At 46.3% G+C, this 56,442-nt stretch carries 57 protein-coding genes and 2 tRNA genes (1 of these 59 only partly in view); 42 read left to right on the forward strand and 17 right to left on the reverse strand.

All coding sequences use genetic code 11. The features are described from left to right. The 3 genes from ABID29_RS06570 to ABID29_RS06580 form a co-directional block, all read right to left on the reverse strand. The coding region (locus tag ABID29_RS06570) for a hypothetical protein (protein WP_354365276.1) at nt 1–224 on the reverse strand (224 nt) is incomplete at its 3' end. Nucleotides 225–467: 243 nt separating this feature from the next. Beyond that, entirely contained in the window at nt 468–1,721 is a 1,254-nt protein-coding gene (locus ABID29_RS06575) for a hydroxymethylglutaryl-CoA reductase, degradative (protein ID WP_354365278.1), read from the reverse strand. Between the two features lie 222 nt (nt 1,722–1,943). Beyond that, a complete protein-coding gene (locus tag ABID29_RS06580; protein WP_354365280.1) occupies nt 1,944–2,351 on the reverse strand; it encodes a GNAT family N-acetyltransferase in 408 nt (135 codons plus the stop codon). Between the two features lie 164 nt (nt 2,352–2,515). On the opposite strand from ABID29_RS06580, the gene tmk reads away from it, so the two are divergent. The 5 genes from tmk to ABID29_RS06605 all read left to right on the forward strand — a co-directional run bounded on the left by tmk (nt 2,516) and on the right by ABID29_RS06605 (nt 5,661). After that, entirely contained in the window at nt 2,516–3,157 is a 642-nt protein-coding gene (gene tmk / locus ABID29_RS06585; RefSeq protein ID WP_354365282.1) for a dTMP kinase, read from the forward strand. Continuing rightward, on the forward strand, nt 3,150–4,034 hold the full coding sequence (locus ABID29_RS06590; RefSeq protein ID WP_354365284.1) for a DNA polymerase III subunit delta': 885 nt from the start codon (nt 3,150–3,152) through the stop codon (nt 4,032–4,034). The genes tmk and ABID29_RS06590 overlap by 8 nt, the downstream gene beginning before the upstream one ends. 12 nt (nt 4,035–4,046) lie before the next feature. Next, on the forward strand, nt 4,047–4,367 hold the full coding sequence (yabA, locus tag ABID29_RS06595) for a DNA replication initiation control protein YabA (RefSeq protein ID WP_354365286.1): 321 nt from the start codon (nt 4,047–4,049) through the stop codon (nt 4,365–4,367). A 1-nt stretch (nt 4,368) separates the two neighbouring features. Next, nucleotides 4,369–5,235, forward strand: coding sequence for a 16S rRNA (cytidine(1402)-2'-O)-methyltransferase (gene rsmI / locus ABID29_RS06600; RefSeq protein WP_354365288.1), 867 nt, complete (start codon nt 4,369–4,371; stop codon nt 5,233–5,235). Nucleotides 5,236–5,370: 135 nt separating this feature from the next. After that, nucleotides 5,371–5,661, forward strand: coding sequence for an ATP-binding cassette domain-containing protein (locus tag ABID29_RS06605; protein WP_354365290.1), 291 nt, complete (start codon nt 5,371–5,373; stop codon nt 5,659–5,661). Between the two features lie 107 nt (nt 5,662–5,768). On the opposite strand, the gene ABID29_RS06610 is transcribed toward ABID29_RS06605, so the two are convergent. Both ABID29_RS06610 and cls read right to left on the reverse strand, forming a co-directional pair. Then, a tRNA-Leu gene (locus tag ABID29_RS06610) sits at nt 5,769–5,851 on the reverse strand. 61 nt (nt 5,852–5,912) lie between these two features. Continuing rightward, complete coding sequence (gene cls, locus ABID29_RS06615; protein WP_168548357.1) at nt 5,913–7,460, reverse strand: cardiolipin synthase; 1,548 nt, start codon at nt 7,458–7,460, stop codon at nt 5,913–5,915. A 69-nt stretch (nt 7,461–7,529) separates the two neighbouring features. Here cls and ABID29_RS06620 point away from each other — a divergent pair, with 69 nt between their 5' ends. The 15 genes from ABID29_RS06620 to lytR all read left to right on the forward strand — a co-directional run bounded on the left by ABID29_RS06620 (nt 7,530) and on the right by lytR (nt 20,205). After that, nucleotides 7,530–7,667 carry a hypothetical protein gene (locus ABID29_RS06620; RefSeq protein ID WP_354365292.1) on the forward strand — a complete coding sequence of 46 codons (138 nt, stop codon included), beginning with the start codon at nt 7,530–7,532 and terminating at the stop codon, nt 7,665–7,667. A 34-nt stretch (nt 7,668–7,701) separates the two neighbouring features. Continuing rightward, nucleotides 7,702–9,258, forward strand: coding sequence for a quinol oxidase (locus ABID29_RS06625; RefSeq protein WP_354365294.1), 1,557 nt, complete (start codon nt 7,702–7,704; stop codon nt 9,256–9,258). Nucleotides 9,259–9,376: 118 nt separating this feature from the next. Then, complete coding sequence (nrdD, locus tag ABID29_RS06630; RefSeq protein ID WP_354365295.1) at nt 9,377–11,551, forward strand: anaerobic ribonucleoside-triphosphate reductase; 2,175 nt, start codon at nt 9,377–9,379, stop codon at nt 11,549–11,551. A 69-nt stretch (nt 11,552–11,620) separates the two neighbouring features. After that, on the forward strand, nt 11,621–11,752 hold the full coding sequence (locus ABID29_RS06635; protein WP_018377538.1) for a hypothetical protein: 132 nt from the start codon (nt 11,621–11,623) through the stop codon (nt 11,750–11,752). Between the two features lie 59 nt (nt 11,753–11,811). Next, nucleotides 11,812–12,753 (forward strand): Gfo/Idh/MocA family protein, encoded by a 942-nt coding sequence (locus tag ABID29_RS06640; protein ID WP_354365296.1) that lies wholly within the window; start codon nt 11,812–11,814, stop codon nt 12,751–12,753. A 10-nt stretch (nt 12,754–12,763) separates the two neighbouring features. After that, the gene (locus ABID29_RS06645) at nt 12,764–13,273 is read left to right on the forward strand and encodes a GNAT family N-acetyltransferase (protein WP_354365298.1); all 510 of its coding nucleotides are present in this window, start codon (nt 12,764–12,766) and stop codon (nt 13,271–13,273) included. 32 nt (nt 13,274–13,305) lie between these two features. Next, nucleotides 13,306–13,869 carry an anaerobic ribonucleoside-triphosphate reductase activating protein gene (nrdG, locus tag ABID29_RS06650; protein WP_354365299.1) on the forward strand — a complete coding sequence of 188 codons (564 nt, stop codon included), beginning with the start codon at nt 13,306–13,308 and terminating at the stop codon, nt 13,867–13,869. A gap of 24 nt (nt 13,870–13,893) precedes the next feature. After that, on the forward strand, nt 13,894–14,247 hold the full coding sequence (locus ABID29_RS06655) for a hypothetical protein (RefSeq protein WP_354365300.1): 354 nt from the start codon (nt 13,894–13,896) through the stop codon (nt 14,245–14,247). A 181-nt stretch (nt 14,248–14,428) separates the two neighbouring features. Beyond that, nucleotides 14,429–15,127, forward strand: coding sequence for a 2,3,4,5-tetrahydropyridine-2,6-dicarboxylate N-acetyltransferase (dapD, locus tag ABID29_RS06660; RefSeq protein ID WP_354365302.1), 699 nt, complete (start codon nt 14,429–14,431; stop codon nt 15,125–15,127). A 449-nt stretch (nt 15,128–15,576) separates the two neighbouring features. Next, entirely contained in the window at nt 15,577–16,722 is a 1,146-nt protein-coding gene (locus ABID29_RS06665; RefSeq protein ID WP_354365304.1) for an N-acetyldiaminopimelate deacetylase, read from the forward strand. Next, nucleotides 16,715–17,257, forward strand: a complete 543-nt coding sequence (locus ABID29_RS06670; RefSeq protein ID WP_354365305.1) for a 5-formyltetrahydrofolate cyclo-ligase — start codon at nt 16,715–16,717, stop codon at nt 17,255–17,257. The genes ABID29_RS06665 and ABID29_RS06670 overlap by 8 nt, the downstream gene beginning before the upstream one ends. Continuing rightward, nucleotides 17,238–17,918, forward strand: coding sequence for a rhomboid family intramembrane serine protease (locus tag ABID29_RS06675; protein WP_354365307.1), 681 nt, complete (start codon nt 17,238–17,240; stop codon nt 17,916–17,918). The genes ABID29_RS06670 and ABID29_RS06675 overlap by 20 nt, the downstream gene beginning before the upstream one ends. Nucleotides 17,919–18,057: 139 nt before the next feature. Beyond that, a complete protein-coding gene (tsaE, locus tag ABID29_RS06680; protein ID WP_354365309.1) occupies nt 18,058–18,498 on the forward strand; it encodes a tRNA (adenosine(37)-N6)-threonylcarbamoyltransferase complex ATPase subunit type 1 TsaE in 441 nt (146 codons plus the stop codon). Next, the gene (locus ABID29_RS06685) at nt 18,491–19,024 is read left to right on the forward strand and encodes a GNAT family N-acetyltransferase (RefSeq protein WP_354365310.1); all 534 of its coding nucleotides are present in this window, start codon (nt 18,491–18,493) and stop codon (nt 19,022–19,024) included. Before tsaE ends, ABID29_RS06685 begins: the two co-directional genes overlap by 8 nt. A 2-nt stretch (nt 19,025–19,026) precedes the next feature. After that, entirely contained in the window at nt 19,027–20,205 is a 1,179-nt protein-coding gene (lytR, locus tag ABID29_RS06690; RefSeq protein WP_354365370.1) for a glycopolymer--peptidoglycan transferase LytR, read from the forward strand. A gap of 260 nt (nt 20,206–20,465) precedes the next feature. On the opposite strand, the gene ABID29_RS06695 is transcribed toward lytR, so the two are convergent. Both ABID29_RS06695 and ABID29_RS06700 read right to left on the reverse strand, forming a co-directional pair. Beyond that, nucleotides 20,466–20,756 carry a hypothetical protein gene (locus tag ABID29_RS06695; protein WP_354365311.1) on the reverse strand — a complete coding sequence of 97 codons (291 nt, stop codon included), beginning with the start codon at nt 20,754–20,756 and terminating at the stop codon, nt 20,466–20,468. Nucleotides 20,757–20,759: 3 nt separating this feature from the next. Next, nucleotides 20,760–21,173, reverse strand: coding sequence for an HIT family protein (locus tag ABID29_RS06700; RefSeq protein WP_354365313.1), 414 nt, complete (start codon nt 21,171–21,173; stop codon nt 20,760–20,762). Between the two features lie 61 nt (nt 21,174–21,234). On the opposite strand from ABID29_RS06700, the gene ABID29_RS06705 reads away from it, so the two are divergent. From ABID29_RS06705 to trmB, 4 genes are read left to right on the forward strand one after another with little or no spacing between them, the layout of a single operon-like run. Continuing rightward, entirely contained in the window at nt 21,235–21,963 is a 729-nt protein-coding gene (locus ABID29_RS06705) for an ABC transporter ATP-binding protein (protein ID WP_354365314.1), read from the forward strand. Continuing rightward, nucleotides 21,960–22,997 (forward strand): ABC transporter permease, encoded by a 1,038-nt coding sequence (locus ABID29_RS06710; protein WP_354365316.1) that lies wholly within the window; start codon nt 21,960–21,962, stop codon nt 22,995–22,997. The genes ABID29_RS06705 and ABID29_RS06710 overlap by 4 nt, the downstream gene beginning before the upstream one ends. Nucleotides 22,998–23,044: 47 nt before the next feature. Next, nucleotides 23,045–23,842: a cell cycle regulator CcrZ gene (gene ccrZ, locus ABID29_RS06715; RefSeq protein WP_354365318.1), complete on the forward strand. Its 798-nt coding sequence runs from the start codon at nt 23,045–23,047 to the stop codon at nt 23,840–23,842. Next, entirely contained in the window at nt 23,832–24,470 is a 639-nt protein-coding gene (trmB, locus tag ABID29_RS06720; RefSeq protein ID WP_354365319.1) for a tRNA (guanosine(46)-N7)-methyltransferase TrmB, read from the forward strand. The genes ccrZ and trmB overlap by 11 nt, the downstream gene beginning before the upstream one ends. A 175-nt stretch (nt 24,471–24,645) precedes the next feature. On the opposite strand, the gene galU is transcribed toward trmB, so the two are convergent. Continuing rightward, nucleotides 24,646–25,581 (reverse strand): UTP--glucose-1-phosphate uridylyltransferase GalU, encoded by a 936-nt coding sequence (galU, locus tag ABID29_RS06725; RefSeq protein ID WP_354365321.1) that lies wholly within the window; start codon nt 25,579–25,581, stop codon nt 24,646–24,648. A gap of 34 nt (nt 25,582–25,615) precedes the next feature. Further along, nucleotides 25,616–26,629 carry an NAD(P)H-dependent glycerol-3-phosphate dehydrogenase gene (locus ABID29_RS06730; RefSeq protein WP_354365323.1) on the reverse strand — a complete coding sequence of 338 codons (1,014 nt, stop codon included), beginning with the start codon at nt 26,627–26,629 and terminating at the stop codon, nt 25,616–25,618. 165 nt (nt 26,630–26,794) lie between these two features. On the opposite strand from ABID29_RS06730, the gene ABID29_RS06735 reads away from it, so the two are divergent. The 5 genes from ABID29_RS06735 (at nt 26,795) to radA (ending at nt 33,071) form a co-directional block, all read left to right on the forward strand. Next, nucleotides 26,795–27,244, forward strand: coding sequence for a MarR family winged helix-turn-helix transcriptional regulator (locus ABID29_RS06735; RefSeq protein ID WP_354365324.1), 450 nt, complete (start codon nt 26,795–26,797; stop codon nt 27,242–27,244). Further along, the gene (locus ABID29_RS06740) at nt 27,237–28,943 is read left to right on the forward strand and encodes an ABC transporter ATP-binding protein (protein ID WP_354365326.1); all 1,707 of its coding nucleotides are present in this window, start codon (nt 27,237–27,239) and stop codon (nt 28,941–28,943) included. The genes ABID29_RS06735 and ABID29_RS06740 overlap by 8 nt, the downstream gene beginning before the upstream one ends. Nucleotide 28,944: 1 nt before the next feature. Beyond that, complete coding sequence (locus ABID29_RS06745; RefSeq protein WP_354365327.1) at nt 28,945–30,729, forward strand: ABC transporter ATP-binding protein; 1,785 nt, start codon at nt 28,945–28,947, stop codon at nt 30,727–30,729. Between the two features lie 528 nt (nt 30,730–31,257). Then, entirely contained in the window at nt 31,258–31,704 is a 447-nt protein-coding gene (locus tag ABID29_RS06750) for a dUTP diphosphatase (protein WP_354365329.1), read from the forward strand. Between the two features lie 2 nt (nt 31,705–31,706). Beyond that, nucleotides 31,707–33,071 carry a DNA repair protein RadA gene (radA, locus tag ABID29_RS06755; RefSeq protein ID WP_354365331.1) on the forward strand — a complete coding sequence of 455 codons (1,365 nt, stop codon included), beginning with the start codon at nt 31,707–31,709 and terminating at the stop codon, nt 33,069–33,071. Nucleotides 33,072–33,163: 92 nt separating this feature from the next. Here radA and ABID29_RS06760 read toward each other — a convergent pair whose 3' ends face one another. Continuing rightward, the gene (locus tag ABID29_RS06760) at nt 33,164–33,994 is read right to left on the reverse strand and encodes a formate/nitrite transporter family protein (RefSeq protein WP_354365332.1); all 831 of its coding nucleotides are present in this window, start codon (nt 33,992–33,994) and stop codon (nt 33,164–33,166) included. A 246-nt stretch (nt 33,995–34,240) separates the two neighbouring features. On the opposite strand from ABID29_RS06760, the gene zupT reads away from it, so the two are divergent. Further along, complete coding sequence (gene zupT, locus ABID29_RS06765; RefSeq protein ID WP_354365372.1) at nt 34,241–35,041, forward strand: zinc transporter ZupT; 801 nt, start codon at nt 34,241–34,243, stop codon at nt 35,039–35,041. 156 nt (nt 35,042–35,197) lie between these two features. On the opposite strand, the gene dusB is transcribed toward zupT, so the two are convergent. The 4 genes from dusB to ABID29_RS06785 form a co-directional block, all read right to left on the reverse strand. Continuing rightward, nucleotides 35,198–36,190 (reverse strand): tRNA dihydrouridine synthase DusB, encoded by a 993-nt coding sequence (gene dusB, locus ABID29_RS06770; protein ID WP_354365334.1) that lies wholly within the window; start codon nt 36,188–36,190, stop codon nt 35,198–35,200. Then, nucleotides 36,177–37,049 carry an Hsp33 family molecular chaperone HslO gene (gene hslO / locus ABID29_RS06775; RefSeq protein WP_354365335.1) on the reverse strand — a complete coding sequence of 291 codons (873 nt, stop codon included), beginning with the start codon at nt 37,047–37,049 and terminating at the stop codon, nt 36,177–36,179. The genes dusB and hslO overlap by 14 nt, the downstream gene beginning before the upstream one ends. 461 nt (nt 37,050–37,510) lie before the next feature. After that, nucleotides 37,511–38,020: a phosphatidylglycerophosphatase A family protein gene (locus tag ABID29_RS06780; RefSeq protein ID WP_354365336.1), complete on the reverse strand. Its 510-nt coding sequence runs from the start codon at nt 38,018–38,020 to the stop codon at nt 37,511–37,513. Between the two features lie 25 nt (nt 38,021–38,045). Then, nucleotides 38,046–39,020 (reverse strand): NAD(P)/FAD-dependent oxidoreductase, encoded by a 975-nt coding sequence (locus ABID29_RS06785; RefSeq protein WP_354365338.1) that lies wholly within the window; start codon nt 39,018–39,020, stop codon nt 38,046–38,048. A 163-nt stretch (nt 39,021–39,183) separates the two neighbouring features. Here ABID29_RS06785 and pbp2a point away from each other — a divergent pair, with 163 nt between their 5' ends. The 4 genes from pbp2a to nusG all read left to right on the forward strand — a co-directional run bounded on the left by pbp2a (nt 39,184) and on the right by nusG (nt 42,430). After that, nucleotides 39,184–41,421, forward strand: coding sequence for a penicillin-binding protein PBP2A (gene pbp2a, locus ABID29_RS06790; RefSeq protein WP_354365340.1), 2,238 nt, complete (start codon nt 39,184–39,186; stop codon nt 41,419–41,421). Nucleotides 41,422–41,473: 52 nt separating this feature from the next. Beyond that, nucleotides 41,474–41,626: a 50S ribosomal protein L33 gene (gene rpmG / locus ABID29_RS06795; RefSeq protein WP_168549822.1), complete on the forward strand. Its 153-nt coding sequence runs from the start codon at nt 41,474–41,476 to the stop codon at nt 41,624–41,626. Between the two features lie 8 nt (nt 41,627–41,634). Continuing rightward, nucleotides 41,635–41,811 (forward strand): preprotein translocase subunit SecE, encoded by a 177-nt coding sequence (gene secE, locus ABID29_RS06800; protein ID WP_354365341.1) that lies wholly within the window; start codon nt 41,635–41,637, stop codon nt 41,809–41,811. Nucleotides 41,812–41,893: 82 nt separating this feature from the next. Beyond that, nucleotides 41,894–42,430, forward strand: coding sequence for a transcription termination/antitermination protein NusG (gene nusG, locus ABID29_RS06805; RefSeq protein ID WP_168549820.1), 537 nt, complete (start codon nt 41,894–41,896; stop codon nt 42,428–42,430). Between the two features lie 60 nt (nt 42,431–42,490). On the opposite strand, the gene ABID29_RS06810 is transcribed toward nusG, so the two are convergent. After that, nucleotides 42,491–43,450 (reverse strand): S66 family peptidase, encoded by a 960-nt coding sequence (locus tag ABID29_RS06810; protein ID WP_354365342.1) that lies wholly within the window; start codon nt 43,448–43,450, stop codon nt 42,491–42,493. A 217-nt stretch (nt 43,451–43,667) separates the two neighbouring features. Beyond that, a tRNA-Cys gene (locus tag ABID29_RS06815) sits at nt 43,668–43,738 on the reverse strand. A 267-nt stretch (nt 43,739–44,005) separates the two neighbouring features. Between ABID29_RS06815 and ABID29_RS06820 the strand changes: the two genes are divergently transcribed. The 7 genes from ABID29_RS06820 to ABID29_RS06850 all read left to right on the forward strand — a co-directional run bounded on the left by ABID29_RS06820 (nt 44,006) and on the right by ABID29_RS06850 (nt 54,312). Beyond that, nucleotides 44,006–44,278: a YiaA/YiaB family inner membrane protein gene (locus tag ABID29_RS06820; RefSeq protein WP_168549818.1), complete on the forward strand. Its 273-nt coding sequence runs from the start codon at nt 44,006–44,008 to the stop codon at nt 44,276–44,278. Between the two features lie 1,724 nt (nt 44,279–46,002). After that, entirely contained in the window at nt 46,003–46,785 is a 783-nt protein-coding gene (gene rpsB, locus ABID29_RS06825) for a 30S ribosomal protein S2 (RefSeq protein ID WP_354365344.1), read from the forward strand. A 69-nt stretch (nt 46,786–46,854) separates the two neighbouring features. Next, nucleotides 46,855–47,895: a translation elongation factor Ts gene (tsf, locus tag ABID29_RS06830; protein WP_354365347.1), complete on the forward strand. Its 1,041-nt coding sequence runs from the start codon at nt 46,855–46,857 to the stop codon at nt 47,893–47,895. A 218-nt stretch (nt 47,896–48,113) separates the two neighbouring features. Then, on the forward strand, nt 48,114–49,571 hold the full coding sequence (locus ABID29_RS06835; RefSeq protein ID WP_354365348.1) for an FAD/NAD(P)-binding protein: 1,458 nt from the start codon (nt 48,114–48,116) through the stop codon (nt 49,569–49,571). A 216-nt stretch (nt 49,572–49,787) separates the two neighbouring features. Then, nucleotides 49,788–50,882, forward strand: coding sequence for a glycerol dehydrogenase (locus tag ABID29_RS06840; protein WP_354365349.1), 1,095 nt, complete (start codon nt 49,788–49,790; stop codon nt 50,880–50,882). Nucleotides 50,883–51,421: 539 nt separating this feature from the next. Next, on the forward strand, nt 51,422–51,877 hold the full coding sequence (locus ABID29_RS06845) for a CtsR family transcriptional regulator (protein WP_354365351.1): 456 nt from the start codon (nt 51,422–51,424) through the stop codon (nt 51,875–51,877). Between the two features lie 2 nt (nt 51,878–51,879). Further along, nucleotides 51,880–54,312: an ATP-dependent Clp protease ATP-binding subunit gene (locus tag ABID29_RS06850; RefSeq protein WP_354365353.1), complete on the forward strand. Its 2,433-nt coding sequence runs from the start codon at nt 51,880–51,882 to the stop codon at nt 54,310–54,312. 72 nt (nt 54,313–54,384) lie between these two features. Here ABID29_RS06850 and tyrS read toward each other — a convergent pair whose 3' ends face one another. Next, nucleotides 54,385–55,641 carry a tyrosine--tRNA ligase gene (tyrS, locus tag ABID29_RS06855; protein ID WP_354365354.1) on the reverse strand — a complete coding sequence of 419 codons (1,257 nt, stop codon included), beginning with the start codon at nt 55,639–55,641 and terminating at the stop codon, nt 54,385–54,387. 105 nt (nt 55,642–55,746) lie between these two features. Here tyrS and pbp1b point away from each other — a divergent pair, with 105 nt between their 5' ends. Beyond that, nucleotides 55,747–56,442: the start of a penicillin-binding protein PBP1B gene (pbp1b, locus tag ABID29_RS06860; protein ID WP_354365356.1), read on the forward strand. It continues 1,776 nt past the right edge of the window; 696 of the gene's 2,472 nt are visible here — the first part of the coding sequence; its start codon is at nt 55,747–55,749; its stop codon lies off the right edge, out of view.

Genomic DNA, 56,442 nt, shown 5'->3' on the forward strand with positions numbered 1-56,442 from the left:
TTGACACTTGGAGGTTGGAAATAAGGCAAATAGATTTGCGTCAAAAGTGTCAGGGGATTGACACTTGGAGGTTGGAAATAAGGCAAATAGATTTGTGTCAAAAGTGTCAGGGGATTGATACTTGGAGCTTGGAAATGAGGCAAATAGATTTGCGTCAAAAGTGTCAGGGGATTGACACTTGGAGGTTGGAAATAAGGCAAATAGATTTGCCCCAATTGGGGCATAAAATCAGTAGTTTTCCAAAATATCGGTCACATTTGATTTCATTTTATTGGTGACGTGGGTGTAGATTTAGGTTTCGCGATATTTTCATGACCTACATTTTCATATTAAATGGAAATTTAACGAGACGGGAAATCAGCAGAGATGGGCAAACTTCCAGCGATTTTTCTATTATTCCTTAGGGATATTGGTTATTACAAAACAATCCCATCAGTCCTACTCTAGGATTGATGGGATTGTCTCAGTCAGGGTTGGTTTTTTCTCAACTCTTCTAATATGTTTTTAGCCTTTTCTAAATTGGTATGTTGCCCTTCTCTCAATTTTTGAGCGACGATTTCGATATCGTCTCCTTGGGCACCTGCCAGCATGGCCAGGGATTTAGCCTGTAGTTTCATGTGGCCAGCTTGAATGCCTGTGGTGACAAGGGCTCTTAGGGCCGCAAAGTTTTGTGCTAGTCCAGCAGAGGCGACAAGCCCAGCCAGTGTTTTAGCGTCGGGATGTCCTAGGAGCTCAAAAGCGAGTTTTACTTTAGGGTTTAGACCGATAGAACCGCCGACTGTGGCGATAGGCATGGGGAGGGTTAGGGTACCTACCAGCTGATCGTCCACTATGGACCAGCTGGAGAGCCCTCTATACTGCCCGTCCTGGCAGGCGTAAGCGTGACAGCCAGCTTCGATAGCTCGCCAGTCATTGCCGGTAGCCAGAACTAGGGCATCAATGCCGTTGAAAATTCCCTTATTGTGCGTTGCGGCCCGGTAGGGATCCACTTGGGCAAGACGGCTGGCCAGGGTGATTTTTTTGGCAGTTTCTTGTCCACCTGGAATCCGATCAAAGGCGATTCGACAGGTGGCAGTAACCAAGGATTCGGTGGCATAGTTAGATAGGATAGCCATGAGGGCTTGGCCTTGGGAAAGTTCTACCAAATAAGGCTTGATGCCTTCCAACATATTATTAATCATATTGGCGCCCATTGCTTCCTTGACATCTGCCAGCAGATAGACGATTAGGAAGTCTTCTTTAATGTCTAGGCGAAGGTCCCTGGCTCCTCCTCCTCGCTTTAAGATAGATGGGTGCGAAGCGTTGGCCAAATCGATGATTTCAGCCTTGTGCTGACAGATAGTTGCCTTAGCCTCCTCCAAATCAGGAAGATCGTAGAGGGCGACTTGGCCGATCATGAGCCGATTCTGGACGCTGGTGGCAAATCCGCCAGACTTGCCGATGATCTGGCTAGCATAGTTGAGGGCAGCGACTACAGAAGGCTCCTCTGTGACAAGGGGAAGGGTATAGGTCTCATTGTTGACCAGCATCTCAGGGACGACGCTCATGGGCAGGGCGAAGGTCCCGATATGGTTCTCTACCATTTGACCGGCAATGGGCTCAGGAAGGTTACGGTCAGTGTTTAAGGTTTCAAGAGCTTCAGGGGTGAACGTTTTCTCTTGCATGAGAATATCAAGGCGTTCTTGCCGTGTTTTTTTGTGGAAACCGCTGTATGAGGGCATAAGGTTCTCCTTTATGAATCGATGTTAGCTTACTTATGGAGCTGGTTTGTAAAATCAAAATGAGGTAGAAAGCGTGATGGACAGGGGTGGCTCTTCTGCCTCTCGTGTCTCATCGGTACTTTTTAGACTCAGTGCGACAGGTGAAAAGATAGTTGATGCCCATTTCTCTTGGCTATGGTCAGGTATCAGCTTAAATCATCTCATTTTACTTTTGATTCAGCATTAACGGAAATAGGCAATCATTTGGCCCTCTTCTAGGGGCCTCATGCCAAAATCCCGGTAAAATTGATTGGCAGTAGGGTCATGAAGGTCCGTGTTGAGCTGGAACTGGCGGACATGCTTGTAATGGTCCCGGATCTTTTTCAAAAGCCTTCGACCGATGCCTTGCCTCTGCAGGTCTGGATGGACCAATATGTCTTGAATTAGGACAATATGTTCCCCATCGCCAACACAGCGGATAAACCCAACTAACTCTTCTTCTTTGAAAGCCCCCAAAAGATAGAGGGATTGTTCAAAAGCTCGCTCCAGAGATTCATCATCTTTGAGGTAATTCGTCCAGCCAACACTTCCGTAGAGTTGTTTAATGGCTAGTGCTTCTTGCGGATAGGTAAAAGGTTTAAGGGTTACCATAAATCCTCCTTGTGAAACTATTATACCATATTTATAGAAATGCTTTACCGATAGAAAAAAGGGGGAAGTTTGTGCGGAAACGGCTATGGCAAATAATATTGACCACAGGCATGCTTTTTTGGTGAAATTTTGTTAAAATGAAGAGACGAATGGAAGGAGATAAGATGGCAAAGGGAATCGTGATTTCAGTAGAGGGGCCAGAAGGGGCTGGAAAGACCAGTGTCATCAAGGCCTTATTGCCTAAGTTTGAGGCTTATGGGCAGGTCCTGATGACCAGAGAGCCTGGTGGTGTACCGATTGCGGAGAAAATTCGAGAGGTGATCCTGGATCCGGAACATACGACAATGGATGACAAGACAGAACTCTTGCTCTACGTAGCGGCTAGGCGCCAGCATCTCAAGGAACGGATTTTGCCTGCTCTTGAAGAGGGGCAGATTGTTCTGGTTGATCGCTTCATTGATTCGTCGGTTGCCTATCAGGGTTACGGTCGCGGCCTTGCCCCATCCGATGTCCACTGGCTCAATCGCTTTGCGACAGATGGCCTGGTACCTGATCTGACCCTTTATTTTGATATTGATGTGCGAGAAGGTTTGGCCAGAATTGCTCAGTTTAGGGGGCATGAGGTCAACCGTCTCGACTTAGAGAGCGTCAGTCTCCACGAACGTGTACGAGAGGGCTATTTGGCCATTTTAGCGGAAAATCCTGACCGCCTCGTCAAGCTAGATGCTTCCCAACCCTTGGAAGATGTAGTGGCTGCTGCCTGGTCCGTGATTGAGGCTTTCTTGCAGGAGCGACTAAATGACTAAGGCAGACTTGAAACGTTGGCAACCCCAATTATACACAGCTTTTAGTCACTTGGTCCAGTCTGGGCGAATGGGGCACGCCTATCTTTTTACAGGGGCCTTTGGGCAACTGGAGATGGCTCTGTTTTTAGCCCAGTCTCAATATTGTGAGGCACCGGAAGAAGGTTTGCCTTGTGAAGCTTGTAGGCCTTGTCGGTTGATCGCTCAAGGAGAATTCTCTGACGTCAGGAGACTAAGTCCGACCAATCAAGTCATTAAAACCGATATGGTGAGGGAGATTCTGCAAGATTTTGCCCAGTCCGGCTTTGAAACAGACCACCAGGTCTTGATCATTCAGGAAGCGGACAAGCTCCACCTCAACGGTGCTAACAGCCTGCTGAAATTTATCGAAGAACCTCAAAGTAACATCAGGATTTTTCTTCTAACGGATCGAGAAGATGGGATTCTACCGACGATCAGGAGCCGGTGTCAGGTCTTTCATTTTCCGAAAAATCGGGCAATCATGATCGAAGATTTAGAAAAAGAGGGCCTTTTGAAGACTCAGGCCCAGCTCCTGAGTGACTTGTGCCCGACAGTTGAGCAGGCCCTTGCTCTTAGCAAAAGCAGCCATTTTCAAGGCCTGTTAAAGCTTGGTGAACAATGGGTTAGGCAGGTGTTAGAGGGTCAGGCCAAGGCTTATTTGACGGTGGCCAAATTGGCTCAGCAGGTCCAGGATAAAACTGAACAGGGCCAAGTGTTTGATTTGCTGACTTTGCTGTTGGCCAGAGAGTTGCCTGCTAAGCCTGCCCAAGAAGCGTTGAGGTCCCTATTAAAGGCGAAAACCATGTGGCAGGCCAATGTGTCCTTTCAAAATGCACTAGAGTTTATGATATTAGATTAGAATGAGGAACGTATGGAAAAGAGAGGCCATTTTGAGGCTTTAGAAAATCTTTCAAAGGACTTGTTTTCAACACTGGCTGAAGTTGAGAACATTAAAAAATACTTGCAGGATCTGATGGAGGAGAACACAGCTCTGCGATTGGAAAATGATAAGCTAAGAGACCGCCTGAATCAGCTACAATCTCCAACAGAGGTCAAGCCAAGAAGCCAAGGAATCAGTAATCTTCAAAAAATCTATGAAGATGACTTCCATGTGTGTAATGTTTTTTACGGTCAACGCAGGCATGATGGGGAAGATTGTGCCTGGTGTTTAGAATTGCTTTACAGGGATTAAGATGCAGAGACAAGAATCATTTCGCAACCCAACCGAATCTGGAGTCCTTTATTTGGTTCCGACACCGATTGGGAATCTGGGGGACATGACTTTCAGGGCTATAGAAACTCTGAAGATGGTGGATTTAATAGCGGCAGAAGACACGCGCAATACAGGTATTTTGCTGAAACATTTTGAAATAGAAACAGGGCAAACCTCTTTTCATGAGCACAATGCTTACGCCAAGATTCCTGAGCTACTTGCCCACTTAAAAGAGGGCAAGAATCTGGCGCAGGTATCGGATGCTGGCCTGCCTTCGATCTCTGATCCGGGGCATGATCTGGTTTGTGCCGCTGTGGCAGAAGGCATCAAGGTGGTGGCTCTGCCTGGCGCTTCTGCGGGTATTACGGCCTTGATCGCCTCTGGCCTGGTCCCTCAGCCTCATGTCTTTTATGGGTTTTTGCCACGAAAGTCCGGCCAGCAGAAGCAATTTTTCGAGGCTAAAAAAACTTATCCAGAGACTCAGATTTTTTATGAATCTCCTTACCGCGTCGCAGATACTCTAACCAATCTGTTAGCTGTTTATGGGGAACGCCAGGTAGTTCTTGTCAGAGAATTGACTAAGCTCTATGAGGAATTCTTGCGAGGAAGCATCTCTGAGGTCTTAGAATATGTGGCAGAAAAGCCGCTCAAGGGCGAATGCCTTCTCATTGTGGCAGGTTGGGATGGTTCAGAAGAAAGTTCTGAGGCTGAAGAACCTGTGGCTATCGTTGCTGCTGTCCAGGCCTTGATTGACCAAGGCCATAAAACCAACCAGGCCATCAAGGCCGTTGCTAAGCAAACTGGACTCTCCAGACAGGACGTCTACAATTCCTACCATCAGTTATAAGAACCAGAAAAAGAGCAAGAGGCTGTCCAAAAGACAAACACCTCTTGCTTTTTTAGTGGGAGTCTAATCTAGCTGGTCTGTTTGAGATAAATAAATTTTATAAAATGATGTTTGGGATAAAAATATGGTAGTGTTTTGAATAAGGTAAATCTCCTCGACTTATTACCTCGATTAGATGAAACGGTTTCTTCAGACTTACTATCTGAAGGACAAAAACAACGGATTGGTATTGCTCGTTCCCTTTTAAAACATCGTACATTCATTATCATGGACGAAGCGACAGCGAATCTTGATAGTCATAATGCCAGTCTAATAGAAAATGGCCTTCTAAATAATCCTGAAATTACTTATATAACCATTACTCACCACTTAAATACTGAGTTAACTAATCAATTTAATGATATTATTCAACTACAAAAACATTAAACATTATAAGTAACAGCAAGCGACTACTCTTGACGAAACTCTGAAAAATAAAAAACCAGCTATCTCTGACCTCACTGGGTTTAAGATAACTGGTTTTTCGTCATTCATGCGGAGGAAGGGATTTGAACCCTCACACCCGTACGGGCACATGCGCCTGAAGCATGCGTGTCTGCCGTTCCACCACCTCCGCAGGTGATAGTAATATCATACACGATTTTGGTGGAAAAGGCAAGTTATTTTTTTGATGTTCCTTAGAGCATGGGTGCGAAGACTTCGACAATGCCCTTGATCAGTTTGTGCCGCTTGCTGATTTTTAGGGTGTCGTCAAAGATTTCTTGGGAGACGGAAAGGGCTTCTAGGAAATCTTTTTTGCTGTCTAAGATAACTGGGGAATTGTACATGAAGACGGCATTTTCATAGTGATGGACCAGGCTACGGTAGTCTAGATTGATGGTGCCGATAACTCCGTAGATATCATCAACCACAAAGTTTTTACTGTGAATAAAGCCTGGGGTATATTCAAAAATGCGAACACCAGCTCCTCTAAGCTCGTCGTAGGCCGAACGGTTAACAATCTGAATAAGCGGTTTGTCTGCGATAAAGGGCATGAGAATGATGACTTCAACCCCACGGAGAGCCGCATTTTTCAAGTCCTCTGTCAAGTCATAGTCGATGATGAGATAGGGGGTGGTGATGTAGACATAGTGCTTGGCTAACTTGAGAAGGTTGAGGTAGACAATTTTACCGACTGGGCGAGGGTAGATAGGCTTAGGCCCCGAGCCATAAGGGACATAGATGGCTCCGTCGCTATCAACGGGCTGCGTCATGTTTTGATAGTGGTTAAAGTCTGACACTTCAATGGAATTGATGTCCCAATTGAGCAAGAAGAGCTTGGTTAGCCCTTGCACGGCTTGACCTTCCAAGCGCATGCCCCCATCTTTCCAGTGTCCGAAGCGTTCGATAGCATTGATGTATTCATCAGCTAGATTAATGCCCCCGGTATAGCCGATTTGACCGTCAATGATAGTCATTTTGCGGTGGCTTCGGTTGTTGTAGACGACAGAAGCTCTAGGGGACATGCGATTAAATTTGGCTGCCGTGATACCTAATTGCCGTAAGTGGTTATCGTAATCATTGGGCAGGGTTACCATGCACCCAATATCGTCGTAGAGAAAACGGACTTCAACCCCTTCTGCTACCTTTTCAAGAAGGATTGCTAAAATGGCATCCCACATTTGGCCAAGCTCTACGATGTAATATTCCATGAAGATAAAGTGCTTGGCTGTTCTGAGGTCTTGTAATAATTGTTGCCACAGGTCCTCGCCGAGGGCAAAATAGGAAGCTTGAGTTTCCTGGTAGGGTTGAGCGGATGGATCGATAGTCAGAAGGGCGTGAAGGTGGTTGTAGGTTGTAGGATCTGTTTGTTGCAATTTGGCCAGAATGGGGTGTTCTTGAGGCGGAAGCACATGTCGAAGGGCTCTATTTTCGATTTTTTTAAAATGCTGCCGTTCTGTTTTATCAATTCGTCGTTCAAAAAACATGAGATAAAAGAGGCTTCCAACACCAGGCAGGACAAAGATGATGACTAGCCAGGTCACCTTGTTTTCAGGTGCGGTATTGCGGTTGATAATGGACAGGATGGATCCGATGTAAATGAGACCGACAAGTGTCCATAAAAAAGGTGCCTTATCCGCTAAGAAAATAAAAAAGAGGATAATGGCTAGTATTTCAATTAATATGGCCAAGGCACAAAACAGGTAAAAACCAAATCGATAAAGGTGGGTATAGAGTTTTTTCATACCCAAAGTATAGCAAAAATCCGAAAAAATAGAAAGTGCTTACGGATAAAGAGGTAGGAGGACTTTCAGATGGAAGATGAAAAAAAGAGAGAAGAGAGGTTCTTTGTCTTTAGGACATTCCGGGAATTGGAGGAATTGGCCAGACAGGGAGAGGCAGGTGTCCCCTTTAGACGACAGGAAGTTCATGACACGGTCTCTACTTTTTGATATACTAGGAGGGTATCGAGTAAGGAGAAGTGAAATGAGTTATAGTCGTACTAAGCGCTTGCGCTACCAAGGCAGGCATTTAAACAATTCTGAGGAAAAAAGGCCTTCTCTTAGACAGCTGAGGGTCAAACTACCTTGGGGCCTGCTGCTGGGGCTAAGTGCCTTGCTGAGTCTTTTGAGTGTGGCCAATCCCTTCTTGACCCGCTTTGCAGATAGTCTCCAAACCCAGGCCCTCTACACTGGGCAAGCCTTTCTGGCAGGTCATGTCCCTTATATGGATTTTTATAGTTCTGGAGGGTTGATCTACCATGTCTTGCTCTTGCTTGGCAGTGTCTTGGGCAATTCTCTAGGGCTGATGGTTGTCCAGTTTGTGCTGGTCCTGCTAGCAGGTATAGCCTTCTACAAGTGCCTTTTTCAGTTGACAGGCCTAGCGGAGCTCAGTCGCCAAATGCTCTTGGCCTTTTACCTTTGTGTGGGGATTTTAGCTTGGGGAGGGCTTTATGCCCCGCTCTTTGCTCTGCCTTTTGTCCTCTATGGCTTGCTCTTCTTGATCAAGTACCTGGCAGGGGAGTCCAGAGATGAAGGTTTCATTCTTTATGGGGTCAATGGGGCCCTGGTCTTCTTAATTGACCCCAAGAGCAGCCTCCTGTGGCTGACAGCTGGCTTGGTCCTGCTGGTCTACAATGTTAAGCAAGGGCAGAAAGCCAGAGGGCTGTACCAACTTTTAGCAACAGTTTTTGGTTTTAGTTTGATTCTCTACACGGTCGGCTACTACACCATTTTGTATCAGAATGTCGGTGCAGCCATTGAACAGACGGTTTTAGTCCCCTTGCAGTCTCTCGGTCGCTGGCAGGAAGAGCCCTTGCTTTTCTTCTTTTTGCTGGCGGTCTATCTCTTGGGGACGGGCCTATTGACCAGTTTTATCTACGGCGGTTTTAGTCTCATTAGGCCTGAAAATCGTGCCAGCAAGGTCTTGCTTTATCTGACCATGCTTGTGGCGGTAGCCCTTGCCTTGCTGACCCCTCAATTTTCGCCGTCCCATCTCTTGCTAGTCCTGCCTTATGGGCTTGTCTTGACGGCTAGCTACATAGCAGAGCGGTCAGTCTTTAGCCAACTCAGCGATTCAGAAGAGGGAGCAGCAGAAGAAGAATGGCTTGGGGACACAGCGCCTGTGACCTCTTATTGGGCCTTAAATGCCTTCTTACCAATCTTGGCGTCGCTCTATCTCATCGCCTACCCTGCCTGGCTCTGGTTTGATCAAGGGGCTGTTCAGGCAGAGCGGCAAGAAATAGCCAGCAAGATTGCCGAGGAAACGTCAAAGAAGGATCTGATCTATGCCTGGGACGATAGCGCCTCAATTTATCTGACTAGTCAGCGCTTTGCTTCCGCAGAAATCATTATTCCTGATACCTACAATATAACAGATGGCCAGCAAAAAGCACTGACCCTGGCCTTGGGATATGATCGTGCTAAAATTGTGGTGGTTAATCAAGACCTAGATTTGCCAGAGACAGTAGCTCATCACTTGGAAGAAAATTACCAGGAAGTGGCTACAAACCTATCACAATTCAAGTTATATCAATTAAAATAAACACAATATCTTGTGTTATGAGAATAAAAATTTATTTTCTTCCACAAGATATTGTTTTTTATTTAATTAAGTGATAAAATAGACAATGTAAGTATCAAAGAGACGCGAGGCAAGAAAGATGAGTCAGACACAGGAACTTTTGGTATGGAAGCGCGATGGGCGGCTGGTTCCCTTTGATCGCTTGAAAATCGAACAGGCTTTGTGGAAAGCGGCTCAGGCTCGAACAGAAATGACACCGCTCTTGGAGCAGGTCTTAGAAAAGGTAGCTGATCGTGTGGTTGCTGAGATTTTTAGCCGTTTCCAAAAAGATATCAAAATTTATGAGATTCAAGCTATTGTTGAGCAGGAATTGCTAGAAAGTAAGGTTTATGACTTAGCAGACGAGTATATCAATTATCGTAAGAAACGAGATTTTGAGCGCCATCAAGCGACGGATATCAATTATTCCATTGAGAAACTCGTCCAAAAGGATCAGGCAGTGGTCAATGAGAATGCCAATAAAGACAGTGATGTTTTTAATACCCAGCGTGATTTGACGGCAGGCATTGTCGGTAAAAGTATTGGCTTGAAGATGTTACCTGCCCACGTGGCTAACAGTCACCAAAAAGGGGAGATCCACTACCATGACCTAGACTATAGCCCCTATACGCCCATGACCAACTGTTGCTTGATTGATTTTAAAGGAATGCTGGCAAATGGCTTTAAGATTGGCAATGCGGATGTGGAGAGCCCTAAGTCAATTCAAACAGCGACTGCCCAAATGTCTCAAATCATTGCTAATGTGGCGTCAAGTCAATATGGAGGTTGCTCGGCAGATCGGATCGATGAGGTTTTGGCTCCTTATGCTAGGCTCAATTATGGCAAGCACCTAAAAGAAGCCAAGCAGTGGGTGGTCGAAGGCAAGTGGGAAGAATATGCTCTGGAGAAGACCAAAAAGGACATCTACGATGCCATGCAGTCCTTGGAGTATGAGATCAATACCCTCTTTACCTCAAACGGGCAAACACCCTTTACCTCTCTGGGATTTGGCTTGGGGACGGACTGGTTTGAGCGAGAGATCCAAAAGGCCATCCTCAAGATCCGCATCAAGGGCTTGGGCAAAGAAGGCCGGACTGCGATTTTTCCAAAATTGATCTTTACCCTCAAGCGTGGGGTCAATCTGGAACCGGATTCCCCCAACTACGATATCAAGGAATTAGCTTTGGAGTGTGCGACCAAACGGATGTACCCAGATATCTTGTCCTATGACAGAATCGTCGCCTTGACAGGCTCCTTCAAGGTGCCCATGGGTTGCCGATCCTTCTTGCAGGGATGGACAGACGAGGACGGAAAAGATGTGACCTCCGGCCGGATGAACCTTGGCGTTGTGACGGTCAATCTTCCACGGATAGCTTTGGAATCAGAAGGTCGTCAAGAACGTTTCTGGCAGATTTTTAGTGAGCGGATGGGGATTGCCAAGGATGCTCTCGTTTATCGGATCAATCGTGTCAAAGAAGCCAGTCCTGCCAATGCACCGATTTTGTATCAGTATGGCGCTTTTGGGGAAAGGCTGAGCAGAGATGGCAATGTCGATGACCTCTTTAGAAACCGCAGGGCTACAATCTCGCTTGGCTATATCGGTCTTTATGAGGTAGCGACAGCTTTTTATGGTGGCGAATGGGAAAGTCAACCTGAAGCAAAGGCTTTTACCATTGAGATTGTGAAAGCTATGAAGGCATTGTGTGAGGCGTGGTCGGATGAGTATGGCTATCATTTCTCCGTCTATTCGACACCTTCTGAAAGTTTGACAGACCGTTTTTGCCGTTTGGATACCGAGAAATTTGGTCACGTTAAGGACATCACAGATAAAGAATATTATACAAATTCCTTCCATTATGATGTTCGCAAACATCCGACACCTTTTGAGAAGTTAGAATTTGAAAAAATTTACCCAGAATCAGGGGCTAGCGGGGGCTTTATCCATTATTGTGAGTACCCTGTGCTCCAACAAAATCCAAAAGCTTTAGAAGCTGTTTGGGATTATGCCTATGACCGAGTGGGGTATTTGGGGACCAATACACCGATTGATAAGTGTTATGCTTGTGGTTATGAAGGGGATTTTGAGCCGACAGAACGCGGCTTTAAGTGTCCGAACTGTGGCAATAGTGATCCCAAGACAGTGGATGTGGTCAAACGCACTTGTGGCTACCTGGGCAATCCTCAGGCCAGACCGATGGTTAATGGCCGCCACAAAGAAATCTCTGCCCGTGTCAAACACATGAATGGCTCCACCATCAAGACACCGGGAAAATAGTATGGTATACTAAACTATCGGCGAAAGATCCTATTTTGCTGTCATTTAATGGGTATGAAGGAGAAACTAATGGGTAAATATCAATTAGACTATAAAGGCATGCAATTAGTGGAAAAATTCCATGAGAAGCATTCCAATGTGAAAGATGATAAGAAGGCGCGCGTGCAGGCGCTCTTGAAAAAAGCTGGTAAGAAGAAATAAACCGGCTCGAAAGAGGCAGGTGGCGTGAAAAGCGTCACCTGTTTTTAGAAGGGAAACGGATGAAAAAAATCGGAATTGTGGGAATCGGAGGGATTTCCCAGAAGGCTTATTTGCCCTATATGCGGCAATTATCTGGCATTGAATGGCACGTCTTTACTCGTAAGGAAGAGGTGCGCGAAGAAGTGGTTGCTTTATTTGGTCAAGCAGTATCCTATGACAGTCTGACAACCTTGCTAGATGCAGATTTAGACGGGGTCATGATCCATGCGGCAACGGTGGCCCATGTGGAGTTGGCCCAGCTCTTTTTGAAGAAGGGAATTCCTGTCTACATGGACAAGCCCTTGACAGAGGATTACGCCAGCAGCAAGGCCCTCTATGATTTGGCCGAGGCGAATCAGACCTTCTTGATGGCTGGTTTTAATCGTCGTTTTGCCCCCAAGGTCATCCAGATGGCGGCTCAGACAGGCAAAACCCGCATCGTCACAGAAAAGAATGACATCAATCGGACAGAAGATTTGCAGTACAAGCTCTTTGATTTGTTTATACATCCTCTAGATACAGCCTTGTTCTTAGCAGATGAGCCACTGATTGCGGGACAATTTCATTACCATGTCAGTGAGGAGGACAAGAGCCAGCTACGCCAGGTGACAGTCACTCTGGAGACCAAGGCTTCTACCATCGTGTCCAGCATGAACCTGCAATCGGGTAGCCGCCGTGAAGTGATGGAGGTCCAGCTGGCGAATGCGACCTACCATTTAGAAAACTTGGACGACCTAACCATCTATCAGGGCAATCAAGTGACAAAAGACGCCTTTGGTTCCTGGGAAACCACCCTCTATAAGCGTGGCTTTGAGACGGCTGTGGACCAGTTCTTGCAGGCCATAGAGACCGGACAAAATCCAGTAGACCCTACTAGCAGCCTGCTCAGCCATTGGCTCTGCCACCAAATCAACCACATTCAAGAAACCAGCGGAAAACTGGATGTGAAACTGCCAGACTAAGGAGAAAACCATGCAACTAAGACGACCAACCGCCGCCGACCAGGCGGCCGTAGAAGAGATGATGGCAGAGTTTATCGCCTCAGGCTCAGCGACAGACGGTGGTTTCTGGGACCCAGAAAACTTTGACTACGCGGACTGGCTTCAGTATAATGCTGACGCGGAGATGGGGCTCAATATCCCAGAGGAGTTTGTGCCGGCAGTTCAGTTTGTCTCTTTTGATGAGGCTGGACGAGCTTTGGGCTTTCTTCATCTTCGTCTGCGGCTCAATGACTTTCTGCTGGAGCAAGGAGGTCATATCGGCTACTCCATCCGTCCTAGCGAGCGGGGCAAGGGCTACGCCAAGGAGCAGTTGCGTCTGGGCTTGCTGGAATGCCCACAGAAAAATATCACCAAAGCCCTCATTACCTGCTCGACGGAAAACCCAGCTAGCCGAGCGACCATTGTTGCCAACGGTGGTGTCTTAGAGGACGTGCGCGAGGGGACCGAGCGCTATTGGGTAGAAATGAGTAAAACTGTATAGGAGTGTCACTTGACACCAGTAAGGAGCCTTGTATGAACAATCCGAAACCCCAAGAATGGAAGAGTGAAGAGCTTAGTTGTGGGCGGATTATGGATTACAAGGCCTTTAACTTTGTGGATGGAGAAGGGGTCCGGTGTTCTCTCTATGTCAGCGGCTGCCTCTTTCATTGCGAAGGGTGTTACAATGTCGCCACTTGGAATTTTCGGGCGGGTATTCCCTACACAGAGGCGCTGGAGGAGCAGATCATGGCTGATTTGGCCCAACCCTATGTCCAGGGCCTGACCCTCTTGGGTGGAGAACCCTTTCTCAACACCGGAATCCTGCTGCCCTTGGTCAAACGAATTCGAAGAGAGCTTCCAGAAAAGGACATCTGGTCTTGGACAGGCTATACCTGGGAAGAGATGATGCTGGAAACGCCAGACAAGCTAGAACTTCTATCCTTGATTGATATTCTGGTGGATGGGCGGTATGACCGGACCAAACGCAACCTCATGCTCCAATTTCGTGGCTCCTCCAACCAGCGGATTATCGATGTACAAAAGTCATTGGAGAATGGGAAAGTCGTTATCTGGGACAAACTTCAGGACGGCAGGTAGACTAGTAAAAGGCTACCGAGTAAAATGTATCCGTTGTCCTACTGGCGTTCTAAGATTCGTTTCACAGCGATTAGAAAGGATGTTGAGCCTTCTACAGAACTGGGAGTTGGTCGTCAGTATGTGGCTGGTCGGAACGTTGAACCTGGTACCTATAAGTTGAGCAGTAACGTCTCCCTGAATAAAGAGTATGTTGAATGGCGCATTGAAATTGTCAATTTAGTTACTGAGGATAGGAGAAGCCAGACCTTGAGCGGTTCTAACGCTGATGTGGCCATCAAATTGGAAGAAGGAGAAATTATTTCAACAGACTTCTCAAACCACTATGAATTTGAAAAGCCGACAGGCGAAACCCGTCTAATCCTTACTTCTGTAAATTAAAAGAATGGACCTCGCTTTCGGGGTTCTTTTTTCTGTCAAATAGTCTGAATTTTTGCTATAATAGTGGGGACACTTGTATCGAAGTTTAAAAGGAATAAGTCAGGTTGACAGTTGTACCTTGTAAACGTGATTCTTTGCTTTCTTGATACAGTTTAATAATCTAATACTTTAGGAGAATCTTATGACTGCAACAAAAATGTCTGCCCAAGAAATCATCGCTTTTATCGGAAATGCTGTCAAGAAAACGGCTGTCAAGGTTACGTTTGAAGGTGAATTGGCTGGTGATGTGCCAGAATCAGTAACCAAGCTGGGCAATGTCCTCTTCGGTGACTGGAAGGACGTGGAACCACTCTTGGCAGGACTGACTGAAAACAAGAACTATGTTATCGAAAATGATGCGCGTAACTCTGCTGTGCCATTGCTGGACAAAAAGAACATCAATGCCCGTATCGAACCAGGTGCCATCATCCGTGACCAGGTGTCTATCGGCGACAATGCGGTCATCATGATGGGGGCTGTGATCAACATCGGTGCAGAAATCGGTGCAGGTACCATGATTGACATGGGTGCCATTCTGGGCGGTCGTGCGACAGTCGGCAAGAACAGCCACATCGGTGCAGGTGCTGTCTTGGCGGGTGTGATTGAGCCAGCTTCTGCAGAGCCAGTCCGTGTCGGCGACAATGTCTTGGTCGGTGCCAATGCGGTTGTTATCGAAGGCGTTCAAATCGGGAATGGGTCAGTTGTCGCAGCCGGTGCCATCGTGACCCAAGACGTGCCGGAAAATGTGGTCGTTGCTGGTGTTCCAGCCCGCATCATCAAGGAAATTGATGAAAAGACCCAACAAAAAACAGCTCTCGAAGAAGCACTGCGTAATTTGTAATATCTAGAGGCTGGGACAAATTCCTTGCCTCTCAATTATTTTTGATTTGTTGAGCAAGACGCAGAGGCTGGGAGCTTATACAGCCTAGGGTTAGGCTGTACAAGGTTGTCTCCTAGAAATAAAAAAGAGACAATGCTGGCTTTGCTAGTTTTAGAGCTGCCGCTACACGGTTCATTAGGTGCTTTAGCACCAATGAACCACTGCTAGTGGACCCTAATAAGCTGATTTCATCAGCTTTTAGCTCCCCAACGAACGTGGAAAGCCTTGCTTCCTTAATTTCCAACCTCAAACAGTCACTTCCTACGACCTTGCTCGCTTTCTGATTTCAAGGCTCGCACCTTGGATAGTCAGGGAAGTGACTATCCAAGCCATGCGGAGGTGGGCGACGAAATCGAATTCTGACGAATGACCGATTTCTCTTCCACTCTCTTTTCAACTAGGAGAAACCTATGACACTTGACTTATTGACCATCCGCCGAGACCTCCATCAGATTCCTGAAATCGGCCTGGAGGAGTATAGGACCCAGGCCTACCTCTTGCATCAATTGGAGCAAGTCTTGAAAGATTGCCCATTTGCGGCCCTTAAAACCTGGCGTACAGGCATTATGGTGACCTTGGCGGGCTATGCAGCTGAAAAAACCATCGGCTGGCGGACAGATATTGACGGCCTGCCCATCCTTGAGGAGACAGGGCTCGCTTTTGCCAGCCAGCATGAGGGGCGGATGCATGCCTGTGGCCATGATTTTCATATGACCATCGCCCTAGGTCTTTTGGAAAAAATAGCAGAGCAGCAGCCCAAGAACAACTTCCTCATCCTTTTTCAACCTGCTGAGGAAAATTTAGCAGGCGGCAAGCTCATGTATGAGGCAGGCGTCTTGGACGACTGCAAGCCAGACGAATTCTATGCCCTGCATGTCCGTCCGGACCTCAAGGTTGGGGAAATGGCGACCAATACCAGCACGCTCTTTGCTGGAACTTGTGAAGTCAAGATCACCTTCACCGGCAAGGGCGGTCATGCGGCCTTCCCTCATACAGCCAATGATGCCCTGGTGGCGGCTAGTTATTTTGTCACCCAGGTGCAGTCTGTCGTCAGCCGCAATGTAGATCCGATCGAAGGGGCTGTTGTGACCTTTGGCAGTTTCCATGCTGGGACTACCAATAATGTCATTGCCGAGACGGCGCATCTGCATGGAACCATTCGGAGTTTGACCCGTGAGATGGGGCAGTTGGTCCAGAAGCGTGTTAAAGCGGTCGCAGAAGGTATTGCAGCGAGTTTTGGTGTGGCAGTGTCGATTGATCTGATCGAGGCGGGCTATCTGCCGGTTGAAAATAATCCTGAGCTGGCAGGCCAGTTTATGGCTTTCTATGAAAATGATCCGGAGGTGACTATGTTGGATTGCCTTCCGGCTATGACAGGCGAGGATTTTGGGTTCTTGTTGAGTAAGATACCAGGAGTTATGTTTTGGCTGGGAGTTGATACGCCATACCCGCTCCATAATCCTAAACTTTCACCTGATGAAGCAGCTCTGCCATTTGCCGTGGAAAAGGTCGGGAACTTCCTAGCTAGCCGTTTGAATGGAGCAAGTAGTGTCTAAATCAGCTTTACGCCAAGCAGTATTGGCTCAGTTAAAAGGCCAAGATCCGCTGGTCAAAGAAGAACGCGACCAAGCCTTGATTAGGCGCTTAATGGAGAGTTCTAAATACCAAAAGAGCACGACAGTGGCGCTATACTTGTCTCTAGCTTTTGAGGTAAATACGGCCTCCTTGATTAAGGCAGCGAGGGCAGACGGCAAGCAAATCTTGGTTCCAAAGACTTTGAAGGGGGGACAGATGGTCTTCGTACCCTATCAAGCAGGCCATCTAGAACGCTCTTCATTTGGGGTGCTAGAGCCGACCAATATGGAAGTTGTAGAAAAAGGGGCTATTGACCTGATCCTGGTGCCGGGTCTCATTTGGAATCAGCAGGGCTATCGCATTGGCTTTGGCGGTGGCTTTTATGACCGCTATTTAGCAGATTATGAGGGAAAGACGGTCAGTCTCTCTTATGATTTTCAGATTAGGGAATTTTTGCCGGAGGCTCATGACCAGCCGGTTGAGGAGGTTATTGTTGGTGTTAAAAACAGTGTTTGATAAGCGTTACCCTGTGACCAGTGGCATTTTATTGGTCACTTGGCTTGTTTTTCTAGCCATGCAAATACTGCGCTTCAATCAAGCGACTAGTGCTCAGGCCGTTTATGACTTTGGTGGTATGCTAGGGGCAGCTATCCGGCAGAATCCTAGCAATCTGTGGCGGCTTATTTCAGCCATTTTTGTCCATATCGGTTGGGAGCACATACTGTTAAATAGTTTGTCTATTTATTTCTTGGGGCATCAATTGGAAAACCTGTTTGGTTCGTTGAAGTTTGCGCTCTTTTATTTCTTGTCAGGGATAATGGGAAATGTCTTTGTCCTCTTTTTGACTCCGACAGTTGTTGCAGCGGGTGCGTCGACAGCTATCTTTGGCCTCTTTGCCTCAATGGCGGTGCTCCGCTATTTTGCGAGAAATCCTTATCTCCGAATTTTGGGGCAAAGTTACCTGATGCTCCTGGTCATGAATGTATTGCTGGGCTGGATGTCGTCAGGGATCAGCCATGCTGGACATCTGGGTGGCGCTGTTGGGGGTGCTTTGTGTGCCATTTTTCTACGGATTAAGGGTGAAGAAACTATCTTCGAGTCTCATAAACGCCATCTAGCTTGGATAACCTATCTGCTATTAGTCATTGGCATGGTCAGCTACCGCTTGGCCTTTTAGAGGAATCTATCGCGGTCATTTAACCCCAATCGTATCAGCCTATCCAGGTATGCAAAATTCTGATTTTGACTGTGTTACAATTTGGTAACAGTTAGCTTAGTGGGGGACAGGAGCCTGTCCTTTTTGGTATAATGCTAGCATGCATATCGAAAATGAGACAGCCTTAGTGGCGTTTGGAAAACAGTTGGGGGAATTGCTAGAAGCTCAGGATGTCATTGTTCTAACGGGTGATTTGGGGGCTGGCAAGACAACTGTGACTAAGGGAATTGCTCAAGGACTAGGAATTGCTCAAATGATCAAAAGTCCAACCTACACCATCGTCCGTGAATATGAAGGGCGTCTGCCGCTCTATCATCTGGATGTTTATCGGATCGGGGACGATCCAGATTCGATTGATCTGGATGAATTTCTTTTTGGAGAAGGCGTCACGGTGATAGAGTGGGGCAAGTTGCTGGAGTCGTCTTTGCCAAAAGACTATCTGGAGGTTAAACTGGCTGTCTCAGGTGAAGGAAGGCAGTTGACCTTAGAGGCTAAGGGGCCTAGGTCCAAGCAGTTAGTGGAGGCTTTAACTATTGCTTAAGAAGGAAGTTGTTTTCAGAGAAGCTAGTCAAGCAGATGCAGCAAGCATCATTGCTTTCTTTAATCAGGTCGGCCGAGAGTCGGACTATTTAATCATGGATGAAAATGGCTACCAAGGAACGGAAAAGGCTTTAGCCCAGTCTTTAGAAGACAGTTTGAAGCTTATTAACCAGCTGTGCTTGCTCGCTCTTGTGGACGAAGAAGTCATCGGTATGCTTAATATCAGGGCTGGTAGACAACTTCGCATAGAACATATCGGTGATGTCTTTATCGCTGTGCGAAAAAATTACTGGGGCCATGGTATCGGCCACATCTTGATGGAAGAGGCTGTGGACTGGGCGGTTCATTCTGGTATTATTAGACGCTTAGAGTTGACAGTTCAAGTCCGTAATCAACGCGCGATTGCCCTTTATGAACAATTTGGATTTGAAATTGAAGGCACTCAGAAAAGAGGAGCCAAGACAGAGAATGGAGAGTTTCTTGACGTTTACCTGATGGGGAAACTGATAGATGAAGAAGGCGAATGACAATTGGAAAAAAAATAGCAGCCATGCTGGCGGCGATCCTAGTGACAACGCTCATTGCAGGAGGAACTTATTTTTTCACCTTGTATGGAGCAACAGCAGACGAACTGGGAAAGACCTATCGTCCTATCCATGAGGGTGAAGAACCGTCTGTGATTGAAGCGACGGATCCCTTTACCATCTTGTTTATGGGAGTGGATACAGGATCAGGTTCCCGAGAAGATGATTGGGTCGGCAACAGCGACTCCATGCTCTTGGTGACAGTGAATCCCCTGACCAAGACGACCTCTATGATGAGTCTAGAACGCGATATCTTGGTCAAACTATCGGACGAAGAAGGTGAACCGACAGACACAGAAGCGAAATTAAATGCGGCTTATGCTATGGGCGGTCCAGAAATGGCTATTGCAACGGTTGAAGATATGATGAATATCACTATCGACCGCTACGTCATGATCAACATGCAAGGGATGATTGATTTGGTCGATGCTGTCGGAGGGATTACGGTAAATAATACCTTGGGCTTTACGATCTCTATCGAGGATCAGGAACCTGAGTACACCCAGACCATTGAACCGGGCAAGCAGACAGTGAATGGCGAGCAAGCTCTAGTATACGCCCGCATGCGTTATCAGGATCCTGAAGGAGACTACGGTCGCCAAAAACGCCAGCGTGAAGTGATTCAGCTAATCATCAAAAAGCTGCTGAGCATGAATAGCGTCAGCAAGTATAAGGCCATTTTAAAAGCAGTTTCAGATAATGTTAGGACGGATATTGCGCTTACCAGAGAAACGATTCCCCAATGGTTAGGCTACCGAGATGCCCTTAAAAAAATAAAGACTTACCAATTGGCAGGTGAAGATGCTACTATAGGGGAAGGAAGCTATCAGGTCACGACTTCTGAGCACCTTCTTGAAATGCAAAATACTTTACAGACATCTCTTGGAAAGACTGCCAGAAAAGAGCTGAAAACAACGGCAGTTCTTTATGAGGAACTTTATGGATCTAGTCCAGAAGCAACAGGCTATAGCAGCACAGAGGTCTGGGGAGGTGAGACTCAGAGTCTGCCTCAAATCCAGCCTCAGCTAGAGCCTATTCAAGAATTTAATCCTGTGACGGAAGCAGTGCCAGTTGAGCAGCCTATTGTAACAGAAGCAGTTCCAGAAGTCACGGCGGACCAATAAACTCTCTTAATTTGAGATACCAAAAGGCATACCTGTTTAGAAAATCAGGTATGCCTTTATTGGCAGTGTAGCCGTTTCAAAGACTTTCTAGTCCCATTTAAGCTAGAAACTGTTAGGCTTATTTTTTGCTAATTGCCTTAAGCTTAAGCTGTGCTCCGACTTGGTAACGCCATCCTGACTTAGTCGCAGTATTTTTCAACTACTAGATAATAGGGTAACACCGACAACAAGTCCCGAATTAAGGGATGCAAGGTTTAATGCTATTTGCTGGATTCATCCTTTTGTAGGAGTGGCATTTGTTCGGTCCGAGCTGCCACCTCACCTTGGAAGATTTGGGCCTTGTAGTTGAGGTCTTTGGCCATTTCAGTGACCTTTGGGATTTGGCTTTGGATAAAGGCGATCTGGCTCTTGATGTCTTTGAGATGAGCGCCTGCCTCATCAGCCAATGCCTTTGTTTCAAGGGCCTCACGCTTGATGGTTTTGCGGTGCTTGATGGCTTGATAAGCCAGGTAAGCGGCGGTTCCTGTCCAGAGGAGTCGTCTAAGTTTCATGGGTTATGCCTCCAAGTAGAGTTCTTGAGCGAGTTGAGCGAGTTGGGTAAAATCGGGTTCATGAGTCTCAAACTGAATCGCCAGTCCATCTTCCTTATCTAAACGTGGTAGGAGGTGGATGTGGCTATGGAAAACCGTTTGCCCAGCTGCTTCTCCGTTATTGTTGATGATATTTAATCCCTTGGCCCCCAGTTTTTCCTTGAGTTGGCTAGCAATTTTGGGAATGCGGGCAAAAACCAAGCCTGCGGTATCGCTGTCCATGTCAAAGATATCTGCCACATGCGTCTTAGGAATGACCAGAGTGTGGCCGGGGGTTACTTGGGTAATATCTAGGAAGGCGAGAACCTGATCATCTTCGTAAACCTTAGAAGACGGAATTTGGCCAGAGACAATTTTACAGAAAATACAGTCAGTCATGGTTTTACCTCTTTTCTTGAATCTGTTATAATAAATTATATCAAAAAAATCGGAGAAATGAATGTTAAACATCCAAAATGTAACGGGAGGTTATGCCAACATCCCAGTTCTTAGAAATATTTCCTTTGAGATTGCCGATGGTGAGTTGGTGGGGCTCATTGGGTTAAATGGTGCAGGAAAGTCTACCACAATCAATGAAATTATTGGCCTGTTGACACCTTACCAGGGGCAGATTACTATTGACGGCTTGAGCTTGAATCGGGACACGGAAAGCTACCGCAAAAAAATCGGCTTTATCCCTGAAACGCCCAGTCTTTATGAAGAGCTGACCCTGAAAGAACACCTGGAAGTGGTGGCCATGGCCTATGATATCCCACCTAAGCAGGCCTTGGATAGGGCGGAAAGACTCTTGAAACTCTTTCGTCTGGATCAGCGTCTAGATTGGTTTCCAGTCAACTTTTCCAAGGGTATGAAGCAGAAGGTGATGATTATCTGTGCCTTGATTGTGGAGCCCAGTCTTTTGATTGTGGATGAACCGTTTTTGGGCCTTGATCCCTTAGCAATTCAGGACCTGAAAGATCTGCTAGCTCAAGAAAAGGCTAAAGGCACTTCTATCTTGATGTCCACCCACGTGCTTGACTCGGCAGAAAAGATGTGCGACCGCTTCGTCATCCTGCACCATGGTGAAATCAAGGCTCAGGGGCGATTGGAAGACCTTCAAGAGGCCTTTGACATGCCTGGAGCGGACCTCAATGCCATCTACCTGCGCTTGACGGAGGAAGCCGTATGAGAGCCTTGTTTGTAAGACGGCGTCACCTCTTTCATAAGCAATGCGCCAGGTATTTGAAGTATGTGCTCAACGATCATTTTGTTCTTTTTCTGCTTTTGGGGATGGGGTTTGTCATGGTTCAATACAGCCAGTTGGTTAAAAATCCCCCTCAGGAGTCTCTTGTCTTAAGGATGGTGCTTGTAGTCCTCCTATTGGGGGTCAGTTTTTTAGGGAATTTTACGGCCTATCTGGAGCGGCCTGACCAGCACTTTTTGTTAACCAAGGAAGGCCAGGTCGCTCTAGGGATTGGGCAGGCTTACCGGAAAGGGGTCCTTGTTTGGACCTTGGTCCAGGTCGGAATTGCTGTTTTTCTCTATCCCCTTGCCTTGGCTGCCCAGATTTCCCTGCTTGTTTACCTGGTCTTGGTGGCCCTGTCTCTTGTCATTAAACTGGTCTACTTTCGAAGAAAATTGGCAAGTCTAACCACCCAGAAACGGGTGTCATGGGCGTCAGCGATTGACCACGATCGCAATCAAAAGCAGTCGATTCTCAAGTTTTTCTCCCTCTTTACGCAGGTGAAAGGCATTTCTCAAACGGTTAGACGCAGGGCTTTTTTAGACCCTCTTCTCAGTCTCTTTCCGCAAGGGACCTGGCTCTATCTCTTTGTGCGGGCTTTTTTGCGGTCGGGAGATTATTTGAGTTTGGCTCTTCGTCTGAGTCTGTTAAGTCTTTTTAGTCTCAGTCTTATTGGACAAGATTTGGTGGCGACAGTGCTGGCCTTGCTCTTTAACTACCTGCTTCTTTTCCAGCTCGTGGCCCTTTACAACCACTATGACTATCAGTACATGGCCGGGCTTTTGCCAATTGCAGCAGCTGAGAAAAAAAGGGCTTTGAGAACCCTCTTAAACCGCTTCTTTAGCCTCTTACTTTCCGTTCAAGTTATTGTGGCAGCGGTCTTCTTTCAAGATAAAATCTACCTCCTCATCTTGCTAGGGGTGCAAATTGTGTTAAACTTGGTTTATCTTCCTTACAAAATAGAGAAATTGATTGACTAAGGCACTTAAAACTAGTAAAATAGTAGAGAATTTCTAAGGAGAGCAACATGCAATACACAGATGATGGATTAAGTTTGGCCCCGATTCCAGGATTTAGCGGCCAAGCTTATAAAGGTACTTATCCAGATGGTACAGAGGCCTTTATCAAGATGAATACGACCCCTATTTTAGCGGCTTTGGCTAAGGAACAGATTGCTCCCAAGCTCCTATGGAGCAAGCGGACTCTGACTGGGTCAATTATGAGTGCCCAAGAGTGGTTAGACGGGCGTACTCTTGATAAGCAGGACATGGGCAGCAAGCAGATTATCAGTATTTTGACGCGGCTGCACCGGTCTAAACTCTTGGTTAACCAGCTGACCAAGCTAGGCCATACCCATGAGACCCCGGCAGACCTTGTTCGTCATTGGCAGTCGGAATCGGTTCTACAGGTGAGGGAAAATACCTACCTGCAATCGATCGCCAAAGAGCTTTTGCAAGATCAACCACGATTTAATGAAGACCATGCCACGATTGTACATGGGGATATCCACCATACCAATTGGATTGAGACCAAGTCAGGCATGGTTTACCTGACAGATTGGGACACGGTTCGGTTGACGGATCGGATGTTTGATGTGGCGCACATCCTCAGTCATTACATTCCTCGACCTGATTGGAAGGAATGGTTGACTGCCTATGGCTACAAATACAATGCATTGGTCCTAAGCAAGGTGGAATGGTACGGGCAACTGTCCTATCTCTACCAAATCAACAAGTGCTTTGAGACCCATAATATTGAGAATGTAAACAAAGAAGTCTATGCGCTTCGTCGATTCCGTGAATTAAGAGGGCAGTATGAGAGTTAGAAAACGAAAGGGAGCAGAAGCCCTATTGGCGGAGAATCCTCAATATGTGATTTTGGATCCTGAAGCGTACAAGGGCAAGTGGCATCAGGTCTTTGGTAACGATAATCCGATTCACATCGAAGTGGGCTCTGGTAAGGGGCGCTTCATCACAAGGATGGCAGCGGCTAACCCAGACATCAACTACATCGGGATTGATATCCAACTTTCTGTTCTGAGCTACGCGCTGGACCGAGTTTTGGAACAAGGTTTGCCAAATGTCAAATTGCTTCGAGTAGATGGTTCTAGCTTGACCAACTATTTTGCGGATGCAGAAATCGATCGCCTTTATCTGAACTTTTCAGATCCTTGGCCCAAGAAAAAACATGCAAAGAGACGCCTGACCTACAAGTCTTTTTTGGAGACCTATCAGCAGATTTTGCCTGCTCAAGGAGAAATCCATTTTAAAACGGACAATAGAGGCCTCTTTGAGTACAGTCTAGTCAGCTTTTCCCAGTATGGAATGACCTTGCTAGGCGTCTGGTTGGACTTGCATGCGGCAGATTTCGAGGGAAATATTATGACCGAGTATGAGGAAAAATTCTCTCAAAAAGGGCAACCTATCTATAGGGTTGAGGCAAGATTTATCTAGTCTGCTAGGGTTAAAAATATAGAGATAGTTAAGTGATCCCCCGAACCATTCTAAGGTTTGGGTGTTTTCTCGTGGTGGGGAAGCTTAGCTTTCCTAATACAACTATCATTAGGGAAAAGATAAAAAAAGCATAAAACCCATCTTTACAAAGGCTTTATGCTTTTTAGTTATAAGGTTATTCCGTGTCCTCTGTCAGTGATGGCAGAGGACGATTTGTAGGGTCTTGCTCTAGGTGTTTGCCGAGTTCGATGATATAGCGACGGAGGTCATCAGCTATCTGCGGGTGCTTTAGGCCGTACTCGATAGAGGTCTTCATATAGCCATATTTGTCCCCGACATCATAGCGATTGCCTTCAAACTTGCGGGCGAAAACACGCTGCGTTTTATTGAGGGTATCGATAGCATCGGTCAATTGAATCTCGTTTCCAGCACCAGGTTCTTGATGTTCAAGGATACCAAAGATTTCAGGGGTCAAAAGGTAGCGGCCGATGATAGCCAGATCAGAAGGGGCATCTTCTGGCTTTGGTTTTTCCACAAAGGTTTCCACAGAGTAAAGCCCGTCTTTCCCTTCTCCGATTGGAGCGATAACCCCATAGGCAGAAACTTCTTCGTGTGGAACTTCCATGACAGCGATGGTGGAAGCATGAGTCCGGTCAAAGTCCTCTATCAGTTGCTTAGTCAGGAGGTCTCCTTCGCCATTGATGTTCATCAAATCATCACCCAGCATGACGACAAAGGGTTCGTTCCCAACAAAGGCCTTGGCCTGAAGGACAGCATCTCCAAGACCGCGAGGGTGGCTCTGACGGATAAAATGGAGGTTGATCGAGGTGGTCTCATCTACTAATTGCAGTAATTCTGTTTTTCCTTTTTCTTTTAAGTTGTATTCCAACTCAAAGTTTGAGTCGAAGTGGTCTTCGATCGAACGTTTTGATTTACCGGTTACGATGAGAATGTCTTCGATACCTGATTTTAGAGCTTCTTCTACGATAAATTGGATAGTCGGTTTGTCAACGATCGGCAACATTTCCTTGGCTAGAGCCTTGGTGGCCGGCAGGAAGCGGGTTCCAAGACCAGCTGCTGGAATAACAGCTTTTCTAACTTTTTTTTCCATAATGAGATCCTTTCTTATTCTGTTAGAAAATAGTTTACCATTCATTTTCATGGCGTAATTGACCATTCATGGTCGAAAGAATGGCCTCTTTAATGTCTTTTCCTTCGTAGATGACACTGTAAATAGCCTGGGTAATAGGCATATAGACATCTAACTCCTGGGCCAACTCGTAGGCCACCTTAGTTGTTGAAATACCTTCGATGACCATGCCCATGTTGGCTTCAATATCCTCTAATTTTTCACCGCGACCGAGCGCATCGCCGGCTCGCCAGTTACGGGAGTGAATCGAAGTCCCAGTAACGACCAAGTCACCAACTCCAGATAGGCCGCTGTAGGTCAGGGGATTGGCCCCCATTTTTACACCGAGGCGGGTAATTTCAGCGAGACCCCGCGCGATAATGGCAGCTTTGGCATTATCACCGTAACCGAGTCCATGAAGGGCCCCTGCTCCGACGGCGATAATATTTTTAAGAGCACCAGCTGTTTCAACCCCGATGACGTCTGTATTGGTATAGAGACGGAAGTAGTGGTTGCTAAAGAGGCCTTGGACATACTTGGCAGTCTCTTCGTCCTTGGAGGCAGCTGTAATCAGGGTGAGGTCTCGGACAATGGTCTCTTCAGCGTGACTGGGACCAGATACGACGACAATCTCACTGCGGAGCTGGGTTGGAATCTCTTCTTCCAAAATAGTGGATAGGCGCTCGTGCGTCCCTGGTTCTAGGCCTTTTGAAGCGTGCATGACGACAACCTTGTGAGTCAAGGTGTCCGCTACCTGCTTAGCGACCAGGCGAGTCACCTTAGTCGGAACGACAAAAAGGACGGCATCGACCCCCTCCAGGGCATCTTTTAGGTCTGCATAGGCCTTGATTTTGTGGTCAAGGACAATATCTTTAAAATACCGTTTATTGGTATGTTGGGTATTGATTTCTTCGATTTGCTCTGGGATATTTCCCCAAAGCCGGACCTCGTGACCGTTATCATTGAGAACCTGCGACAGGGCAGTTCCCCACGATCCCGGTCCCAGAACAGCAATGGTTTGTTTTGTCATGTTAACTCCTTAGCGGCTAGTTATTCCACTCCATTATACCATAAGGTCTCTTTTTTTCCTATTCAGACCAAGTGCGAAATTCTTACTTCCAAAACCTTCTTTTCTTGACAAAAGTTCTCATAAGAACTAAAATAGTTCCCATGGAAACCATAAGGAGGAAAAGCGATGCCTAATCCTTTATCAGGTATTCGAGCAGTTCTAACGCAGATGGAATACATTGCCGAGGAACTGGCCCAAAAATACGACGTCAAACACTTATCAGGTCCTCAAGGGCATGTTCTATTGTTCTTGAGCAAGCATGCCGGTGAAGAAATGTTTGTCAAGGATATCGAAAAAGAGCTAAAGATTTCAAAATCGGTGGCCAGTAATCTAGTGAAACGGATGGTTAAGAATGCATTTATTGAGGTTATCCCTTCTGAGGTTGATAGGCGCTGCAAGCAGGTCGTCCTTACCAGTAAGGGCTTGGAAAAGATTCAACCGCTTAAGGCCTTCCACGAAGAGATGAGTCAACAAATTTTTCAAGGAATCTCTTGGGAAGAACTAAAGCTAGTCCATCGAGTAATCCAGCAATTACAGGAAAATATTTTAAATTATATGGGGGGAAAAGATGTTTAAGCAAGCGATTATGCGCTACAAGTGGTATGCTCTAGGATCGGTTTTGATGGTGTCCACAGTTGTGATTAGTAGCTTACTGCAACCGAGTTATTTAGAGGATGTTTTACAGGCTGTTATGATGAATGATAAGGAAAGGATTTCTGAGGTGGGGATTTGGTTGCTGGTAATTGCCGGGATTGGCTTGCTTGCAGGTGCCACCAATACAGTACTAGCTTCTAAAATTGCCCAAGGAGTATCCGCAGATATTCGAGAACACACCTTTCGTAAGATTCAGAGTTTTTCTTACGCCAATATTGAGCAATTCAGCGCAGGAAACCTAGTAGTTCGGATGACCAATGACATCACCCAGATTCAAAACTTAGTCATGATGAGTTTTACTATTTTGATGCGGGTTCCCTTGCTCTTCATCGGTGCTTTCTTCATGGCCATTAAGACCTTGCCTGCGCTATGGTGGGTGATTATTGTCATGGTGGTTGTTATTGCAGGTATTATGGCTATGGTCATGGGGAAGGTTGGACCACGTTTTGGGAAATTCCAGTTGCTTATGGATAAGATCAACAGCATTGCCAAGGAGAATTTACAGGGTGTGCGCGTGGTCAAATCCTTTGTCCAAGAGAGAAATCAATACGCTAAATTTAAGAGTGTTTCGAACGAATTTTTAGAGCTCAACCTGTTCATTGGTTCGGTGTTTTCTATTATGCAACCTCTCTTGATGTTGGTTTCTTTCCTGGCAATCTTTGGTTCTATCTATCTGGTATCAACCATGGTGAAGACCGACCCTGAGGCTATCGGCAGTATCGCGTCCTTCATGAGCTACCTCATGCAGATCATGTTTTCCATTGTCATGGTCAGTTTCATGGGAATGCAGGCGAGCAGAGCGGCAGTCTCCTTGAAGCGGATCAATGAAATTTTAGAGACAGAACCAGCAATGACTTTTAAGGATGGAGCTGATGAAGACTTGACGGCTAGTATCGTCTTTGATAAGGTCAGCTTTACTTATCCCAACGATACAGAACCCATGCTCAAGGACATATCCTTTGAAATCGCTCCTGGTCAGATGGTCGGTGTGGTTGGGGCAACAGGGTCTGGCAAATCAACACTAGCCCAGCTGATTCCACGCCTCTTTGATCCACAGGCAGGGACGATCTTTATCGGTGGTCGCGACCTGAAGCAAATCAATCAGACTACCCTGCGTCGTACGGTCTCTATCGTTCTTCAGAAAGCTATTCTCTTTTCTGGGACTATAGCTGACAACTTGCGCCAAGGGAAAACAGATGCTAGCCTTGATGTTTTGGAGCGGGCGGCAGGTATTGCCCAAGCCAAAGAATTTATTGACCGCTTGGAAAATACATACGAGAGTGAAGTTGAAGAGCGCGGGACCAACTTCTCTGGAGGCCAGAAGCAACGCCTGTCCATCGCGCGTGGCGTCATCGGCAAGCCTAAGATTTTGATTCTGGATGATTCTACCTCGGCCCTGGATGCGAGGTCTGAGAAATTGGTCCAGGAAGCTCTCAACCATGACTTGAAAGGGACGACGACAGTTATTATTGCCCAGAAGATTTCCTCGGTGGTCAAGGCAGATAAGATTTTGGTCCTTGACCAGGGGCGTTTGATTGGTGAAGGTACGCATGCTGAGCTTTTGGCGACCAATGCGGTTTACCGTGAGATTTATGAAACCCAGAAAGGACAGGAGGACTGAGATGAAGACACTACGTTTCTTTTGGTTTTATTTCAAACGTTATAAGCTATCGTTTGCGGTGATTCTTGTAGCGGTTATTGTAGCCACTTACTTGCAGGTCAAAACACCTGTCCTGATTGGTCAGTCCTTGACGGAAATGGGGAAGATTGGTCTCCAATTCATGGAGGCTTCTCAGAAGGGAGAGGTCAACTTCAAGCCTGATTTAGCTGCCTTCAACGGCGTGATGCTAAATTTGTTTTTGGCCTATCTCTTTACTGTACTAGCTAATCTTATTTACAATTTACTGTTCACACGGATTGTGGCTCATTCGACCAACCGTATGCGTAAGGGCCTTTTTGGTAAACTAGAACGTCTGACTGTCAATTTTTTTGACCGTCACAAGGACGGGGATATTCTATCGCGTTTTACCAGTGATCTTGACAATATCCAGAATACCTTCAACCAATCCTTGACCCAAGTCGTGTCAAATATCGCGCTTTATATCGGAATGATCTGGATGATGTTCCGCCAGGACATACGTCTGGCTTGGTTGACCATTGCATCGACTCCAATCGCGCTTATTTTCTTGGTTGTTATTATTCGATTGGCCCGAAAATACAGCAACCGTCAACAAGCGGCAGTCGGGAAACTCAACGCCTATATGGATGAGAAGATTTCGGGTCAAAAGGCCATTATTGTCCAAGGGATCCAGGACGAGACGATTGATGGTTTCTTGGAGCTTAATGAAGAAGTGCGCACAGCCACCTTCAAGGGACGTCTCTTTGGGGGATTGCTCTTTCCTGTCATGAATGGAATGAGTTTGGTGAATACAGCTATTGTTATCTTTGCTGGCTCATCTATTCTCCTGAATGATCCGACTATGTCTACGGCTATGGCCCTAGGTCTTGTAGTAACTTTTGTCCAGTACTCACAGCAGTATTACCAACCCATGATGAATATCGCCTCAAACTGGGCAGAGTTGCAGTTGGCCTTCACAGGGGCTGCTCGCATCCAGGAGATGTTTGACCAGCCTGAAGAGGTTCGGCCTCAAAATGCGCCTCTCTTCACGGAACTTAAAGAAGGTGTCGAAATCGAGAACATCAGTTTTGGTTATCTGCTAGACAAACCTGTTCTGAAAAAAGTCTCCATCTCTGCGCCCAAGGGCAAGATGGTGGCTGTTGTGGGGCCAACGGGATCTGGTAAGACCACCATCATGAACCTGATTAACCGCTTCTACGATGTGGACGCTGGTCGGATTACCTTTGATGGTGTCGATATTCGGGACTATGACCTCGATAGCCTGCGCAGCAAGGTTGGTATCGTACTGCAGGAGTCGGTCCTCTTTAGTGGGACCATCGCAGAGAATATCGCCTTCGGTGCGGAAGGGGTGACCCAGGACATGATTGAGACGGCGGCCCGTGCCACCCATATCCATGACTTTATCATGAGTTTGCCAGATGGGTATCAAACTCAGGTGTCTGATGACAACAACATCTTCTCGACAGGTCAAAAACAGTTGATTTCGATTGCTCGGACTCTTCTAACAGACCCAGAAGTCCTGATTTTGGATGAGGCAACGTCCAACGTTGACACGGTGACAGAAGCCAAAATCCAACGGGCCATGGAAGCCGTGGTGGCTGGTCGGACCAGCTTTGTCATTGCCCATCGCCTCAAAACCATCCTCAAGGCAGATGAAATCATCGTCCTAAAAGATGGTGAGGTTCTGGAGCGAGGGAACCACCGTGAACTGATTAAGCAGGACGGCTTCTACGCCGAACTCTACCACAACCAGTTTGTGTTTGAATAAAAAGGAGGCTGGGACAAAAGTCCTGGCCTCTCAATCGTTTTTGGATTGTCGAGTAAGGCGCAGTGGTTGAGTGCTTCAAGGCGTATAAGCCTTGAAGGTGGGAAATTGTGAGTTTCAAAGCAACTCTACTCTCTAATTCGCTGATGTTATCAGCTTTTACAGCCCTAACGAATGAGTGAAGCCTTGCTTCCTCATTTCCAACCATCAACAGTCACTCCCCTGACTGTTAAAGCTGTGCGGAGGTGGGTTCCAAAGGTCCGGGGGAACTTTGGAAGTTTGAAATAGAACTGACGCAGTCAGTGTCAAAAACAGTCCGGGGGACCTTTGGAAGTTGGAAATAGAACTGACAGAGTCAGTGTCAAAACGGTCTGGGGAGAGACCGTTTCAGCCCGAACTTAGAAATGAAAGAGTGAGACAAAATCAAACCCTTCGGGTTACTGATTTTTGTCCCACTCTCTTTCTTGTTTTTGCATTTCTTTTGCGAATAACCTATAATAGAAGGACAGAAAAAGGAAAATGAGGAACGATATGAAAACCCGTGGATTTGAATTGATTAGCCAGTATGCTGATAAAAAAGAGCTATTGCCCCAGCGTGAGACAGCCCATGCGGCGGGCTATGACCTGAGTGCGGCAGAGCGGACGGTCTTGGCTCCAGGTGAGATTGTTCTGGTGCCGACAGGGATCAAGTCCTACATGCAGGACAATGAGGTCCTCTACCTTTACGATCGCTCGTCCAACCCTCGCAAGCGTGGTCTAGTCCTTATCAACTCGGTTGGCGTCATTGATGGCGATTATTACAATAACGACAATAATGAAGGCCACATCTTTGCCCAGATGAAAAATATCACGGACCAGGAAGTGGTAATTGAAGCGGGTGAGCGCGTGGTGCAAGGAGTTTTCATGCCCTTCCTCTTGGCGGATGGCGATGATGCCACGGGTGAGCGCACTGGTGGCTTTGGCTCGACAGGGGATTAAGCATGGCAGCAAAAAAGAAATCCACTTTTGTCTGCCAGTCCTGTGACTACCATTCGCCCAAGTACTTGGGGCGCTGTCCTAACTGTGGTGCCTGGTCTTCTTTTGTCGAGGAAGTCGAAGTGGCAGAAGTCAAAAATGCCCGCATTGGGATTTCAGGTGAGCAGAGTAAGCCTGTCAAATTAAATGAGGTAGCCACCAGTTCTGTTGCCAGAACTCAGACTAAGATGAACGAATTCAACCGTGTCTTGGGTGGTGGCGTAGTGCCGGGCAGTCTTGTGTTGATTGGAGGGGATCCGGGGATTGGCAAATCGACCCTCCTCCTTCAAGTATCCACCCAGTTGGCCAGTCTTGGGACAGTTCTCTATGTCAGCGGGGAGGAATCCGCAGAGCAGATTAAGTTACGGGCGGAGCGTTTGGGCGATATCAACAATGAATTTTACCTCTTTGCGGAAACCAATATGCAGCGCATTCGTGCGGAAATTGAAAAACTACAGCCGGATTTCCTGATTGTGGACTCGATCCAGACCATCATGTCTCCTGAGATCACTAGTGTGCAGGGATCGGTCAGCCAGGTCAGAGAAGTGACTGGTGAACTCATGCAACTGGCCAAGACCAACAATATCGCCACCTTTATCGTAGGGCATGTGACCAAGGAAGGGACTCTGGCAGGTCCTCGGATGCTGGAGCATATGGTAGATACGGTTCTCTATTTTGAAGGGGAGCGTCAGCATACCTTCCGCATCTTGCGGGCGGTCAAAAACCGCTTTGGCTCGACCAATGAGATTGGGATTTTTGAGATGCAGTCCCAAGGGCTGGTTGAAGTTCTTAATCCCAGCCAGGTCTTTTTAGAGGAGCGTCTGGACGGCGCGACTGGCTCTGCTATTGTTGTGACCATGGAGGGGACTAGGCCCATTTTGGCTGAGGTCCAGGCCCTGGTCACGCCGACTGTTTTTGGCAATGCTAAGCGAACGACGACGGGTCTTGATTTTAACCGGGCCAGCCTCATCATGGCGGTGCTGGAAAAACGTGCTGGCCTGCTCTTGCAAAATCAGGATGCCTATGTCAAGTCTGCTGGCGGTGTTAAACTCGATGAGCCAGCAGTTGACTTAGCTGTGGCTGTCGCTATTGCTTCCAGTTACAAGGACAAGCCGACCAATCCCCAAGACTGTTTTATCGGAGAAATCGGCCTAACGGGCGAAATCCGTCGGGTCAACCGCATCGAACAACGCATCAACGAAGCAGCTAAACTGGGCTTTACAAAGATTTACGCCCCCAAAAATTCCTTAACAGGCCTAAAAGTACCAAAAGGAATCGAAGTCGTTGGCGTTATGACCCTGGGCCAAGTCTTGAAAAAAGTATTTGGATGAATAAAAAGGTCCTGTGGGCCTTTTTATTAGCAGGTCTTCCATGTATAGATACAAAAAAACTCTTTCCGACGGGAAGAGTTTTTGGTAGTTCGTTAGTCCACATAAAGGTCTGATTTCTGGTTGAGCCATGAGTAGAGAAGGCCGATGAGGAGGCCACCGCCTACGTAATTTCCAAGTCCAGAGAAGAAGAAGTTGGAAAGGACGCTGAGGAAGGTCATATTTTCTACTGGTCCACCATTGACGAAGAAGGCCAGCGGGAAGGAAACGAAGTTGGCAATAACGTGCTCAAATCCCAAGAAGGCGAAGATATAGATGATGAAAATCATAGACCAGACCTTGGCTGAATCGTCTTTCATCCGCAGGGTGACAAAGACGGCAGTGTTGACCACGATATTGGCAAAAATCCCTTCGATAAATTGGGTTATTGGTGTTTTGGCCAATTTAGCAGATACAGCCTCAAACAGATAGTGGTCTGCAGGAAGGTGGCTGTAGGCAGTCGTTCTGGAAATCAAAAAGGAACAGATGAGAGCCCCGACAAAGTTGAAGAAAACACAGGTCGCAAGAATTTTACCTGCTGTTAAAAACCGCAGTTTTTTATTGTAGACGGCACTGGTCATGTACATCATATTTGAAGTACCAAGCTCAGCATTCATGTAGACGATCATGACCAAGGACCAGCTGAACATAAAGGCGTAGACGAATTTACCGGAGTGGGGAACGATGTCATTGGCATAGCCCGCAATATAAAAAGCAATTCCTGTTCCCAGCGTTAAAAAGAGGGTTGCTAGCATGGCGCGTACGGCATATTTGGTAAAGCTGGTACGAGAGAGGGCATCCTTTTTCTCGATAGACTTGGCCAGAGCGCTAATCAGTTCAGAGTTGGTTGCTGAATGGGAATGACTATTTGGTGTTGGTACAGGCATAATACTCTCCTTTGTTTTAATCCATAGACGATTATACCACGTTTTGAAAAAAATTCTAGTTCAGGCTTGAATTTTTCTTGTATTTTAAAAGATTTTCCTTAAGTTTGATAAGTTTTTCTGAAACAAATAGACTGTTTTCACTATCTGCGGTAATATTTCAAGCATGAGGTCTTCAATGTGCTTAGAAATCCTCAGGAAATGGCAAACAGGCTTCCTATCTGCCGAGAAAAATGGTATCATAAGAACATGGATAATGTTGCTATTGCGTTTATGCTGACCCTGATTGCGGGACTCAGCACAGGAATTGGAAGTTTGATTGCCTTTGTCGCCAAGTCGACCAATACCAAATTTTTATCGATTAGCTTGGGATTTTCAGCTGGTGTGATGATTTACGTCTCCTTTGTGGAACTCTTTCAGGAAAGCCTTCATCTCTTGACGAGGAAAATGGGGGAGTCTCTGGGCCATTGGCTGACAGCCCTGGCCTTCTTTGGGGGAATCGGTTTGATTGCCTTGATTGACCGCGCTATCCCGACTTCAAAAAATCCCCACGAAGTGCGTTTGGTAGAAGCAGATTCTCGAGACAAGAAGGCAAAAGGAGAGCTGATGCGGATGGGTCTGATTACGGCCTTGGCCTTGGCGCTTCACAATTTCCCAGAGGGCTTGGCGACCTTTGTCTCTGCTCTTCAATCGCCGCGGGTCGCCATTCCTATTGTCTTTGCCATTGCCATCCATAATATCCCAGAAGGAATCGCAGTTGCTGTGCCTATCTATCAGGCGACCGGTTCTCGTAAAAAGGCTTTTGCCTATTCCTTTTTCTCTGGTTTGGCTGAGCCAATCGGTGCCCTGGTCGGCTGGTTTTTGCTCATGCCCTTTATGAATGATGTGGTCTACGGCTTAATTTTTGCGGCGGTAGCCGGAATCATGGTATTCATCTCGCTGGATGAATTGCTCCCAGCTGCGGAAAAATACGGCGAACACCATCTAGCCATCTACGGCCTGATCGCAGGCATGGCGGTTATGGCGATTAGTTTGATGTTGTTTGTTTAGTATAATAGAGATAGGCTTCTCAGTCGCTTTTCTAAACCAAACAAAACCCCAGTCAAATCGGCTGGGGTTTTGTTATAGGGAGAATATGAAAAATTTTAGGATAAATAAAGTATAGCAGGGCTTGCTTAAAGAATTCTTAAAACATTTAAGAATTCTTTAAAGGCTGACAGTTGCTCTTGTTTCGGCCAAGATGGTGTCGATTTCAGCCAGGCTTTCAGCACGGGCAATTTTGCCACGGAGCTTGGCTGCCCCTGAAGTGCCACGAAGGTAGTGAGGTGCTAGGCCACGGAATTCACGGACAGCCACATATTCGCCTTTGAGAGCAATGAGGCGGGTCAAGTGTTCGTAGGCGATTTTCATCTTGTCTTCAAAGCAAAGATCGGGCAGAACCTCACCAGTTTCTAGGTAGTGATTAATCTGGGTAAAGATGTAGGGATTGGCCATGGCGGTGCGTCCAATCATGACCCCATCTGTTCCGAGTTCTTCGATCATGAACTTAGCGTCGTGAACCGTCTTGATGTCGCCGTTGCCAATGAAGGGAATCTTGGTGATGGCTTTTGCAACGCGAGCCAAGGTTTCATGGTCACAATGGCCTGTGTACATTTGTTCTCGTGTTCTACCGTGCATGGCTAGGGCAGAGACGCCAGCACTCTCTGCGGCGAGGGCATTTTCGACAGCCAGTGAGCTATCTGCCCAACCTGTCCGCATTTTAACTGTGAGGGGAATACTGAGGTGAGAAGTGACGGTCTTAACGATGTGGTAGATCTTATCGGGATCTTTGAGCCATTTGGCACCAGCTTCGTTTTTGACCACCTTGTTAACAGGGCAACCCATGTTGATATCGAGGATATTAGCCTTAGTATTTTCCTGGATAAAGACGGCTGCGCGTGCCAAGGAGTCTGCGTCGCTGCCGAAGAGCTGGATCGACATGGGTGCTTCATTTTCATCAATGTGAAGCATGTGGAGGGTCTTTTCGTTGTTGTATTGGATCCCCTTGTCGGAAACCATTTCCATCACGACCAATCCAGCGCCCAGCTCTTTAGCGATGGTTCGAAAGGCGGAATTGGTGACTCCTGCCATAGGTGCAAGGACGGTGCGGTTAGGAATTTCCACATCGCCAATCATAAAAGGGGTATTAAGGTTTTTCATGGATAATCTCCTCTAAATCGTCAGCATCAAAATGATAGGGGGTCTGGCAAAACTGGCAGATGATCTCAGCGCCCTGATCTTCAGTTTTCATGGCAATCAGCTCATCTTTTGGAAGGCTGGCTAGGGCAGTGCCAAAGCGGTCTTTGCTGCAGTCGCAATGAAAGGACAGAGGACTCTCTTCCAAGATCTTGTACGGTTCTTGGCCGTAAATGGCCTGTAAAAGAGCTTCCAGCGGTTGGTCTGCTTGAAGAAGATCGGAGATGGCAGGCATGGCTTGGAGCCGATTGACAAAGCGCTCAATGTCAGCCTCCGTTGCTCCAGGTAAGGCTTGAACGAGGAAACCGCCTGCTACCTTCACCTGATCCTGGTCGTCCAAGAGGACGTTGAGGCCGACTGCAGAGGGGGTCTGCTGGCTGTCTGTCAAAAAATAGGCCAGATCTTCACCGATCTCTCCTGTGATGATTGGGGTCATGGAGGTATAGGGCTGGCCAGTGCCATAGTCAACGATGACGAGAAATTCCCCTTGCCCGACAAAGGGACCGACAACCACTTCTCCAGTAGCTGTTTTTTTGATGTCAACCCCGCGATTCTGCACATAGCCTTTGACTTGTCCGGCCGTATTGGCAACAGAGATGATGGCACCTAACGAACTGTCTCCCAACACCTTGACGGTGACCTTGGTCTGGCCTTTTTCATTGGCGGCCAGGATTTGGCTGGCAATGAGGGTCCGCCCCAGGGCGACCGTTGATGAACTGAGGGTCTGGTGGAAGTCCTGAGCAGCCCTGACAGTTTCTGTGCTATCTAGGATAAAAGCCCGAAAAGCACCATTTTCTGAAATTGTTTTAATGATTTTGTCCATACCGATTATTGTAACATAAAGCGAGCAGAAGATGAAGGAGAAAGGATTGTCAGGCTTTAAAATATTGAAGTCCTAGATATTAAAATAAGAAAGTTTGGGAGAGAGGGTCAAGGGCCTGAGAGTAGCAGGTGATCAAGAAGTGACCTATGCCGACTGGATTTTTTATCCCTAGAAAATCACTGAACGATAAAACACCCCTACAAGTTTTTCTAAGTCTAATGACTTGTCCAACTTAATTTGACAAATGGAGGAATATAAATATAGGATTCGGCTGATAGAATGCCTGAATGAGAAGGGGGTGACAAATCCTAATTTTTTAGTGATAAGCAAGATTCTTGTCCTAACAGACCTATGACGATATTCAAATATAACGGCTTAGCTAAAAAGACGCATAAAACCAGCCGATGATGGCAGAGTTTTATGCGTCTTTGATCTTCAAAAAAGCTATTCGTTACCTAAAGTTAGATGCGGTTGGTAATGGCGCTCTTGCTTGGGTCAGAGTGGGCCAGGCGGCTAGCAGCGGCAGCCGCAATGGCACCAGCGATATCGTCCAAGAAGGTATGGCATTGGCCATCTTTTTTGGTGTCGAGCTGTTTGATAATGCCTGGCTTGACCTTGTCGATGTAGCCGTAGTTGGTGAAGCCGATAGAGCCGTAGACATTGACGATGGACAAGGCCATAATCTCGTCAATTCCGTAGAGGCCCTCGTCTGACATGAGGATGTCATTGAGGGGTTGAGAGAGTTTGCCGGCTTCAGCGAGCTTGTCGATTTCAATACCGGTGATGATGGTGTTTTGGACCTCGCGTTTTTCCAGCACTGCCTTGACGTGGGGCAGGCAGTCCTCGATTTTTAGGTCAGGAATATATTTGTTTTGCAGGTAGAGGACCAGCTCGGCTAGGTCATTGAGGCAGATGCCGCGTTCTTCAAGAAGGGCGAGGGCACGGTTTTTTAATTCTTCGGTGGATTTCATGAGTATCTCCTTTGTAAAATAGTGATTAATGTAGACTGGTTGAATGTTTGGGCTGGACCTTTTCATCAGGGTTGATATAGGCAATGGCATTGTTAATGGCAGTCGGGGCTTCGCCAAAACCTGTCGCAATCAAATCAATCTTCCCTTCGTAGTAGCAACAGTCTCCTGCAGCGTAGATTCCTGGGATGGAAGTCGCCTGCCTACTGTCAACGACAATCTTGTGGCGGTTGAGCTCTAGTCCCCACTTCTTGAGGTTGCCGACAGAAGACTTAAAGCCGTAATTGACAAAGAGATGGTCCAATGGGATGGTCTTTGTTTCGTCAGCCTTGACTTTGGTGATTTCAAGGCCTGATAAGTGGCCATCTTGGGCGACGAGACCACTTGGGACATAGGGGGTTTGGATCTCGACCTGAGAGGCTTTTAGGGCTTCAACGCTGTGCTCTAGAGCTCGGAAATTGTCCCTGCGGTGGACGATGGTGACACTCTTGGCGATTTTTTCAAAGGCCAGGGACCAATCAACTGCAGAATCACCACCTCCGAGAACAACGATATCCTTGTCTTGGTACTGGTTGATTTGTGAAACGTGGTAATGGATGTTGTCAAAGGCATCCGCTCCTTCAATTTCTAACGGCCGTGGTTTAAAGGCTCCGCCTCCCATAGCGATCAGGACCGTCTTGGTCAAGTGTTGGCCCTTGTTGGTGGTCAGGGTGAAGTGATCGTCTGTTTTTTCAATTTCCAGAACGGTCTCGTTGAGGCAGATGGTGGTGTCGAAGGTATCCAACTGCTCAAGGAGACGCAGGGTCAATCCTTCGCCGGTCACTTGCGCAAATCCTGCCACGTCTAGGATGGTTTTTTCAGGATAGAGAATGGCGGGCTGTCCACCGAGTTGAGGCAAGGAGTCAATGATTTTGACCTTAGCCTGTCGCAAATGAGCATAGAAGGCGGCGAAAAGGCCGACAGGCCCCCCGCCAATAATAGTAATATCAAACAGGTCTGACATAGCAGGTCCTCTTTCTTTAGAAGTTCTCTCCTATTCTACCATAAATGGTGGGGAGAAGACCTTAAAAGGGTTCCGGAGAGACGAAAAATTCACCTTATAGTATAATAGAATCAGTTTTCAAGAAAGGAGATCGCCAGATACTTGTTCTGGCGAGAGAGTTTCCATGACAGAAAAGAAGAAATTTGACCATGTTTTAAAGAAATATTTTATGGAAGAAGAAGTTGAAAATCAGGAAGCAACTGAAAATGACTTGGCGCAAGATGATAGCCCTAAGCAGGAGGAGTCTTCCCGCCTCAGCAGGGCAGGAAAAAAGGCCCAATCCACCAAGAAAAAAGGGCAATCTCCCTTCAAGAGGTTTTGGCGTCGCTACCATTTAACTAAGATTTTGCTGATTTTGATGGCAACTGTTGGGGTGACGCTGGGAGGTTGGCTTTTCTTCCTCGCTAAGACGGCCAATGTCGAAGACCTCCAGGCAGCCCTTCAAGCGACAACCATTATTTATGACAAGGATTCCGTGGAAGCGGGCAGTCTGTCTGGCCAGAAAGGGACCTATGTCGAATTGGACGCTATTTCGGATTATATGGAGCAGGCAGTGATCGCCACAGAGGACAGGACCTTCTACCAGAATTCGGGCATCAACTTCTCCCGTTTTGCACTAGCCATTTTAACCTTCGGCAAGTCTGGGGGTGGCTCGACCATCACCCAGCAGCTGGCTAAGAACGCCTACTTGACTCAGGAACAGACCGTGACCCGTAAGGCCAAGGAATTCTTTCTAGCCTTGGAATTGACTAAGAAGTACAGCAAAGACGAAATTCTAGCCATGTACCTCAACAACGCCTACTTTGGAAGCGGGGTCTGGGGCGTAGAAGACGCCAGTCTCAAATACTTTGGAGTGTCAGCCAGCCAGTTAAGCCTGTCCCAAGCGGCGACCTTGGCCGGTATGCTCAAGGGGCCTGAGATTTATAACCCTTATTATTCTCTCCAGAATGCCATCAACCGCCGGGACACGGTCATCCAGGTCATGGTTGATGCAGGCTACATTGACCAAGCGACCGCTGATGAGTCCGCTGCGGTCGATATGTCTAGCCAGTTGCAGGATGACTATACCGGCCGTAGCAGCAAGTACGTTTACCCGTCCTACTTTGATGCGGTTATCAATGAAGCAATTTCCCGCTACGGGCTCAAAGAGAGTGACATCGTGAACAGCGGCTATCGGATTTACACTGCCCTTGACCAAAATTACCAGGCCAATATGCAGGCTGTTTATAACGAAGATAGTCTCTTTCCGGTTGCCTATAGCGATGGGGAAATGGCCCAGTCCGCTTCGGTGGCGCTAGATCCCAAGACAGGTGCGGTGAGGGCATTAGTTGGTCGAGTCAATTCCAGTGAAAACTTTGTTTACCGAAGCTTCAACTACGCCACCCAGTCTGAACGCAGTCCAGGTTCTACGATCAAGCCTCTAGTGGTCTACACACCAGCTATCGCTGCAGGTTGGTCGCCGGAAAAAGAGTTGGACAATACCACCACCACCTATGGGGATTATACTTTGGACAACTATGCTGGTTCAAGGACGGAGACAGGAACAGCGCCCATGTACCAAGCCCTGGCCCAGTCGCTAAACCTCCCTGCTGTAGCGACCCTCAACCAATTGGGGATCGATAAGGCTTTCACCTACGGGAAAAAATTTGGGCTTAAGATGGACAAGGTACCTCAAGCCTTGGGGGTTGCTTTAGGCGGTGGCGTTGTCACCAATCCACTTGAGATGGCCCAGGCCTATTCCGCCTTTGCCAACCAAGGCGTCATGCACGATGCTCACTTGATCCTTCGGATTGAAACGGCTAATGGCAGGGTCCTGAAAAACCACCAGTCGACCAAGACCAAGGTCATGGACAGCAGTGTCGCTCAAAAAATGACCAGCATGATGCTGGGAACCTTCTCAAATGGTACGGGTGTTTACGCAGCACCTTATAACTATATTATGGCTGGTAAGACAGGAACGACAGAGACGAGTTTTGACCCCAATGTGGCCAGTGACCAATGGGTGATTGGTTACACGCCAGATGTGGTGATTAGCTCTTGGCTGGGCTTTTCAAAAACAGATGAAACCCACTACCTCGAAGGTTCCTCGTCAAACCAAGCGTCAGCTATTTTCCAAACGGTGGCTAACAGCATCCTTCCTTATACGGCAGGGACGAGCTTTACGGCGGAAAACACCTATGCAGAAAACGGCATAGCGCCAGTAAATAGTCCTGAGCAAGAAGACACAGCTGGTCAAATCTTAGAGACCATTCGAGACCATGCCCAAAACCTGATGGAACAAGCTAAGCAGGCTATTGAAGACGCCAACATTCCTGAAAAAGCTCAAAATCTTTGGGAAACTGTTGTGAGTTTGTTCCAATAACTTGTCAAATCGGCTTTTAAATGCTATAATAGCAAAGATATGGAGGCTTGAAATGGCATTAAAAAAAGGAAGTCTAGCCTGTACAACCTGTGGTTCGAGAAATTATTCCATCAAACTCAGCAGTAACCCCAAGCCTGTACGTCTAGAAGTTAATAAATTTTGTAAACATTGTGGTGGTTATACTTCCCACAAGGAAACGAGATAGGAGAAGATATGAAATTCATTAGTGATACCCTTCAAATCTTGGCCGATACGACTTGGCCAGATAGACAGCAACGATGGTCAGACTTCTTGTCTGTTTTAGAGTACACCGCCTTTTTCGTGGCAGTTATCTACCTCTACGACCTATTCATTTCGCGTGGTGTTCTGAGCTTGATAAATTTATTCTAAAAATGTTGGCAAGCTTTAGTTTTATGATATAATAGATACAAATAAAGGAGCCATTAGGCTCTTTTTTGAAAGGAAAAATCAGATGGATAGTTTTGATAAAGGCTGGTTTGTTTTGCAAACCTACTCAGGCTATGAGAATAAGGTCAAGGAAAACCTCTTGCAAAGGGCACAGACCTACAACATGTTAGAAAACATCTTGCGCGTGGAAATCCCAACCCAGACCGTTCAGGTTGAGAAAAAAGGACAGATGAAGGAAGTCGAAGAAAATCGCTTCCCTGGTTATGTGCTAGTTGAGATGGTCATGACCGATGAGGCTTGGTTTGTGGTGCGTAACACACCGAACGTTACAGGGTTTGTTGGCTCTCACGGGAACCGTTCCAAACCAACACCACTTTTGGAAGAAGAGATTCGTGCGATTTTGGCTTCTATGGGACAAAGCGTTCAAGAATTTGCTATTGATGTCCGTGTGGGAGACACAGTGCGGATCATTGATGGAGCTTTTTCTGGCTACGAAGGTAAGGTTTCCGAAATTGACAACAACAAGGTTAAGATGATTATTTCCATGTTTGGTAACGATACGGTCGCAGAAGTGAATATGAGTCAAATCGCAGAGCTATAAAAGCTGCTCAGATTATTATAAAAAAGGGGTCGCCTGACGTTTTGTCAGACTGCCCCTTTTTTAGGTTTCTTCTGTCAGGTGGATGGATAGGGTGCGGGTATCGATCCTACATTGTCCACCGATGGTTACGGTAAAGAGAGGCTGGGTGTGGGCAAAGTCCAGGTCATAGAGGACTGGAATGGTTTTAAGGACAGGGTGCTTGTCCAGCATGGCCAGCAAGAGCTCTTCTGTCATCTCCGTTTCCTTAGGAAACCGGCCGAGAAGGACAGCCTGAGGATTTGGATAGGCTTGGAGAAGGGCAGTTAGGTGACGCCCGATAATCATATAAGGATCTCCCTCGCACTCTTCCAAGAATAAAACATACTTGTCTGTTCGGGGTGCAAACTCTGTCCCCGTCAGCAGGTTCAAGGTTGAGATGTTGCCACCGATGGCGATGCCTTGAGCCTGACCATGGTTGTAGACCTTCCATTCTGTCGGGAAGAAAGTCCGTGGCAGGCTGGGATCATACCAGGCATCGCTGGACCATTCTGGACTTGGCACCAGGTCATAGCTGTCCTGGGTCAGAGCGGTCAACCAAGATTGGGTTTGGTAGGCCTGCCCTTCCACCATCTTAAAACTAGAGTAGCTGGGACCCATGTAGGTCACAAGCCCTGTCTTGGCATAGATGGCGTTGATCAGGGCAGTCGTGTCCGAATAACCGCAGAAGATTTTGGGGTTCTGGGCAATCAGGTCATAGTCCAGATAGGGCAAGAGTTCGTTGCAATTGAAGCCACCGATGGTGGTCAGGATGGCATCGACAGACTTGTCTGCAAAGGCCTCATGCAAGTCAGCCACCCGGCTAGCAATGCTGGCCGAGTAAAACATGTCATTCTCAAAGTAATTGCTGGAGAAGGATACTATAAAACCCAGTTTTTCCAGGGCTTCCTTGGCAGACAGATTAGCCTCAAAACCACCCAAGCGCTCAATAGAACTAGATGGGCTGACGATGCGGATGTGGCTACCCGTTTGAAGTTTTTGCATAGAGACACCTCCCAAAATTTTACCCAGTATAGCAGAAAATGGCCTTTGATTCAAGTTAAAGCCGGCTTCTGAGAGAAAATTGGGAACTTGATGTTTAGTAGGAGGGGCTGTCCACCGTTTGCCCACCAACTTCTCCATACTTAACTGAGCAAAACATCAAAAAGCCCCATTTCAGGGGCTTTTTTCTTTGTAAAAGCAAGAAAGATTCTTATCTTTAAGGCGGTAGACGGATTTGAACCGACGATCAAGCTTTTGCAGAGCCGTGCCTTACCACTTGGCTATACCGCCGTAACAGATAACATTCTACCGTAAAAAGGGCCTCTTGTCAAGAAAAATTGTGAGGAATCCGTGGAAGAAGAGAAATCGTTTTACTTGAGAGAGATGTTTTCTGAAAGCCAATTTCAAAACCAAGTAATCAGCTCAAAATTATAGCGCTAATAGACTGGACTAATGTTTAGGGATGTCACATTAGAGGGATAGGTGATTGTTTACAAGGATAGAAATTATGCTATAATGAATATATTCAGAACCAATAAGTTTTAGGAGGGAATTCTGATGAACAAAGTTAAACGCAAATTTTATCGTAACACCCCAGCATTTACCATGATGGCTTGGTCGTCATTCTTGCTTTTCGTAGGCATGATGTTGATTGGCTTGTACACTCTGAAGGAGCCATTGATGGTTAAGGGCTACTACCTCATGGCTTCCATTGGATTGATTTCATCGTCTTTTACTGTGGCAAAAGTTGTGCGTGACAACCAAGAAGATGAGGATGATTTCAACAATTGGAAAGAAGAAGTTAGCACGCAAAACACAACTCAAGATTAGGGGCAAAGGTAGAGGAAACTCTACTTTTCCTTCTTTTAAAGTCATGCCAAACGCATGAAAAGAAAATGCATGTAGCTAGAAAAAGGTTACATGCATTTTCTTCATGTGTGCGACGTTTTCGTTAACCCATTACAGCTGGCAAAGACCCCCAAATTCGTAAACTTAATTATAGATTTTAACTAAATGGTCTGAAAGTGTGGCTTGTAGTGCTAACTAACCCAGTATAGTCTGAGTTATGATATGCGTTTATAACATCCTTAATTAACGTATAGTTTGAATTGTGATATTGAACGATCTCTAAGTATAACTCTGTTTTACCGAAAGTTGTATATAGTGTGTGTGCAGCACCCGCTACAAAGCCAATAGCCTCTCCTTGCCACCCTGGAATCAGGGCTAATACAGCACTAAGGCCAATTCCGGCGATTGCATCGTAGTAAGACTGTCTAGTTCTAAAAACGTTAAATTTTGTCCATCTTTCTGCAAAAGGCATTGCATACTCAACTGAATGTACTTCCTCTTCATTTGAAGTAACAGATATTCTTTCAATGATTCATAAACCATCGATCCAAACTCCAGAAGAATCAACTAAGAAATTATGTCCCCTTCCAAAATTGTCATATATCACACCTGATGTCTTGGAAGAATTATCATAACGTATCACGTTCGATAAGCCTGTCGATTTCTCTTCTATGGTAATTTGTAACCCCTCTTCAGCATCAGATAAGAATTGAACATTATTATCAGAATAACTAATTGTATTAGCATATAACGTCTGGACTGGAAAACTCAGTGTGCTTAATATAAATAATATAGTAGTTAGAAGATAGGTAACTTTTTTATTTTTTTCTCCTTTTTTTAGATGTCCGATAAATGCCTACTAATAACAAAAAGATATAGAAAATCTCAACCAAGTAATATATGGGTTTATCCTTACCAAAAATGAGATATAGATTTAAAAAAGTCGCAAATAAGAACAGAATAATAATAAAAGCTCTAGGCTTATTTCGTTTCACATAACTCCTCCTCTCAATTTATAAAATAATTTGGATTTAACCTTAAACCTCATTTAGTTTTCATAATTTTAAATGCGACATACCTAATGATTAGAAAATTATAGTTTTTAATGAGCTTTACCTAGATCTAGCCCTTTTGAATCTTCATTTGATTGAACAATAATTTCAAATGAATCACCTTGTTTCAAATCGTAAATATTTATAAAACCAACTGTAATAGATAACATCATCACGAATCATAAATATTTAGCAAGAACTTTTTAAATAGAGCAAAAGCGCTTACTTATATATTTTTATTATACCTAAAAATTATTGCTTTGTCAATAAAAATTATGATTACAGTGCCCAGGGCAAATGCATGAAGAAAAGACGATTTCAGAAAGTGATTTCTTAGATAAGTAGTCCACTTTTTAGATGAAAGTTGGGGTGTAGTTTCTGTGGGATGAGCAGAATGGTGCAGATTATCGGAATGTTTTCAAGATTTTTTTGAAAAATGCATGTAGCTAGAAAATGCTTGCATGCATTTTCTTCATGTGTGCGACGTATTTTAAAGATAAAATCCCTTGCCAAACCACTCTTTTTTTGATATACTCAATAAGTTGTGAAAACAACAAATACTCATCTGAGATGAATCGTGATGCTGTTGCCCGTGTGGTGGCATTGCGAGTTGAGATCTCGGAGAGGTAGAAAAAACAAAAAGGAGAAATACTCATGGCAGTTATTTCAATGAAACAATTACTTGAGGCTGGTGTACACTTTGGTCACCAAACGCGTCGCTGGAACCCTAAGATGGCTAAGTACATCTTTACTGAACGTAACGGTATCCACGTGATCGATCTTCAACAAACCGTAAAATTGGCTGACCAAGCTTACGACTTTGTGCGTGATGCAGCAGCTAACGATGCCATCGTTTTGTTCGTAGGTACTAAGAAACAAGCTTCTGAAGCAATCAAAGAAGAAGCTGAGCGTTCAGGTCAATACTACATCAACCACCGTTGGTTGGGTGGTACCCTTACTAACTGGGACACTATCCAAAAACGTATCCGTCGCTTCAAAGAAATCAAAGAGATGGAAGCAAACGGCACTTTTGAAGTATTGCCTAAGAAAGAAGTTGCTTTGCTCAACAAGCAATTGGCTCGTCTTGAGAAATTCTTGGGTGGTATCGAAGATATGCCTCGTATTCCAGATGTGATGTACGTGGTTGACCCACACAAAGAGCAAATCGCTGTTAAAGAAGCTAAAAAATTGGGTATCCCAGTAGTTGCTATGGTTGATACCAACACTGATCCAGACGATATCGATGTGATCATTCCATCAAACGATGATGCTATCCGTGCGGTGAAATTAATCACTGCTAAGATGGCTGATGCTATTATCGAAGGTCGTCAAGGTGAAGACAGCGTTGTAGCGGTAGAAGCAGAATTGGCTGAATCAGCTGGTGAAGCAGAATCTATCGAAGAAATCGTTGAAGTGGTTGAAGGCGACAACGCATAATTTGTATTGTTAAAAAACGTAAGGGGCGGGCCCAGCCCTCCCCCTTTTTATAAAAATGGAGGACTAATAATGGCAGAAATTACTGCAGCTTTGGTAAAAGAATTGCGTGAAAAATCTGGTGCTGGCGTTATGGACGCTAAAAAAGCCTTGGTTGAAACTGATGGTGACATCGACAAAGCGATTGAGCTGTTGCGTGAAAAAGGGATGGCTAAGGCAGCTAAGAAAGCTGACCGTGTTGCTGCAGAAGGTTTGACAGGTGTTTATGTTGATGGCAACTTCGCAGCTGTTGTTGAAGTCAACTCTGAAACAGACTTTGTAGCTAAAAACGATCAATTCGTTAGCTTGGTTAAAGAAGCGGCAGAAGTGATTGCTAAAGGCCGTCCGGCGACTGATGCAGAAGCTCTTGCTTTGACAACTGCCTCTGGTGAATCTTTGGAAGCGGCTTTTGTATCAGCAACCGCAACTATTGGTGAAAAGATTTCCTTCCGTCGTTTTGCTTTGATTGAAAAGACGGATGACCAAGTCTTCGGTGCTTACCAACATAATGGTGGCCGTATCGGTGTTATCTCAGTAATCGAAGGTGGCGACGAAGCGCTTGCTAAGCAAGTATCTATGCATATCGCTGCTATGAAACCAACTGTTTTGTCTTACACTGAATTAGATCCGCAATTTGTTAAGGATGAATTGGCTCAATTGAACCACAAGATCGAACAAGACAATGAAAGCCGTGCTATGGTTGATAAACCAGCTCTTCCACTCTTGAAGTATGGTTCAAAAGCGCAGTTGACAGAGGATGTTTTGGCACAAGCAGAGGAAGACATCAAGGCTGAATTGGCAGCAGAAGGCAAACCAGAACAAATCTGGGGCAAAATTTTGCCTGGTAAATTAGATCGTTTCTTGCTTGACAACACCCAAGTTGACCAAGCCTACACCCTTCTTGCTCAAGTTTACATCATGGATGACAGCAAGACTGTTGAAGCTTACCTTGATAGCGTAGGTGCTAAAGTGGTTGACTTCAAACGTTTTGAAGTGGGTGACGGTATCGAAAAAGGGTCAAACGATTTTGAAGCAGAAGTAGCTGCAACCATGGCTGCTGCTCTTGGTAAATAATAGCTCTAGAATCATTGTTACCCTAAATAAGACAATTATTAAAAAGAATCTGATTCCTATTAAACTAAAAGAGGAGTCAGGTTCTTTTTCTTTGTTAGAGATAGAGGTTAGACCAATAGTCAAGAGTCACTAAAACATGACGGAGGCAGAAAATGAGCCTATTCTTTTGCGGACAGATAAGGTAGATTATGATAAGATAACTTGAGGGGGATACGGTAATGAGAAGAACAATTGGGATTATTGGAATGGGGGTTAGTGGCTTTGCGGTTTTATTAGCCCTGTCCCGTTTGGAAAAAGCAAGGTTAAAAAATCTGAGCATTATTTGTTTTGATGACCAGCTGCATTTTGGTAGGGGCATTCCCTTTCAAGAAGATATAGATTTGGCCTTGATCAATTCACCTGTTGATGATATTTCCTTTGACTATCGGGATATGTCGGACTTTGTGGCCTGGATGACAGACAATGGTTATGAGACATATCAGGACTATGTCAGTCGCTCGCTCTATGGGCAATATATGTCTGAAAGAGGGCAAGACTTGATCGACCAGCTGGGAGTAGAGCTTGTGCTAAGCCGAGTGGATGGGCTAACCTATCTGCAAGGGACGCAGCAATGGCAGGTGACGGTTGATGGGCAGGTTTATGAAGTAATCTTTGATGAGCTGCATCTGGCTTGTGGTGATCTACCGCCGATTGATCCCTATCAACTGGAGGGAAACTCAAACTATATAGGAGACCCCTACCCTCTTAAGGATCTTGGACAGGACCTAGGGGCAGCTAAGGAGGTTGCGCTTATTGGTACTGGTCTTGCGGCGGTGGATGTCTTGAAATGGTTGCTGAGCCAGCCTGAGACAACTGTGATGGCTTTTTCTCGGTCCAATTATTTTCCAACGGTTCGGATCTTGGCTGGTAAGCCTCTTCATTGGGAGGTTATGACAGATGCCAAGTTGGACCAATTATGCCAGGAAGCTCACTTTTCGTTCGAGACTTTCGAGGCCCTCTTGTTAGGGGAATTACAGGCGCTTGGATTTGAGGATTGGGCTAAGGTCTGTGAGACTTACTTAGGTCCAGGAATAGATGGTCTTGATTTGGCGAAAAAATACCCTGAAGAGCTTTATCAATTGCAACAATTGGCGTCTCGTGTGGCCGATTGGTTGACCGACCTCTGGCCTCTGATGACCAGATCAGATCGGAAAAAGTACCAGGATACCTATGAAAAAGAGATAATTAACCTGCGCAATCCCATGCCTGAAATTTCTGCTGAGGCTATTTTGGAGGCTAGTCGGAGTGGTCGATTGGGTCTTTTGGATCAGGTGACGGATGTTTCAGAGACAGAGCATGGTTTTAAGATTCAGGCAGAAACTGGAAAGGTCTACCATGCAGCCCATCTTATCAATGCGACAGGTTATCACCTCAAATCAAGTAACCAAGATAGGGCTACGGCTTTGCTGAGGGATTTACTTGATCAGCGGCTGATACAAATTGACGAGCAGGGAGGACTCAGCGTTCTAGCTGAAACCGCTCAGGTCATCTCGCCACGCTTTGGCCTTTTACCAACCCTTTTTGCGTATGGGGAATTGGTCAATGGGGTCATTTACCAGAATAACTCCACCATCAAAATCCAAAAAATCGCCGAGCGGGCAATCTGCTCTTCTCAGGGATCGAAAATCGACTGTTGAAGTTCATAGAATAAGGAATGATAAAGGCTTAGAAAAATGTTTTCTTGGCCTTTTTGCTGATTGCTTTTTCAGAGCATTGTTAAAAGTTGAACAAACCTTAAAGAAATTGTATAATAAAAATGCAGTGACCGTTAATTGAAAAGAAGGGAGGTCAGTTAGCGAATCGACGGCTCAGAAAATAAGAGACATATCTCTTGATAAAAATGAGGTGAAGAAATGAAAGTTTTTGCAAGTCCATCACGCTATATACAGGGAAAGAAGGTGCTATTTTCAAGTGCAGAGCATCTGACTAACTTAGGCAAACAGCCGCTCTTGCTATGCGATGATACCGTCTATCAAATAGTAGGAGAAGGTTGGATTACTTACCTAGAAGCAGAAGGTTTTAAAGTGACTCGAGTGGCCTTTAACGGAGAAGCTTCTGACAATGAGGTCAACCGTGTGGTTGCCATCGGAAAGGAAAGTCAGTCTGATTTTGTTATCGGTTTAGGGGGAGGAAAAACCATCGATAGTGCCAAGGCGATTGCGGACCTCCTTCAGGTACCAGTTGTCATTGCTCCGACGATTGCTTCAACGGACGCACCGACTTCCGCACTGTCTGTTATTTACACCGATCAAGGGGCTTTTGAAAAATATATTTTCTACTCTAAAAATCCAGAATTAGTCCTGGTGGATACCCAAGTGATCTGCCAGGCGCCACCGCGTTTACTGGCTTCTGGGATTGCGGATGCCTTGGCTACTTGGGTCGAAGCACGTGCAGTGATTCAAAAGAATGGCACCACCATGGCAGGTGGTCACCAGACGATTGCTGGGATTGCGATTGCCCAAGTTTGTGAGCAGACCTTGTTTGCGGATGGTTTACAGGCTATGGCCAGCTGTCAGGCGCAGGTTGTCACCCTTGCATTTGAGAATATTGTCGAAGCCAATACCTTGTTGAGTGGTATCGGTTTTGAGAGTGCCGGTCTTGCGGCTGCCCATGCGATTCACAATGGTTTTACAGCCTTGGAAGGCGACATCCACCATCTGACGCATGGGGAAAAGGTTGCTTATGGGACCCTGACCCAATTGTTCCTCGAAAATCGTCCTAAGGAAGAGTTAGACAAATATATTCACTTCTACCAGGCCTTAAATCTTCCGACACGGTTGGCAGAGTTGCATTTGGCGGATGCGGACTACGAGACCCTCCTCAAAGTCGGCAAGCAAGCCACAATTGAAGGGGAAACCATTCATCAAATGCCGTTTGAAATTACAGCGGACGATGTGGCAGCTGCGCTTTTAGCAGTAGACCGCTATGTGGAATCCTTGGATAACTAGTTGTTGTGAGGTTGGGACAAAAGTCCTAGCCTCTCAATTATTTTTTGAATAGTCATTCGAGACGCAGTGGTTGAGTGGGCTCTAATTCGCTAATTTCATCAGCTTTTACTGCCCTACTCAACTGTGCGGAGGTGGGAGTAAAACGGTCTGGGAAGAGACCGTTTTAGCCCGAACCCTAAAAATTAGGGAGGTGAGGGGAAATCGAATTCTGACGAATTACCGATTTTTGTCCTCCACACTCCCTCTGGTGGGGAGATGTCTTCACGACTAAATATATATTCAAAGAAAATCAATCTAGCCGAGGAAATGAAGTTGATGATAGAACTGGAGTTCATCGAAGTAAGTTGACAACGGCAATCTTTGATTTTCAAAGAGTATTACTCTGTTTTTGTGTGTATCCTGTCTTTTTTAGTGAGAAGGACATTCGGTTTTCAGGCTTAGAACGAAAACAGCCTTCTTAAGTCTTAGCGCCTTTTTCCTTTTCAAAAGGTCATATTTTCGGTATAATAATAGTCAAAGATAGTCAGAGGAGGTAACCTATGGAGCCGAAAAACACGACGGACAGTATCGAAGCCTACATCAAGGGACTGTTAGCCAAGGCTGGTTTTGTTGAGCTTAAACGCAGTGAAATTGCAGCTTCCTTTCAGGTGGTGCCGAGTCAGATTAATTATGTGATCAAAACCCGATTCACGCAGAGTCGTGGCTATGTTGTGGAGAGCAAGCGTGGTGGCGGAGGCTATATCCGGATTGATAAGATTGATTTTTCAGACCATCATCATCGCCTAGAGGGCCTCAGGTTAAGCCTTGGGGAACAATTGAGCCAACAGGTGTTTACGGATATTATGCAAATGCTCTATGAGCAAGGCTTGATGACCGAGCGGGAAGGCAATTTGCTTTTGGCGATTAATACAGACGAAGTCCTCGGTGAGAATGCGCCTGTGATTCGAGCGCGGGCACTGAGAAAGATTATACGACAACTAGATAGGAAAGAGTGAGTATGAAGTTATCACACGGTATGAGAGTGGCTTGGGAAGACGGTCAAATTCTAGCCCAGCGTTACGGTTGCCAGGCGGTTGAATCCTGGCATGTTTTGTTGAGTTTTATCGGAAATCTGGAGTCGGTTGCTGGCGCCAGTTTGATGGATTTTGACTTTGATTTTGACGACTATGATCGTGCCATCTACAAAATCACTGAAAAAGAGATGTTAGAAGAGGTCGCAGACTTTGATGTCCTCCCTCATTCCAAACGCTTGAAAGCCTTGACGGCCTTTGCAGAGTCCATTGCCCAAAGCCTTAAGGCCAAGGAGTTGGGAACGGAACACCTGCTTTTGGCCATTATTCTAGATGGTTCTTCTGTGGCCAGCCGTGTACTAGAGGAAGTTGGTTTTACGGCTGGTCAAGTAGAGAACGAGCCTTCTTTGGTGGACCTGCGTAAGAATTTGGAGCAAAAAGCTGGAATTGGCAAGGCACAGATCAAGGCCATCCGTGCCATGATGAAGGGCCAGGCCAGCAGCAGACATCAGGCTCCGAATATGATGGGCATGCCTAGCACGCCGAGCGGGGGTCTGGAAGACTACACCAAGGACTTGACAGAAGCAGCAAGGCAGGGGCTCTTGGAACCTGTTGTTGGCCGGGACGAAGAAATCTCTCGAATGATTCAGGTGTTGAGTCGAAAAACCAAGAACAATCCTGTACTGGTCGGTGCTGCTGGGGTTGGAAAAACGGCTCTGGCCCTTGGGCTTGCTCAGCGGATTGCTAAAGGAGAGGTTCCTGAGAGCTTGGCTAAGATGCGAGTGATGGAATTAGAACTGATGGCAGTGCTTGCTGGAACCCGCTTCAGGGGTGATTTTGAGGAGCGGATGAATAATATCATCGAGGATATTGAAGAGGACGGTCAGGTCATTCTGTTTGTGGATGAGTTACACACCATCATGGGCAGTGGCAGTGGCATTGACAGTACCATGGATGCGGCCAATATCCTAAAGCCAGCCCTATCGCGCGGAACCCTGCATATGATTGGCGCGACCACCCAAGAAGAATTTCAGAAACACATTGAGAAGGATTCAGCCCTATCTCGGCGGTTTGCCAAAATTGTCGTAGATGCTCCTTCTGAGGCAGATGCCAAGTCTATTCTATTAGGGTTACGACCGGCCTACGAAGCCCACCACAGGGTTTCAATCACGGATCAAGCCGTCGAAGTTGCGGTCCGCTATGCCAAACGCTACTTGACTAGCAAAAATCTGCCAGATTCAGCCATAGACCTCTTGGACGAGGCGGCAGCAACTGCTCAGAACCGCGCTGGATTTGCCGGTATTCGGCCTGAATTGAACGCCCTGGACCAGGCCTTGATGGCTGGGAAATGGTCAGTCGCCTCAAAGCTTTTAGCTGAAGATGATAAGCGCTCAGCTGTCGAAATTGGTCCAGAAGACATTCTAGAAACACTGAGTCGTTTATCCGGTATTCCGTTGACCAAGTTGACTAAGACGGAGGCCAAGCGCTATATTAACCTTGAGTCGGAATTGCACAAGCGCGTTATCGGTCAGGATTCGGCTATCTCAGCAGTCAGCCGTGCCATCCGTCGGAATCAATCTGGTATCCGTCAAACCAAGCGCCCAATCGGTTCCTTCATGTTCTTGGGGCCGACCGGAGTCGGTAAGACGGAGCTGGCCAAGGCCTTGGCAGAGTTGCTTTTTGATAATGAAGAAGCCTTGATTCGGTTTGACATGAGCGAGTATATGGAAAAATTTGCCTCCAGTCGCCTTAACGGCGCGCCTCCAGGCTATGTCGGCTATGAAGAGGGTGGGGAGTTGACGGAAAAAGTACGTCACAAACCTTACTCGGTCCTTCTCTTTGATGAGGTTGAAAAGGCCCATCCGGATACCTTTAACATCCTGCTTCAGGTCCTGGATGATGGGCAGCTGACAGATAGTCGGGGACGCAAGGTAGATTTTTCAAATACGCTGATTATCATGACATCCAATCTTGGGGCGACAGCGCTTCGGGATGATAAGACAGTAGGATTTGGAGCCAAGGATATTAATTTTGACCATGAGAACATGGAAAAACGTATTTTCGAGGAGCTGAAAAAACACTATCGGCCAGAATTTATCAACCGAATTGATGAGAAAATCGTCTTCCATAGTTTAAGCCAAGATCACATGCAAGAAGTGGTCAAGGTCATGATACGGCCCTTGCTGGCTAGTCTTGAAGAAAAGGGCATTGAGACAAAGGTTCAGCCGTCTGCCCTAAAGTTGCTGGCTAAGTTAGGCTATGATCCAGAGATGGGGGCAAGGCCTCTGCGCCGTGCTATTCAGACCCACTTGGAAGATCCGTTGGCAGAAAAACTTTTGGCTGGTCAATTACCGAGTGGCAGTCTCTTGAAAATTGGGGTGAAAAATGACAAACTCCAGTTGAGCGCTTCCAGTGATTAGTCCCTAAGACAGACGATAAGAAAAACCTGCTAGTACCCGAGTTATGGGTCCTAACAGGTTTTTTGATTGGCTTTAGTAAGTCAGTACAAAGTATTTTTTCTTGCCGCGACGGATGACGGTCAATTCCCCGTCGATTTTATCGCTATCTGACACTTGGTAGTCCAAGTCTTGGATACGGTCGCCGTTGATGGAGATAGCGCCGTTTTGGACATCTTCACGGGCTTGGCGTTTGGAAGTGACAATGCTTGCTGTCACCAAGAGTTCAACGATATTGCGGTCATCATCAGCTTGTACAGTGTAGTTTGGAACGTTGCTGAGGCCTTGCTTAAGCTCGCTAGCGGATAATTCCTTGATGTTACCAGCAAAGAGTTGCTCCGTGATTTTGAGGGCTTGTTCGTAGGCTTCTTGTCCGTGGACCAGGGTCACGACTTCACGTGCCAAGACTTTTTGAGCCAGACGCTGGTGGCGCGCCTGATCAAATTCTTTCTCGATATCAGCAATCTCATCCAAGGATAGGAAGGTAAAGATCTTCAAGAAGCGCACAGCGTCGTCATCCATGACGTTGAGCCAGAACTGGTACATCTCATAAGGAGATGTTTTGGAAGCGTCGAGCCAAACGGCATTGCCTTCTGATTTGCCGAATTTCTTGCCAGTGCTGTCGGTAATGAGGGGGACAGTGATGACGTGACCTGTGACATCAGCCTTGCGGCGAAGGAGTTCGGTCCCTGCGGTCATGTTGCCCCACTGGTCAGATCCACCGATTTGGAGGGTCACGTTGTGAAGGCGGTTGAGCTCGTAGAAGTCAAAACCCTGCATGATCTGGTAGGCAAATTCGGTGTAGGAAATACCGGTCTCGATCCGTTTTTTGACAGATTCCTTACTCATCATGTAGTTGACAGTGAAGTACTTGCCGACATCGCGGAGGAAGTCAATGAAGCTGATAGAGCCAAACCAGTCGTAGTTGTTGGTCATAACAGCCTTGTTGTCTCCGTTGTCAAAATCTAAGAAACGAGAGAGTTGGCCTTGGATTTTTTCCACCCAGCCATCAACCGTTTCTTTGGTCTGAAGGCTACGTTCGGTGTCCTTGAAAGAGGGATCGCCGATGAGACCAGTTGCCCCACCGACAAGTGGAAAAGGTTTGTGGTCAGCTAGTTGCAGGTGACGGCAGACCAGGATCGGTACCAGGTGACCTAGGTGAAGGCTGTCTGCGGTTGGGTCATAGCCTGAATAATAGGCCACGTTCCCTTCTGTTAAAGCTTTTATCAGGGCATCTTCGTCTGTCGTTTGAAAGACGAGGCCACGGGCTTTGAGTTCTTCAAAGATATTCATGGGCTATTCTCCTTTTTCAGTAATGGTCACATTATAACACAATTCAGATAGGAATGGAAAACTTTTAGCAAATTTGTTATAATGGGACGAGTATAAGGAGTTACTATGGCTAAGTTTGATTTTGAAAAGCTAAAGAAAATAAAGGTGGGACAGCCACAAATCTTGAATCATCAATTCTTTGCTCCAATCAGGGAATTTGGGGGCAAGTTTTTGGGATGGTTTAAAATCGGTTTTAATGTTTTATTTGTCCTTGGTCTTCTAGTGGGTATCTTTGGATCCGGGGTAGCTCTTGGTTATATCGGCAGCTTGTTTGAGGTGGTTGAACCGATGGACAAGGAAACCTTGGTCAGCCGTGTCAGTCAAGTTACTGGTATCTCACAGTTGCACTATGCTGATGGAACGATGATTTCAGAAGTGAAATCTGATTTACTGCGTAAGGAAGTCCCTAGTGAGGCTATTTCAGACTATGTCAAGCAAGCAGTGATTGCAACTGAGGATGAGAACTTCCAAACCCACAAAGGGGTTGTTCCAAAAGCGATTTTTAGGGCTGCTCTGGGGTCTTTAGGTCTGGGGTCTTCTAGCGGGGGGTCTACTTTGACCCAGCAGTTGATCAAGCAACAGGTCGTGGGGAATGAATTAACCTACTCTCGAAAGGCGTCCGAGATTATCTATGCACTTGAATTAGAGAGAAATCTCAGCAAAGATGAGATTTTGACACTTTACCTCAACGTCTCCTCTTTTGGTCGAAACCACCATGGTCAAAATATTGCTGGAGTTGAAGAGGCTGCACGCGGTATCTTT

It is taken from the genome of Streptococcus rupicaprae (genome assembly GCF_040545225.1).
Classification (GTDB): domain Bacteria; phylum Bacillota; class Bacilli; order Lactobacillales; family Streptococcaceae; genus Streptococcus; species Streptococcus rupicaprae.

Excerpts from the sequence above, each read along its gene's own strand:
- ABID29_RS06575 (WP_354365278.1), bottom strand. The coding sequence starts at position 1,721 with ATGCCCTCATACAGCGGTTTCCACAAAAAAACACGGCAAGAACGCCTT.
- ABID29_RS06580 (WP_354365280.1), bottom strand. The coding sequence starts at position 2,351 with ATGGTAACCCTTAAACCTTTTACCTATCCGCAAGAAGCACTAGCCATT.
- tmk (WP_354365282.1), top strand. The coding sequence starts at position 2,516 with ATGGCAAAGGGAATCGTGATTTCAGTAGAGGGGCCAGAAGGGGCTGGA.
- ABID29_RS06590 (WP_354365284.1), top strand. The coding sequence starts at position 3,150 with ATGACTAAGGCAGACTTGAAACGTTGGCAACCCCAATTATACACAGCT.
- yabA (WP_354365286.1), top strand. The coding sequence starts at position 4,047 with ATGGAAAAGAGAGGCCATTTTGAGGCTTTAGAAAATCTTTCAAAGGAC.
- rsmI (WP_354365288.1), top strand. The coding sequence starts at position 4,369 with ATGCAGAGACAAGAATCATTTCGCAACCCAACCGAATCTGGAGTCCTT.
- cls (WP_168548357.1), bottom strand. The coding sequence starts at position 7,460 with ATGAAAAAACTCTATACCCACCTTTATCGATTTGGTTTTTACCTGTTT.
- ABID29_RS06620 (WP_354365292.1), top strand. The coding sequence starts at position 7,530 with ATGGAAGATGAAAAAAAGAGAGAAGAGAGGTTCTTTGTCTTTAGGACA.
- ABID29_RS06625 (WP_354365294.1), top strand. The coding sequence starts at position 7,702 with ATGAGTTATAGTCGTACTAAGCGCTTGCGCTACCAAGGCAGGCATTTA.
- nrdD (WP_354365295.1), top strand. The coding sequence starts at position 9,377 with ATGAGTCAGACACAGGAACTTTTGGTATGGAAGCGCGATGGGCGGCTG.
- ABID29_RS06635 (WP_018377538.1), top strand. The coding sequence starts at position 11,621 with ATGGGTAAATATCAATTAGACTATAAAGGCATGCAATTAGTGGAAAAA.
- ABID29_RS06640 (WP_354365296.1), top strand. The coding sequence starts at position 11,812 with ATGAAAAAAATCGGAATTGTGGGAATCGGAGGGATTTCCCAGAAGGCT.
- ABID29_RS06645 (WP_354365298.1), top strand. The coding sequence starts at position 12,764 with ATGCAACTAAGACGACCAACCGCCGCCGACCAGGCGGCCGTAGAAGAG.
- nrdG (WP_354365299.1), top strand. The coding sequence starts at position 13,306 with ATGAACAATCCGAAACCCCAAGAATGGAAGAGTGAAGAGCTTAGTTGT.
- ABID29_RS06655 (WP_354365300.1), top strand. The coding sequence starts at position 13,894 with ATGTATCCGTTGTCCTACTGGCGTTCTAAGATTCGTTTCACAGCGATT.
- dapD (WP_354365302.1), top strand. The coding sequence starts at position 14,429 with ATGACTGCAACAAAAATGTCTGCCCAAGAAATCATCGCTTTTATCGGA.
- ABID29_RS06665 (WP_354365304.1), top strand. The coding sequence starts at position 15,577 with ATGACACTTGACTTATTGACCATCCGCCGAGACCTCCATCAGATTCCT.
- tsaE (WP_354365309.1), top strand. The coding sequence starts at position 18,058 with ATGCATATCGAAAATGAGACAGCCTTAGTGGCGTTTGGAAAACAGTTG.
- ABID29_RS06695 (WP_354365311.1), bottom strand. The coding sequence starts at position 20,756 with ATGAAACTTAGACGACTCCTCTGGACAGGAACCGCCGCTTACCTGGCT.
- ABID29_RS06700 (WP_354365313.1), bottom strand. The coding sequence starts at position 21,173 with ATGACTGACTGTATTTTCTGTAAAATTGTCTCTGGCCAAATTCCGTCT.
- ABID29_RS06705 (WP_354365314.1), top strand. The coding sequence starts at position 21,235 with ATGTTAAACATCCAAAATGTAACGGGAGGTTATGCCAACATCCCAGTT.
- ABID29_RS06710 (WP_354365316.1), top strand. The coding sequence starts at position 21,960 with ATGAGAGCCTTGTTTGTAAGACGGCGTCACCTCTTTCATAAGCAATGC.
- ccrZ (WP_354365318.1), top strand. The coding sequence starts at position 23,045 with ATGCAATACACAGATGATGGATTAAGTTTGGCCCCGATTCCAGGATTT.
- trmB (WP_354365319.1), top strand. The coding sequence starts at position 23,832 with ATGAGAGTTAGAAAACGAAAGGGAGCAGAAGCCCTATTGGCGGAGAAT.
- galU (WP_354365321.1), bottom strand. The coding sequence starts at position 25,581 with ATGGAAAAAAAAGTTAGAAAAGCTGTTATTCCAGCAGCTGGTCTTGGA.
- ABID29_RS06730 (WP_354365323.1), bottom strand. The coding sequence starts at position 26,629 with ATGACAAAACAAACCATTGCTGTTCTGGGACCGGGATCGTGGGGAACT.
- ABID29_RS06735 (WP_354365324.1), top strand. The coding sequence starts at position 26,795 with ATGCCTAATCCTTTATCAGGTATTCGAGCAGTTCTAACGCAGATGGAA.
- ABID29_RS06740 (WP_354365326.1), top strand. The coding sequence starts at position 27,237 with ATGTTTAAGCAAGCGATTATGCGCTACAAGTGGTATGCTCTAGGATCG.
- ABID29_RS06745 (WP_354365327.1), top strand. The coding sequence starts at position 28,945 with ATGAAGACACTACGTTTCTTTTGGTTTTATTTCAAACGTTATAAGCTA.
- ABID29_RS06750 (WP_354365329.1), top strand. The coding sequence starts at position 31,258 with ATGAAAACCCGTGGATTTGAATTGATTAGCCAGTATGCTGATAAAAAA.
- radA (WP_354365331.1), top strand. The coding sequence starts at position 31,707 with ATGGCAGCAAAAAAGAAATCCACTTTTGTCTGCCAGTCCTGTGACTAC.
- ABID29_RS06760 (WP_354365332.1), bottom strand. The coding sequence starts at position 33,994 with ATGCCTGTACCAACACCAAATAGTCATTCCCATTCAGCAACCAACTCT.
- zupT (WP_354365372.1), top strand. The coding sequence starts at position 34,241 with ATGGATAATGTTGCTATTGCGTTTATGCTGACCCTGATTGCGGGACTC.
- dusB (WP_354365334.1), bottom strand. The coding sequence starts at position 36,190 with ATGAAAAACCTTAATACCCCTTTTATGATTGGCGATGTGGAAATTCCT.
- hslO (WP_354365335.1), bottom strand. The coding sequence starts at position 37,049 with ATGGACAAAATCATTAAAACAATTTCAGAAAATGGTGCTTTTCGGGCT.
- ABID29_RS06780 (WP_354365336.1), bottom strand. The coding sequence starts at position 38,020 with ATGAAATCCACCGAAGAATTAAAAAACCGTGCCCTCGCCCTTCTTGAA.
- ABID29_RS06785 (WP_354365338.1), bottom strand. The coding sequence starts at position 39,020 with ATGTCAGACCTGTTTGATATTACTATTATTGGCGGGGGGCCTGTCGGC.
- pbp2a (WP_354365340.1), top strand. The coding sequence starts at position 39,184 with ATGACAGAAAAGAAGAAATTTGACCATGTTTTAAAGAAATATTTTATG.
- rpmG (WP_168549822.1), top strand. The coding sequence starts at position 41,474 with ATGGCATTAAAAAAAGGAAGTCTAGCCTGTACAACCTGTGGTTCGAGA.
- secE (WP_354365341.1), top strand. The coding sequence starts at position 41,635 with ATGAAATTCATTAGTGATACCCTTCAAATCTTGGCCGATACGACTTGG.
- nusG (WP_168549820.1), top strand. The coding sequence starts at position 41,894 with ATGGATAGTTTTGATAAAGGCTGGTTTGTTTTGCAAACCTACTCAGGC.
- ABID29_RS06810 (WP_354365342.1), bottom strand. The coding sequence starts at position 43,450 with ATGCAAAAACTTCAAACGGGTAGCCACATCCGCATCGTCAGCCCATCT.
- ABID29_RS06820 (WP_168549818.1), top strand. The coding sequence starts at position 44,006 with ATGAACAAAGTTAAACGCAAATTTTATCGTAACACCCCAGCATTTACC.
- rpsB (WP_354365344.1), top strand. The coding sequence starts at position 46,003 with ATGGCAGTTATTTCAATGAAACAATTACTTGAGGCTGGTGTACACTTT.
- tsf (WP_354365347.1), top strand. The coding sequence starts at position 46,855 with ATGGCAGAAATTACTGCAGCTTTGGTAAAAGAATTGCGTGAAAAATCT.
- ABID29_RS06835 (WP_354365348.1), top strand. The coding sequence starts at position 48,114 with ATGAGAAGAACAATTGGGATTATTGGAATGGGGGTTAGTGGCTTTGCG.
- ABID29_RS06840 (WP_354365349.1), top strand. The coding sequence starts at position 49,788 with ATGAAAGTTTTTGCAAGTCCATCACGCTATATACAGGGAAAGAAGGTG.
- ABID29_RS06845 (WP_354365351.1), top strand. The coding sequence starts at position 51,422 with ATGGAGCCGAAAAACACGACGGACAGTATCGAAGCCTACATCAAGGGA.
- ABID29_RS06850 (WP_354365353.1), top strand. The coding sequence starts at position 51,880 with ATGAAGTTATCACACGGTATGAGAGTGGCTTGGGAAGACGGTCAAATT.
- tyrS (WP_354365354.1), bottom strand. The coding sequence starts at position 55,641 with ATGAATATCTTTGAAGAACTCAAAGCCCGTGGCCTCGTCTTTCAAACG.